The following is a 57,671-nucleotide window of genomic DNA, read 5'->3' as shown; positions in this document are numbered from 1 at the left end:
GTTGAGTGGATTGGCTTGCGCGGTGCCCGGCAACGCGAGGTATTGTTCGACGTCGCGCCGCCCACCATAGGCCATCGCCCGCAGCAGATGTCCGCTGCCAAAAGGCCATTCGTACACGGCACCCAGCTGATCCTGCCGGACGGATTTCCGCGTATCGAACTGGGTCGCCACCAGCGTCGCCTGGCGCGGGTCCTGCCATGCCTGCGCACGCGTAAGGCCCAGCGGATCCTTGGCATCGGGCGCGTCGAAATGATTGAAGACCAGGTCCAGCGTGGCACGGCCCGGCTTCAACCGGACTTTCGCATTCAGCGATTCGCGCCGCGCCGCGCTGTGCGCGCGGTAGCCGTCCGTCTCCAGCATCGCCGCCGCCAAGCTGTAGCCCGCGATATTGTCGGCGCCGCGCATCCGCACACCCAGTACACCGTTGCCATGGCTGCCCACGCTTGCCTGCACCCGGGCTTCATGGCCCTCATCGGGAACGTCGCTCCACAGTTGGATCACGCCGCCGGAAGAATTGCCATGCAGGGCGGAGAACGGCCCGCGCAGCACCTCCACGCGATCCGCACCCTGCATGTTGAAGTGGGATACCTGTCCCTGCCCGTCGGGCATGGTCGCGGGCACGCCATCGGCGTACAGGCGCAATCCGCGCACGCCGAAAGTCGAGCGCGCGCCGAAGCCACGGATCGAAAGCTGCGTGTCCTGCGCGAGATTCTGCCGTTCGCGCGCGAGCAGCCCGGAGACGCCGACCAGCACTTCCGACAACGCAGACTGGGATCGCGCGCCACCGTCACCCACCACGACGGTATCGACCGAGGCCGGCACGTCGAAGGCATCTACCGATTCAAGGCGCGTTGCGACCACCACGACGCGGTCAAGCGTCTCCGCGGCCACTCGCTGCTCTTCCTCCGCCAGGGCGACGGCGCATGGCATGAGCAGCAGACTGCCGAGTTTCCAACGGATTCGCGACATCGCTTGCATGCATGGGGCCGACGGGCAGGGCGATGACTGGCGCAAAGATCAGTGGAAAGCCCGGTCCTCCATCGAACGGCAGGGGACACCCACTTTCGGCCACTGCAGTCGCCGCCGATCATCTATCAGGGGTTGGCAGGGATGGTGGGCCCACCAGGACTCGAACCTGGAACCAAAGGATTATGAGTCCTCTGCTCTAACCATTGAGCTATAGGCCCCCAGCGCGAGGATTGTACCGGAGGCCAAGGGTGCGGATGGCGCGTCGTCGGATGCGGCGCGCAACGCCAGGGCACGACTGAGGATCGCCGGAGGCGTGGATTCCTCTGGGATGCGCAGCCATCCGGCAGCGCGCAGGCGCTGGCCGACCACGGGCGATGCCGTCAGGACGTTCATGGGGATCGACAGGACCATGCCCAGCACGACCGGCCCCATCCATGCCGCGAGCGCGGGCGACACGAAGTAGGCGACCATGCCGCTGCTCGCGCCGAACAACGTCAATCCTGCGTAACGGCGCACCAGGCTGGCGAGGGGCACGCTACCATCGTCGCGACGCTGCGTCTCCCAGCCGGAATCCTGTCCGGCCAGCACTTCCGCCACGCCACGCGATTGCACGTACATGGTGACGGGTGCCATCAATGCCGCCATCACGGTTTCCAGCAACGCGCTGCCGATGATGCGCAGCCCGCCGCCACACTGCCGACGCAACGCCGGCTGCACCAGCGTGGCCACGCAGCCCATCGCCTTGGGCGCCAGCAGCACCGCCATCGTGAAGTAGAAAACCCACAGGAAGCGCGCCGGATCACCGCCGCGCCAGTAAAGTGCAGGCGTGAAACCTTCCAGATGCGGCTGGCTCAGGTTGAAGCCGGCCTGCTGCAACGGAATGGCCAAGCCTACCAACATCAGCATGGCCCACATCGGCGCCGTGAAGTAGTGACCGATGCCGACCAGCAGATGCAGCCGGTGCATGCGGTGCAGGCCACGTGCCGGCAGCACCGCGCCGTGCTGCAGATTGCCTTGGCACCAGCGGCGGTCGCGCACCAGCATGTCCGTCAGCGAAGGTGGGCCTTCCTCGTAACTGCCGCCCAGCCCTGGCGCCATGTGGATGGCCCAGCCACCACGGCGAAGCAGCGCGGCCTCCACGAAATCATGGCTGAGCACGGCCCCCTCGAACGGCTTGCCGCCGCGAAGGTGGGGCAGGCCGGCATGCCTGGCGAACGCCGCGGTCCGGATGATGGCGTTGTGCCCCCAGTAGTTGCCCTCCGCGCCATGCCACCAGGCGATGCCATGCGCGACCACCGGGCCATACACGCGGCCGGCGAACTGCTGCATGCGCGCGAAGAACGTGCGCCCATTGACGATCATCGGCAGCGTCTGGATCAGTGCAACGCTGGCATTGCGTTCCATCGCACCCGCCAGACGGACCAGGGTGTCGCCGGTCATCAGGCTGTCGGCATCCAGGATCAGCATCTGCGGATACGCGCCGCCGAAACGCCGCACCCACTCCGCGATGTTGCCTGCCTTGCGCTCCGTATTCTCGCGGCGGCGGCGGTAGAACACACGTGCGTCTGCACCCAGCCTGCGCCGCAGAGCCCGGACGGCAGCCACTTCGTGATGCCTGACTTCCGGGCGCGTGGTGTCGCTGAGGATGAAGAAGTCGAAGCGACTCCCTTGCCCCGTACCTTGCAGCGACTCATGCATGGCATGCAGGCCGGCCAGCACGCGATGCGGGTCTTCGTTGTAGGTCGGCAGCAGCAGGGCCGTGCGCGTCGATAGCTCGGGAAGCGCCGCCGCGTCATCGATGCCGAGTGGATGCGGGCGTCGGCGCAACAGCAGCACGAAGCCAGCCAGTGCGCTGGAGAACGACAGCGCGATCCAGGCGAACAGCGCAACAAACAACGCGAGCAGCACGCCCTCCAGCACATTGATGCCGTCGCCGCGCAATACCCACCAGATCTGGTAGGTCGCAAACAGGGTCAGCGCGATCGCAGTACCCACTACCAACACACGCCGCCGCATGATGGCGGGGGGCGATGTGGGCAGCGCTCTTGACGATAGACGGCCTGTCCGCAGGTCCTGTACCGGCATGGCAAGCGGCGATTCCGGGGGCAGCCACTCCTGCTGCAACGGATCATCCACGCGAGGTGTGTTCATGGTCAGGTGCTCCAGCGGTACAGCCAGGTTTCGGATAGCGGCACTTGCCCCTCCAGCACGCGCGCATGCAGTTCCACGTCACGTCCATCCGTGCTCCCTGTCTGGGGACGGAATTCAAAGCTCAACCGCCAGCCTCGCGTCTCCGGATTCGGATAGACCACCGCGCCGACGATATCGCCCCGGGCCGCCCAGACATCCGGTATCGGCTTCGCATCACGCGGCAGCGAGGCCAGGCGGCCGCCATCCAGATCGATCACCACCAGTCGACGGGCAGGATCAGGCGCCGCGCCAATGCGCGTGGCGGTGACAATGGCCAGGTCGGCGTCCCACTGATGCGTGTCGCACCAGTGCATGCGGTAGTCGAAACGGTGTTCGCGCCCCGCGCGCAGCGGCGCCTCGGGTCGCCAGAACGCCACCACATTGTCGTGATACTCGTCGCCGGTGGGAATTTCCACCAGCGTGACCGCTCCTTTGCCCCAATCCCCCTTGGGCTCGATCCATAGGCTGGGACGCTGGTGGTAACGCGCCTCGATATCGGCGTAGTCGCCGAAGCCGCGCTTGCGTTGCATCAGGCCGAAGCCGCGAGGACCGGCATCGGCGAAGGCACTGTGCTGGACCCGCGACGGGTTGCTCAGCGGACGCCAGATCTGTTCGCCGTGTCCATTGAAAATGGCGAGCCCATCGGAGTCGTGCACGGCCGGCCGGTAGTCGTCGGTTCCGACACGATCGCCAGCATCGAACTCGAACATGCTGGTGAGTGGCGCGATGCCTGCACGCGCCAGGTCCACGCGGGGATACAGGCGCGATTGCACATCGATGACGGTTTCACCACCCGGGCGGATCAGGAAGCGGAATGCACCCGCCACACTCGGGCTGTCGAGCAAGGCATGTACAACCAGCTGCGTTGCGCCCGGCAGAGGCTGCTCGATCCAGAAGGCGCGGAACAGCGGGAATTCCTCCGCACCCGCATCACCGCTGCCCAGGGCAAGTCCACGCGCGGAAAGGCCGTATGCGTGCCCCTTGCCAAGGGCGCGGAAATAGCTGGCGCCGAGGAACGCGATCACCTCGTCGAACACGTCTGGCTGGTTGAGCGGCGTATGCACGCGAAAGCCTGCGAACCCCAAGGCTTGATCCTGTGGAGGCGTCACGCCCTGCGGAAAATCAAACTGTCCAGGGGAATACGGAATCGGCTCCGCACGCCCCTCATGCACACGCCACAGCTCCACGCGCTGCTTGAACAGGAAGCCGCGATGGAACATCTGCACCTGGAATGGCAGAGCTTCCTTGCGCCAGAGGGCCTGCGTCGGATCGAAGCGCAGGTCGCGATACGCGTCGTAGCCGGTATCCAGTGACGCGGGCAGCTGTTCGTCAGGTGCGCGATAAGGCTGCCTCGCCATCGCTTGCGCAAGGCGTGGAACCGTTTCCAAGGTGAATCGCGTCGGTGCTGTCGCGGTGTTCGCTGTTTTCGTGGCCTGCGCCATCGCGCGGGGCATGCTGCCCAGCAACGCAATGGCGAGGACGGATTTGATTGCGTCCCGTCGCTGCACGCGGAAGTCTGACTCGTGGGGTGCCCGAGAGTGTAGTGGCGCGCATGTGATGATGACGGCAAGACGGACGCGTCAGCGACGCCAGCCATGCACCAAAAAGAAACGCGGCCCCTCAGGACCGCGCTTCATTGGTGCAATGCTGTACTTCTTCGCGTCAGTCGATGTCGAGGAAGCTGCGCAGCTGTTCCGAACGCGACGGATGACGCAGCTTGCGCAATGCCTTGGCTTCTATCTGGCGGATGCGCTCGCGGGTGACGTCGAACTGCTTGCCGACCTCTTCCAGCGTGTGATCGGTATTCATGTCGATGCCGAAACGCATGCGCAGCACCTTGGCTTCCCGCGGGGTCAGGCCGGCGAGCACGTCGCGGACCGTTTCCGACAGGTTGATGTTGGTGGTGTTCTCGATCGGGGACTCCACGTTGGTGTCCTCGATGAAGTCGCCCAGGTGGGAGTCTTCATCGTCGCCGATCGGCGTCTCCATGGAGATCGGTTCCTTCGCGATCTTCATGACCTTGCGGATCTTGTCTTCCGGCATGTCCATTTCCTTGGCCAGTTCTTCCGGCGTGGCCTCGCGGCCGTACTGCTGGAGCATCTGGCGGGAAATGCGGTTGAGCTTGTTGATCGTCTCGATCATGTGCACCGGGATGCGGATGGTGCGCGCCTGGTCGGCGATCGAGCGGGTGATGGCCTGCCGGATCCACCAGGTCGCATAGGTCGAGAACTTGTAGCCGCGACGGTATTCGAACTTGTCGACCGCCTTCATCAGGCCGATGTTGCCTTCCTGGATCAGGTCGAGGAACTGCAGGCCGCGGTTGGTGTACTTCTTGGCGATGGAGATGACCAGGCGCAGGTTGGCCTCGACCATTTCCTTCTTCGCCTTGCGTGCCTTGGCTTCGCCATAGGCCATCGCGCGGCTGATTTCCTTGATGTCGGCAAGCGTCAGGTACATCGCCTGCTCGACGGCGATGGTGGCTTCCTGTTCGGCGACGATCTGCTCCCTGACATCGCGCAGGCCCGAAGACCACTTCTGCTTGCGCTTCAACACCTCGTCCACCCAGCCCAGATTGGTCTGGTTGCCTTCCCATGCGCGCAGGAACTCCTTGCGCGGCATCTTGGCGACATTGGCGCACAGGTGCAGCACGCGGCGCTCGTGGTCCTTCACCTGGGCCACGACCTCGCGCAGCTTGCGCACCAGCGTGTCGGTCAGCGGAAGTGGCAACTTGAGGGTGACGAAGGTCTCGCCCAGCTCGGTGCGCAGCTTGACCACGGCCTTGTTCTCAGGGCCGTTCTTCGCGTAGGACTTCTTGAACTTGGCGTAGCCGTCGGCCAGCACCTGCATGCGACGCGCGACTTCTTCCGGATCCGGACCGGTCGGGCCCGCTTCCTCGGCCACATCGTCCGCGGCTTCTTCTTCATCGTCGGCCGCATCGTCGGTGGCTTCGACAGCCTCTTCGGCCACCGGTACTTCCGGGGTCGGCTCTTCGACATCGTTGAAACCGACGATGACCTCGGCCAGGCGCTTCTTGCCCGCCTTGTGCAGCTCGTAGTCTTCCAGCAACAGCTCGATCGACCACGGGAAGTTGCCGAGCGACGCCTGCACCTGGCCCAGGCCTTCCTCGATGCGCTTGGCGATGGCGATTTCGCCTTCGCGGGTCAGCAGTTCGACGGTGCCCATCTCGCGCATGTACATGCGCACCGGGTCGGTGGTGCGGCCACCTTCGGTATCCAGCGAAGTCAGCGCCGCGGCGGCTTCTTCGGCCGCGGTTTCGTCGACTTCGCGGTTGCCGGTGTTGCCATCGGCGAGCAGGAGGGTTTCGGCATCGGGAGCGACTTCATGGACATCGATGCCCATGCCGTTGATCATGCCGATGATGTCTTCGATCTGTTCCGGATCGACCAGGTCGTCGGGAAGGTGATCGTTGACTTCGGCGTAAGTCAGATAGCCCTGCTCCAGGCCCTTGCTGATCAAGAGCTTGATGTCGGACTGCTGCGCAGGACGTTCGTTGGCCATCGAGGTTGCGCCACCGGGAAGAGGAAAGGGAGAACCCCGTATTATACCAGCCCGGACCGGCTTGGGTTCCTGAAGCCTGTCTCCCGGCAAGGGGAGAACGTCACGGGCGGAGCAGGAAGGTCACGGGCCCGTCGTTGACGAGGCTGATCACCATATGGGCGCCGAAACGCCCGGTTTCCACCCTGCCGGCGTGCTTTTCACGACAGATGTCGACCAGCCGGTTGAAGCCCCGTTCAGCCTCGGCGGGCGGGGCCGCGGTGGTGAAGCTGGGCCGCATGCCGGAGCGGGTATCGGCGGCCAACGTGAACTGGCTGACCAGCAGCAGTCCGCCGTTCGTATCGGCCAGGGACCGGTTCATGCGCCCCGCCTCGTCGGCGAAGACCCGGTAACCCAGCAAGCGGTCGGCCATGCGGGCGATCTGCGCCTCGCCATCCCCCGGTTCCACCCCCACCAACGCCAGCAGACCGGTGTCGATGGCCCCTACGACGGTGTCGTCGACCGCGACGCTCGCCCGGGTCACGCGCTGGATCAGGGAAAGCATGGGATAGGCCCGGATGGCATGAGGGGAAGAACAGGATACCGGGCCCGCCGCCGCGCACCGGCAAGGGCGACACGCCGGTTGGCTACACTCGGCGGATGAAACCGGACACTCTTGCCGCCCTTGGCTACCACGCCGCCGCCTTCATCGGGCGCCTTCCCTGGCCTTGGCTGCGCACACTGGGAGACGCGATGGCCTGGGCTTGGCGGCGGTTCGACGTGCGCGAAAGCCGGGTGGCCCGCCGCAATCTGGAGATCGCCTACCCGGACCTGCTGCCGGGACAGCGTGAGGAAATGCATGCTGCCATCCTGCGCACAACCGCGCGGCAGGCGCTGGAAACCCTGCGCTTCTGGACGCGGCCGGCAGGCGAGAACCTGGCCTGCCTGCGCGAGCGTCACGGCGAGGCGCTGTACGACGAAGCGCTGGCCAGCGGCAAAGGCGTGATCGTCGCCGCGCCCCACTTCGGCAACTGGGAGCTGCTCAACCAGTGGCTGGCCTCGCGCGGTCCGATCGCCATCGTCTACCGTCCGCCTGAGTCGCCGGCGGGTGACGCCTTCCTGCTGCGCGTGCGGGGAGCGGACAACATCCGTCAGGTGCGCGCTGAGGGGCCTGCCGTACGCCAGTTGTGGAAGGTGCTGAAAGACGGGGGGGCGGTGGGCATCCTGCCGGACCAGCAACCCAAGATGGGCGACGGCGAATTCGCGCCGTTCTTCGGCAAGCCCGCACTGACCATGACGCTGGTGTCGCGGTTGGCGGAGCGCACGGGGGCGACGGTGCTGTACGCATGGTGTGAACGCATCGGTCCGGGGCCGGACTTCGCGCTGCACGTGGAGCGCGCACCGGCGGCGATCGCCGATGCGGACGCCGTGACGGCCGTGACAGCGCTCAACCAGGCCGTCGAGCGGATCGCGCGCCGTGATCCCGCGCAGTACCAGTGGACCTACAAACGCTATACCCTGCGGCCGGAAGGCAGTGGCGAGGGCAATCCCTACCACTGAGGGGACCACACAGGGGAACACGATGCGGATGCGGAGATGGCTGACCGGGATGTTGGCTGGCGCGCTGGCGCTGCCGGCCTGGGCGGCGCAGGACATGGCCACGATGAACAACGTGAGCCGCGCGTGGGATCGCTACGCGGCGCTCAGCAGCCAGGACAATGCCGAGGCGACAGACCTGCTGGCCACGTCCAGCCAGGACCACTTCGCGTTCCTGCGCGACCTTGCCTTGTATGCGTCCCCCGGACAACTCCGCCGCTTGCCCAGCCTGGATCGGGTTCTGGTTTACCTGCTGCGCGCAACCCAGGCAGATGAAGCGCTGCAGGCGATGGACGGGCGCGCGGTGGCTGCAATGTGCTTCACCCGGGGCTGGATCGGCGTCGAACCGGCATCCGAAGAAGCGCCGATCCTGGCACTGAGCAACGTCACCGTAGTCGGGGACGAGGCCGTGGGCGAGATCGGATCGCCGACCGAAACCCAGTTCCAGTTCGGCCCCATCCTGGCCCGCGAGGATGGCCGCTGGCGGTACCGCTACGAATCGATGGTATTGGATGCGTCGACGCTGATGGACCAGTCCTTCCGGCAGGCCGGCATCGGCGACGTCCAGGCCATGGAGATTTCGATCTCGACGATGCTCGAGGCCGAAGCGCCAGCCTTGGCGACGCTGGACCGCGCGCCGCTGGACGACGCGGCCATCCGGACCCGCCTCAACGAGGATTGGCCCGACTACATGCACAGTTACCGGCTGCGCGTGCAGGCGATGCGGCAGAAGGCTGCGGACGGCGACCTTCTGGCCCAGTTCGGGGTCGGCTCCCTGCTCTACAGTGGCGCGATGCCGCAACTGGCGCCGAAAGACGAAGCCGAGGGCCTGGCCTGGCTGGAGAAGGCAAGCGAAGGTGGCCACGCGCAGGCGGCGTGGGTCGCATCGAACGCGATTCCGCAGCGCGGCAAATTCTCCGAGGCGTCGCTGGTCCGTGCCCTGCCGCACCTGCAACGCGCGGCTGCGCACGGGCGCGAACCGATGGCCTTGCTCGGCATGGCCAACTACTACTTCGAGGGCGTGGCCGGGCTGCCGCGCGATTGCAGGCAGGCGGCCGATTGGGCCACCCGCGCCGAAGAAGCGGGCGCGAAGCAGGCACGCAACGAACGCGTGTGGATCTGGGCGACCTGTCCTGTCGCCGGCCAGCGCGATCCTGCCAAAGCGCTGGAACTGGCCCAGTTCATGATCCGGCGCAAGGACGAACTGGATTGGCATGAACTGGATACGGTGGCTAGCGCGCTGGCCGCCAATCGAGACTTCGAACAGGCCGTCCAGTTCCAGCTGTTGGCGCTCGAGAAGCTGGCCGCCGACACCGAGCCGACGGAGGACAAGCGCGCGGGCACCAAGAAACGGATGACGGCGCGCTTGAGCCGGTACCGCAATGGCAACGACTATGTGCTGGACTATCGAGCGATAGATGAGATCAGGGCGGGACGGATGTGATGCATATGGAGCCTGAATCCGCTGCGGGTACGCCAGAGTGGCAATCACTGCCGCCCCGTGGCGCCTGGCTGGCCGCGCTGGGCGGTGCTGCCCTGATGTTCCCGCTGGCGATCCCTGCTTTCTTCATCTCCCGGGCCACCGACGTCGTGTCGCCCTGGCTCGCCGTTCCGGCAGCGGCGCTGGCCGGCGCGGCGATCGGCGCGTGGGTCGCGGTCAAGCGTCATCGTCGCACCCGCTGGCGCCTGGATGACCAGGGTTTCGCGTTGCGTCGCGGTAACTGGTGGCAGAGCGAGACCCACGTGCCCATTTCACGCGTGCAGCACCTGGATCTCAAGCGTGGACCGCTCGAACGCAGTGCACGCCTGTCGACCCTGGTGGTGCATACCGCAGGCACGCGGATGGCGGCGGTTTCCGTGTCGGGGCTGGATGCAGAGGACGCGGAACGCCTGCGCGAACGCCTTGCCACACAGGTCGACCACGACGACGCGCTGTGATGGATGGTGCCGTGCAAACCGATGCTCCCGACGAACGCCGTCTGCACCCCTGGTCATGGCTGTTCGTGCTGCTGCAACAACTCAAGCAGCTTATCTTTCCGCTGGTCGCGCTGGTGGTGTTCGGTGCCCGCAAGAGCAGTGGCGATGGCGACCTCTGGGCGTCGCTCGCACCCATCATCGGCATCGCCGTGCTGGTGGTGCTGGCAATCCTGCAGTACTTCACTTACCGCTACACGATCGGGCGCGATGGCCTGACGGTGCGCGAAGGCCTGCTGCACCGCTCACGACGGGAGATTCCGTTCTCGCGTATCCACAACGTGGTGGTCCACCAGTCGCTGCTGCATCGCATGTTCGGCGTTGCGGAAGTGCGACTCGAATCCGCGGGAGGCCAGAAGCCCGAAGCGCAGATGCGGGTCCTCGGTCTAAACGACGCGCTGGCCCTGGAAAACCTGGTGCGGCACCAGGCGCATGGCACGGCCGCCCACGAGGCGCCGGGTGCCACGGGCGCAGCACACCCGGCCGACACCACGCTGCTGTCGCTCTCGACTCGGGAAGTCATCAAGCTTGGCCTGATCTCCAACCGCGGCATGATCGTGGTCGCTGCGGGCTTCGGTGCCGCGTGGCAGATCCTGCCGGAGAAGATGATCGAACAGTTCTTCCGCCAGGGTGCGAAACAGGCTTACGGCTATGCCGAGCAACTCCATCTGGGCTGGCTGGCGGGCGCGGCCAGCGTCGTCGCGCTCGTCATCCTCACGCTGGGCCTGGTCCGGGCCTTGTCCGTCGTGCTGGCACTGCTGCAGTTCCACGGCTTCCGGCTGACCGAAGATGCACGCCGACTGATGGTGGAACGCGGCCTGCTTGCACGCCTGCGCACCAGCGTCGCGCGACGGCGCATCCAAGCATGGACCATCCACGAGGGCGTGCTGCACCGGGTGTTCCGCCGCCGCTCGCTGCGCATCGATACCGCCGTCGCCGAGAAGGCAGGCCAACAGGACACGCGCGCGCTGAAGGACGTGGCCCCCGTCGCGTCGCCAGACGCGTGCGATTCGCTCATACAGCACCTGCTGCCGCATGTGCAATGGCCACGCGAGGACTGGCAACCCGTCCAAGATTCCGCACGCTGGCGCTTGTTGCTGCCGTCGCTGGCCCTGGTGGTACCGGTCACCGCGCTCGCAGCGTGGCACGTCGGCCATTGGGCCTGGCTGGGGCTCGTGTGGTTCGCCTTCGCCGCGTACGCCGCACACCGGCAGGCGCAGCGCATGGGCTGGGCCTTGGACAATCACGTCGTGGCGGTGCGCAGTGGCTGGTGGTCACGCTACTGGCGCTTTGCCGAGATCGACAAACTGCAGGCATTGCGCCTGTCGCGCTCGCCCCTCGACCACGCCTGCGGTACCGCCACGCTCTGGCTGGATACAGCGGGCGCCAATGGGGTCGCCGCACCGCTGTGCCTGCGCTTCGTGCGCGACGCAGACGCGGTCACGGTCTACGACCGCTTACGCAACACGCTGGCAACGCGGCGCCTGCGCTGGTGAATGTGGCCGCGCACAAGCGGGCCGGTGCCGCTGCAGCGGGCGCAGCGCCCCTGGTGGTGCGATGCGGGGCGTTCGGCGACATCGTGATGCTCACCACGCTCATCCGTCTGCTGCATGCGCGGTATGGCCGCCGGATCGATGTCCTGGGCGCAGGACCCTGGACGCACGCACTGCTCGAGCCGCTGCCCGAAGTGGGCACGGTGTGGACGGTCCGCAGCCGCAATACGCCTTACCTGCTCTGCCCGAGTCAATGGACGACGGTCGCCTGGCTGCGAAGGCGCGGGCGCGGGCCCGTCTACGTATGCGACACCGACACCCCTACGCTGCGCCTGCTTCGACGTGCCCGGTTGTACCAGGAAGACCGGGTCCAGCGCGTGCGCGAGGACGACGAGCACGACGGCGTTCCGCGACTCTGGCCAGACCGCTGGTTGCGGCTGGGCCAGCGCGATCCGGCGCACCGGTACCCGTGCGCCGGCGATGTGCATGCCGAAACCTTCCGCCTGCCCCGGCTTGTCGTGGCTCCGGCGGATCGTGCCGAGGTCCTGCAATGGAAGTCGGCACACGGGATCGGAAACTCGCCGTGCATCCTGTTCCAGCCAGGCAACAAGCGCACCCACAAGCGCGGCCGGCTGGGCGCGGCGAGCAATGCCAAGCATTGGCCGGCGACGGCATGGGCCGAACTGGCGAAGGCGATCTGGACCGACCTTCCCGACGCCCGGATCGTACTGTGCGGATCGCCGGCCGAGCACGGCGTGCTGGACGACATACATGCCGCCACCCAACGCTCCCCCCAGATGCTCAATGCCGCACGTGAACTGCCTGTCCCGCGCCTGCTCGCGCTGATGGAGCGGGCCCACAGCATGGTCTCGGTGGATACCGGTCCCGCGCACGCCGCTGCTGCGCTCGCCTGCCCGCTCGTCGTGATGTTCGGCGCAGCCTCACCGGCGAAATGGCGCCCCATCGGCCCCGGCGCGATCCAGGTTCTTGGCGGAGAGCATGGCAGCGCAAGCCGTGTCGCGGATATCCAGGTCGCCGACGTGGTCCACGCTTGGCGCGCACTGCCCGCGCGCGATCAGCCCGTCTTGTCGATGCCGTAGGGCGTCCAGGTTATGCGCCGTGCGCGGGTCTGCGCGCGGATGGCGAGGTTGCGCTGGAGCGATTCGGATGTCTTGTAACCACGCGCGTGATCGAGATGCACGCAAACCGCACGATGCCGGATCTGCTTGCCACGCACCCCATGGTTCTCCAGACGCTCGCCAAGTTCGCGATCGGGGCCGCCGTACTTCATCCGTTCGTCGTAACCGTTGATCGCCAGCAGGTCCTGCTTCCATGCGGAAGAGTTGCAGTTGTTGAAGGTCGCGCGCGTGGTGGTGATGGCATCCAGCAGGGGGCCGGTCCGCGCACCCGCGCCCAGCTTGAGCGCAGGCGAGAATCCCACGCGATCCAGCGCGCGCAGCCAGTCGAGCTGGAAGCATCGACCATCGCGGATGTCATCCAGCGTGATCGCCTTGCTCGCCTTCATGCTCAGCTTGCAGTAGCCCCCGGACAGGAAGCGCCCCGGCTCCGCCAGCGCGGCATGGACGCCAACGAAATCGCGGCGCGGAATGCAGTCGCCGTCGGTGAAAAGTATGTAGTCGTGCGACGCATCCAGGATCGCGCGATTCAGGATCTCCTGTCGCCGGTAACCCGCATCTTCGTGCCAGACATGCCGTAACGGCACCGGATAATCGGCCGCCAGCCGTTCCACCATCTCGCGGGTACTCGCGCGCGAACCATCGTCTGCGACGATCAGCTCAAAGTCGCGCCATGTCTGGAACCGGTAGCCGTGCAGCACCTTCTCCAGCCATTCCTCCGCGTTGTACGTACTGGCAATGACGGTGATCTTCATGGCACCCCTTCACCCGTCCGATTCTCGCCCGGCCAGATGACAGCCGGTCGCGGTCCTCAGGCCGGCCCCCAATAGCCGATGCGCTTGCGGATCTTGAGCTTGCGCCACAGGTTCATGGGCTTGGGCCGCAGGTTGCGTGCCCCTGCCGCGATGAACGCGTCGATGGCCTCCAGCACGCGCTCGCTCGATCGGCCGTCGCGGTATGGATGGATGCTGTCGGCGTAATCGACGATGGCCTGCATAAGCTCCGGCGGCCGGGACAGCGCGCGGCGGATGGCCGGCTCGAACTGGGCCGCATCGTCGATGTCGATCAGTTGCGGGCCCGGCCTGCGGTTCTTGTACGTCACCACCGGCTTATGCGTGAGCAGGAACTCGTTGAGCGCCGACGATGTATCCGAACACATCATGTCCACCTGCGGGAACAGGTCCAGGATGTTGTCGTCGTCGGCGAAGCGCAGGTGTTCGTTCTCCAGCGCGCGGAACTTCGCCACGGTGTCCGGATTCATCTTCGGATGGAAGGTGACGATCCAGCGCCACTCCCCGGTGCGCGACAGGCGTTTCACTTCTTCGTACAGCGTCTCCGCGGCACTCCACGATGGGGAGAATGTGGAGTGGTACAGGATGACCGGCGGATCGCGAACCGGCGGCAGCGCCCCGGCGATATCCTTCATGAAGGGGTCGATCTTCGGCCAGCCCGTCTCGACCACCTTGAAGTGGCCGACGCGCTCGGCGATGTCCGTGAATGCGCGCGTGTCGTTCGGCCCCGTGGTGCAATAGAGGTCGAAGAACCCGCGGATGTAGATATGCCGGGGCTTCCCCGCATCGAAGCCGTGGAAGGTTTCCACCTTCACGCCGGGGAAGAAGTGCGGCACCGCGTTGCTGCCGGTGATCACGGCGATGGCATTCCAGCGCCTGACTTCCGCGGTAGTGGTCAGCAGCTTCTCGTCCGGACGCAGGTCCTCCGCCCCTGGGCCATCAAAGAACCAGGCGGCCTCACCGCCGCGAGCACGGATGGCATCCTGCAATGGCCGCAGGATGGCGAGCGCATAGCGCTCCGAACCATAGAGAAGATAGTGCGTTGCCATCAGTGTTCCAGTTGATGTCGTGCGAGCTTGCGGTGCGCGGCCTCGATGGAGGCAGGATTGTGCTGCATCTCGTAGTAGCGCATGCGTTTGTAGACGGCATAACCCGCTGCGGTCTGGGCGATGATGAAACCGCGCCAGCCATCCAGGAAGGCCAGTCGCAGCAGGTAATCCTTGATGAAGCTGGATAGGTAGACCAGCGGGGTCAGCCACATCCGCACCGGCCGGCGCTTGTCGCGCCAATCCAGCGCCTTCAATTCGCTGTAGCGGAGCACCTTCAGCTGTTTGTGCACCAGGCTGGGGTTATCGGCGTGGTTGAAGGGTGCCTTGAACTCGACGGTGTCGCCGTCGAAGCGCAGCGATTCGTGTACGCGCGCATCAGTCCAGCGCGCCCGTCCGCGGTGGTAAAACCGCGCCATCCTCTCGCCGACCATGGGCCGGTACCAGCGCATCGGCGCCCCCATCAGCCAGGTGCGGCGGCGAAGCCAAGCGCCAGCCTTGGGGGACGCCAGAAGTGCGGGCAACTCGCGTTCGAGTAGCGCGCCAAGCTCTTCCGACAGGAACTCGTCCGCATCCAGCACCAGGATCCAGTCGTGGACCGCCTGGGTGCTGGCGAAGTTGCGCTGGGGGCCGAATCCGAGCCAGTCCTGATGCACGACGCGCGCGCCGTGGGCCTGGGCGATGGCGACGGTGTCGTCGGTGCTGCCGCTGTCCACCACCAGCTTGTCCGCCGCGAACGGCACGCTGTCCAGGCAGCGGGCGATGTTCACCGCCTCGTTTTGGGTGATGACGACGAGGGAGACGGGCAAAAAAGACATGCCATGAGCTTAGCTGTTCTTGGGCTATCCAGCATCGCCCCGCCTGCGCTTGCATGTGCATCGCCAAGCACCGGCACGTCGCCGTGGCGGACGGCGATGAAGTGTCCTGGCACGGGGGCCCGGGTCCACGGGTCCACTGCGTCGCTGGCTGAAACCGCATGCGGCTGGTCTGCCTTGCCCAGCCCTTCAGCAACACTACGACCCTGCTTTTCGCCTCGCGCTCTGTTCCATTCAGGTTGGGGCGTCCCAATCTGACTGGCCGCTGTCTTGCCGGCAGGCGGCGGCTGGCGCCGCCACCCAAGGTCCGGAGAATTGGCGCTCCCCCAGCGGCGGATTCGGATAAGGGCACCACCCTTATTCCCGGATCGCGTCCGTCCACAGACCCCGGCCCACCACGGATGATTGTCCCTTCATCGACGCGGCATCCCGAGATGCGTGGCGCAGGATCCGCCTGCGATGCCTTCTCTCTCCTACTCGGCTCGACCATACGCCCCATGAAGGTCGCGCTGGTTTCGATGACACCGGTCTTTCCGGCGAAAGCCGGGCACAGCGTGCGCATCCTGCAACTGTGCAAGGCGATCAGGGCGCTGGGTCACGAACTGACGTTCGTACATGTCGCGTCCAAGCTGGACACGCAGAAGCCGGATATCGCGTCGCACGTCGCCTTTTTCGGGGAACAGCACTACGTACCTCTCGACAATGGCCCACGATGGGCGCGTGCCGCCTTCTGGCTGCGCGGCAAGCTGCGGCGTCGCTGGCGGAAGGTCCTGCGTGGGCTCGGGTACGACCACAGCCACTATTCCCGGCTCGACGAAAACTGGCGCGACGCATGGACCCATCAGCTGCGGGCCATGGATCGCAGGTTCGATGCCGTCGTCGTCGAATACGCCTTCAACTCCCGCGCGTTTGACGCTTTTCCTGCCTCGACGCGCAAGTTGCTGGACACCCACGACGCTTTTGCCGACCGGCATCGACCCTTCGTGGCCCGTGGCTTCCGGAAAGGATACTGGGTTTCTCTCACGCCCCGGGATGAGAACCGTGGGTTGCGCCGCGCCGATGCGGTGATCGCCATCCAGGCGCAGGAAGCCGAGCGTTTCCGACAGCAACTGGCGCTGCACGGAGCGGGCGAACGCAATCCCGAGATCGCTGTCGTCAGCCATTTCATCGGCTTGGACCAGCCCGTGCCCGACCACAGCGCCGACCATGCCGCGCTCTATGTCGGCACCAATATGCTGTCGAACCAGATCTCGCTGCGGCAGTTCCTGGAACACGTGCTGCCACGCGTGCTGAGTGCGATCCCGGACTTCAAACTCAGACTGGCCGGCTCGATCTGCAACTGGGCACCCGATCTCCCCAACGTGGAGAAGCTCGGCTTCGTCGACAACCTGCGCCTCGCCTTCACCCGTACCCCGTTGTCGGTCAATCCGACGGTCGCGGGGACCGGCATCAACATCAAACTCCTGGACGCGATGGGGGCCGGCGTGCCCACGATCTCCACGGCCACCGGGGCGCGTGGCTTGGGGGCCGAATTCCGCAATGGCCTCCTGGTGGTGCCCGATCACGACCACGAGGCTTTCGCGGACCACATCATCCGCCTGTCGAAGGACGCGGGCTTGCGCCGATTGCTTGGCCTGGCGGCCTTTGCCGACGCGCAGCGCTGGAACGAAGGGCAGCTGACCGCATTGGACCACTGCCTGCGTGGAGATACACTGACGGAAGTCGTTCCCAGCCCCCATGCGCACAGGCGTGATCACTGGCCGGCCCCGCTTTCCGCTCCCGCCACCCCGACGGCCGCATGAAACTCCTGTACACCAATTTCCACAGCGGCAGTGGCGGGGGACACACCACGTACATCCGCGAACTCGCGCGCGGGTTGTCGGTGCGGCACGAAGTGCACGTCGCCGCGCCGGAGGACAGCCGGCTGTTGCGTGAAGTCCGGGCGATCCCGGGTCTCCACGCCTTCGCACAACCCTATCCCAACGGACTGCGTACGCTGCCCGCCCGCAGCCGGGCCTGCGCACGCCTGCACGCATACCTGCGGGAACACCGCTTCGATATCGTGCACGTGAACGGGTCGGCCGATCACCGCCTCGTGATCGCGGCCCTGAGGAGCCTGCAGCCCCGCCCCCTGGTCGTGCTGACGAAGCACAACACCAAGCCGATGCGCGGCCTGCAACATGCGTGGCGTGCGCGCTTCGGGACGGACAAGGTGATCGCGGTGTGCGAATTCGTGCGCCGCCAGCTGGGCCACACCCCCTATCGTCGCTGCCAACCGGAAACCGTCTACAACGGCGTCGACACCGCTTTCTATTCACCGGCCGAAGCGCCCGACCGCTCGGATGCGCGACAGCTTTGGATCGGCAGCAACGCCGGAACGGCGGACTACAAGGGATGGACCGACCTGGTAGCGGCACTGGCGTTGCTGACGCCGGACGAGCGCGACCGCGTCCAGGTCGTCATTGCCGGCCACCCGCCATCTGCGGCCCAGCGGCAGGAGCTTGCGCGAGCTGGGTTGCAGGACCGCTTCCATTTCCCCGGCCTTCTGGACGACGTCCGTCCGATGATCGCCCGCCTGGATGCCGGCTTCGTGCTGTCCCACGACATCGAAACGATCTCCTTCGCCTGCCGCGAGATGATGGCGATGGGCAAGCCCGTCATGGTGACCGACTACGCCGGCCTGCCTGAGAACATCCGCCCCGGCGCCGATGGCTGGATCGTGCCGGTGCATGGATACGCCGCGATGGCGGAGGCGCTGCGCGACATGCTGAACGACCGCGGAGATGTCCTGCGCCGCGGCAAGGCTGCCCGCGATCACGCGGTCGCCGAATTCGGAATCGGAACCTTCGTCGATCACACCGAGGCCGTCTATGCGCGGCTGCTGCAACGAGCCCCTACGTTCGACTCCAAGCTCAGTCCGAACCAAGACCTGGCGTCCACGGACAGGCTCAGCGGCGAAGAAGGCCGCCCACGGCGCCACGGGCCGATGCAGATGCCGGACATGCCTGCCTCACCTCAACCAGTGGCCGATCCACCGAGCGCCTGGTGAGGCGCGCGTGAAAAATCCGGTCGTGGCGACGCGTCCGGAGTACCCGAATGGACTGCGCCGAGTGGACACCTCACGCCTTCCTGCATGTCTCCCGCTGGCACCCCTATCCCGAGCCGTTTTCCGCCGCCTGCCCGATTGAACGGATCGAATTCCCTACAGCGTCGCGAGGCGCCATTCCCATCCCCAGCAGCAGCCCGACGAGTACCACATAGGCGCTGGTGCTGAGGGCATGGGAAAACATCGACTGTGTCAGCCCCGACACCATGTAGGCGGCCACCAGAATCCCCGCGGCCCAGGACGGACCGACCGGTGCGTGTAACCGGTTGTGCCGGACCTGAAAAACCGCGGTCGCCAGCGGCACTCCATAGAACGCCAGCAGCACCGCCACGCCGGGAACTCCCATCGTGGCCGCCCACTGCGCGACATCGTTGTGCGCATGCTCCAGTCCGCAGAAATGCCGTGACGCGCCCCGGCAGTAGATGCTGGCGTCGACCCGCGATGCGAAGGCCTCGATCCCCACACCCGTGAACGGCGCTTCGCGGAATGCGTCCCACGCCACCGACCACAACGCCAGGCGGGCGCTGATCGGCTGGTCCACCTGGCCCTGCGTGTAACCCGCCACGTCCGCGTGCAACTGGTCGAGCCGGAACTGCGCCGACAGCCACGGCACCGTCCACAACGCCGCCAGCAGCAGCGCCAGCGCGACGCCGGTCGCCCCCAGCCGCCACCCGCGATGCCGTGCTTCGCTGCCGGCAAGCAGCATCAGCACCACCAGCCCGAGACCGGGCAGCACACCACGGCTGCCACTGAGGATCACGGCGACCACGGCCAGCGCCACCAGCGCGGCCAGCAGCAACTGCATCAGGAACCCGTTGCGCGGTGGCCGGCAGAACACGCCCACCACCAGCAGCGCCAGCACGGCGTTCGCGAACACGATGGGGTTGGCCTCGCCGCCCGCACGGTCCGCGCCCAACGACGCCTGCGCCATCGAGATCGTGAACGCAAGCGCCAATCCCGCCAGCGCGCCATACCAGAGACTCGTCACGCGCACACGCGTCGACCATGCCAGCCAGGCACACCACGGCAGCAGCAGGGCGCGCGAGGGATTGTCGAGCGCGGACATGTCGGCGCCGCTGCCCCACATGGAAAGCGCGGCTACGGCCAGGACGACCAACGCGGTACCCAGCAGGAGATGCAATGCACGCGGGGTACGCTCGCCACGGCTACGCCAGGCATCCGGCAGCGCCAGCAGCGTGGCCACCAGCATCAGCACGGCGAACGCGCCCAGTCCCTTGGGCACCACCAGCAATGCAGGGACACTGAATCCTGACAGCCACGCGAACGCGCGCGCGACATCCTGTCGACGATGGCTCCTGCCTTGCATTGCCCTGGATCCTGCCCTGTGCGACGACACGTTCATGAAGGCAGCGTGTGCGAACCGACCATGACGACGGAGTCTGCACCTACTCCGTTCCCGCCACGTCAAGGCGAGGTGAACAGCGATAGCCTGCCTTCGTCGTCAGTATCGCGCACTCAGGGAAGGGACCGTCAACAGTGCATCACCACGCGCGTGGCGTTACCGCGTACTGCTGCGCGAATCACGCTTTCCGCAGAATGGCATAGAAGAATCCGTCCATATCGCATTCGCCCGGCAGCCGCTGTCGACCACCCCCATCGGCATGCCCCCACGTTTCATCGAGCGGCTCGACCAGCGCCGCGGCGTGGCGTGCGCGGAATGCCTCCAACTGCAGCGCATTCTCGGCGCGCAGGATCGAGCAGGTGGTGTAGACCAGGCACCCGCCCGGACGCAGCACCCGCCACGCGGCATCGAGCAGGCGTGCCTGCAGGCGGGTCAACGCCACCAGATCGTCGGCACGCCGATGCAGCAGGACATCCGGTTGCCGGCGCACGATGCCCGTGGCGGAGCAGGGCGCATCCAGCAGCACGACATCGAAAGGCTGGCCATCCCACCAGGCCGTTGTATCGGTGGCATCCGCTGCCTGCAGGTGTGCGCTGGCACCTACGCGGTCGAGTGTCTCCCGGACGCGCTGCAACCGGCGGGCGTCCACATCCAGTGCAACCAGTCGCAATGAAGGATCACGTTCAAGCAGGTGCGCGGACTTGCCCCCGGGCGCGGCACACATATCCAGCACGCGGGCTCCCGCTGGCAGCGTGCCTGCCAGATCCGCGACGCGCTGAGCGGCGCCGTCCTGCACGGAGACATCACCTTGGGCGAAACCAGGCAATGCCGTGGCAGCCAGGGGTTCGCGCAGGACCAGCGCATCGGCCATGCCCTCCACGAGGTCCGCCTCGATGCCCGCATCCGCCAGTCGTTGCCGGTACTCGTCGCGACCGCCATGGGATCGATTGACTCTCAACCACAGCGGCGCTTCGTGTTGGCTGGCCTCGAAAATCGCCTCGGCCTGTTCCGGCCAATCGGCCCGTATCTGCCGGCGCAGCCACTCGGGCCACAGCGCGTCCGCGGAGACAGCAGGCAGGCCTTCACGCTGCGCACGACGCAGTAGCGCATTCACGACCTTGTCCTGGTGCGGCCTCCCCAGCGCGCGCACGGCTTCCACGGTCGCTGACAGCGCCGCGTGCGGAGGAAGGCCCAGGATCACCACCTGCGCAAACCCCACGTGCAGGAGCGCACGCAACTCATTGTCGCGCGGCCCCAGCGGCCTGCTCATCCATTGCTCCAGCGCCGCCTCGCTGCGGGCACGCGAGCGCAGCACCGCGAAGCAGATCGCCTCCAGCAACGCGCGGTCCCGTGCGTCATCGATGCGGGGCAGGCAGGCGGCCAGTTCCGCTTTCAGCGAACGACCACGGTGCATCACGGCATCGACGACACGGGTGGCAAGGACCCGTACCGCGACGCCGGCCTGCGTGCTCATGCCGTCACCAGGTCGCGCCGGGCGTTGAGGTAATCCGCCGCGGTGATCGCCTTACCGCCTTCGCGCTGGACCACGCGCAGCCGCAACACGCCGCGGCCGCAAGCGATGTCCAGCCCCTGCCGGCTGGCGGCCAGCAGCGTGCCGGGCGCGGCGGTGTGCGCCTGCTCGACCGCCACCGCGCCATGGATGCGCAGGCGCTCGCCGGCGACCTGCGCTTCGGCTACAGGCCAGGGGTTGAACGCACGTACTTTGCGGGCCAACACCTCGGCCGGCTGCGACCAGTCGAGCCTGGCTTCGGCCTTGTCCAGCTTGTGCGCGTAGGCCACACCCTCTTCCGTCTGCGGATGCGGCGGCAGGCGGACGCCGGCCCGCAGCAGGCCAAGCGCATCACGCAGGACCTGGGCTCCCAGATCGGAAAGCCGGTCGTGGAGGTGCCCGCCGGTATCGTCTGGACCGATCGGCACGCTCTGCGCCAGCAGCACCGGCCCGGTGTCCAGGCCCGCTTCCATCTGCATCAGGCAGACACCCGTCTCGGTATCGCCTGCCTCGATGGCGCGCTGGATCGGCGCAGCACCGCGCCAGCGCGGCAGCAGCGAGGCGTGCACGTTCCAGCAGCCGTACTGGGGGATGTCCAGTACCGCCTGCGGAAGGATCAGGCCATAGGCCACCACGATCATGACGTCCGGCTGCATCTCGCGCAGTGCGTCCTGGGTGGATTTCTTCCTCAGCGAAAGTGGCTGCAGCACCGGGATACCGCGCTGGATCGCTTCCAGCTTGACCGGCGAAGGAGTCAGCCCGCGCCCACGTCCCGCCGGGCGATCGGGCTGGGTGTAGACCGCGACGACTTCATGGTGGGCATGTGCGGCGCGCAGGCTGGGCACGGCGAACGCCGGCGTGCCGGCGAAGACGATTCTCATGCGGGTAAGACCTCAGGGAAGGGATACCGGAACGGGCGGGACCAGCCCGGCACCCGATCCCGTCACGCCGGCACGTCAGGCGACGTGCTTGCGCTGCTTTGCCAGCTTCTTGCGCACCATCTCGCGCTTGAGCGGCGAGAGGTAATCGACGAACAGCTTGCCGTCGAGGTGGTCCATCTCGTGCTGGATACAGACGGCGAGCAGGCCATCGACCCGCAGTTCCTGCGGCTGGCCCTGGCGGTCGAGGAAACGCACGGTGATCGCATCGGCGCGGGTCACGTCGGCAAAGATGCCGGGCACGGACAGGCAGCCTTCCTGGTAGACCTGTTCGCCGACCTGTTCACTCAGCTCGGGATTGATGAAGACCTGCGGCTGGTTCTTCTCTTCGCTGATGTCGATCACCATGAAACGCTGGTGCACGTCCACCTGGCTGGCGGCCAGGCCAATGCCGGGCGCGTCGTACATGGTCTCGAACATATCGTCCAGCAGCCGCTGGAACGCCGGCGAGCTCACGTGCCCCGCATCCACCGGCACGGCTTTCGTACGCAGGCGGGGGTCGGGGAATTCGAGAATGGGAAGCAGGGCCATGGTACGTCTCGGGATGGGGGCGCCAGTGGAATCCGGCAAGGCCTCACGAATTCTAACGCGGGCGCTTGCTTTGCGTCGGGTTTTCTGGACTATAGTGCTGACCACCTGTCGGGGAATCAGGTAGATACCGCCATGTTTAAATATTTTCGTACGGTTCTCGCCGTTGCGGCGCTGACCGTCGGCACTTACGCGGCCGCTGCCGAGATGGCGGGGAGCCACCCTGATACCTACGTGGTCAAGCGTGGCGACACGCTGTGGGATATTTCGGCGCGCTTCCTCAAGAAGCCATGGCTGTGGCCGGAAATCTGGCAGGCCAATCCGCAGATCCAGAACCCGCACCTGATCTATCCGGGCGATGTGATCAGCCTGGCCTATCTGGACCGCGTGGCCGTGCAACCCGGCCCGCGCCAGGAAGCCCCGCTGAATGCCATTCCGCTATCCGACATCGAGGCGTACCTGAAGGATCGCCGCGTCGTCGACAGCTTCGAGGGCCTGCCGCACGTCGCCGGGCTGGATGAAGACCGCCTGCGCGGCTCCGGTGGCCACAACATCTACGTCCGCGGACTGGATGGCGCCCAGCCGGGCCAGCGCTTCGCGGTGGTCCGGCCGACGGCCCGCTTCACCGACAATCCGCGCGCACAGGATCTGGATTTCCGTGGCAGGAGTATCCGCGGCGAAGTGGACCAGTGGAAGGACATCGTCGAACAGAGCGGCAAGGGCGTTTTCCTCGGCTACGAGCTGGCGAAGGTCAACGTTGCGACCTTCACCCGGGGCGTAGTCCCGGGCACCGAGGTCAGCACGCTGGTCGCCGACATCGGCGGACATGAGGTCCGCGTCGGTGACCGCCTGATCCCGGTGGACGCGCAGCCCTACGACCTGCACTTCTTCCCGCACCCGCCCGCCAGCGATCCGGCCGGCAAGTTGCGTGTGCTGGCGGTGGCGGATGCCCTCACCTCGGGCGGTACGCGCGACGTGATCGCCATCTCCGGCGGCCGCCTGGACGGCGTGGACAACGGCACCGTGTTCTCGATCTGGCGCAATGGCAGCCACACCGCCAACCGCATGGCCCATCCGGAATCCTCGCGAATCAGCGAGTCGCCGAAGTCGGGCGCCGGCCGCGTCAGCCTGCCTGACGAGTACGCCAGCCATGCGATGGTGTTCCGCACCTTCGACAAGGTCAGCTACGCGCTGGTCATGGAAGGCGTGGAGGCCACCCGCGTCGGCTACGAGCTGAAGCACCCCGACGCGACCTACTGACACGCGTCAGGCAATTCCTACGCAAGACTGCGACGGCGCCCGAGGGCGCCGTCGTCGTTTCCAACCTACGCTCGCAGCATGCATACCGATGACACGAGCGCACTGGCCAGACTGGTCCTGGCCGGCGGTCCGGTCCTGTGCCGACGACGCCTGCTCGACCAGCACGGCACACCATCGGCGGCCCTCCGGGCAGGAGCAAGCGCCTGGCGGGGGGCGGGAATGGACGACGTACAGATCACCCGCCTACGCGGCCCTGCCGATGACGCACTCGCGAGAACACTGGAGTGGCTGCAGGCCCCAGATCATTACCTGATCGGCTGGCACGAAGCGGACTACCCGGCCCCGCTGAGGCAGATCGGGAGCCCACCGCTGGCACTGTTCGTCGAAGGCGATCCAACCCTGCTGTGGCGGGCCGCCGTCGCGGTGGTGGGCAGCCGCACGCCGACCAGCGGGGGACGGGACAATGCCCATGCGTTCGCACGTGCGTTCGCCTCCACGGGCATCGTGGTGGCCAGCGGAATGGCCCGGGGCATCGACGCCGTGGCGCATGAGGCCGCGCTCGCGCTGGGGCCCGGCACCACCATCGCGGTCGTCGGCACCGGACCGGACATCGCCTACCCCCCGGGGCACGACCTGTTGCGCGACCGTCTGGCCACCCACGGCGCCGTGGTCAGTGAACACCCGCCCGGAACACCGGCGATGCGCAGCCATTTCCCTTCGCGCAACCGCATCCTCGCGGGCCTGACCTTGGGCACGCTGGTCGTCGAAGCCGCCGAGCGGTCGGGCGCGTTGATCACCGCCCGCCAGGCCGGCGAAGCCGGGCGCGAGGTCTTCGCCATCCCCGGCTCGATCCACAACCCCCTGGCGCGGGGCTGTCACCGCCTGATCCGGGACGGTGCCGCCCTGGTGGAATGCCCGCAGGAGGTCATCGAGGCGGTGGCGCCGCTGGCCGTCGACCTGGCCAACGCCTTGCGTGGCCGCTTGGGCGAGACTGAATCGGCGGCAATCGCAGGACCAGGTGAGACCCCCTTGCGACTGGATGCCGACTACCAGAAGTTGTGGGAAGGCCTGGGTCATGACCCAACAGGTATGGATCAGCTCGTCTCACGCACTGGATTGACGGCTGCGGAACTGTCCTCCATGCTGCTGGTCATGGAACTGGATGGCTTAGTAACGGCAGAACACGGCCGATACCAGAGAAAGACCGGTTTCTTCACCTCCACAGCGTCGTTGACGCAGGCCGAGGGGCAATGAAAGAGAGCATCCTGGATGTACTGCTGTACCTGTTCGAACATTACTTCACCGAAGATGCGGACCCCGTCCGCGACCGCGACTCTCTCCAGAACGGCCTGATCCAGGCCGGTTTCAGCCCCGCCGAGATCAGCAAAGCCTTCGATTGGCTCGATGCCCTGGCCGACCAGCGCCCGGCCGCGTCGACGCCTCGCGTGGGCGGCCCCACCCGCGTCTTCCATGGCCCCGAACTGGAAAAGCTCGACGTCGAATGCCGGGGCTTCCTGCTGTTCCTGGAGCAGCACGGCGTCCTGGATGCGGACCAGCGCGAGCTGGTGCTGGACCGCGCCATGGCCCTGGACCAGGACGAACTGGACCTGGACGACCTGAAGTGGGTCGTGCTGATGGTGCTGTTCAACCAGCCGGGCTCGGAAGCCGCCTATGCGTGGATGGAAACCCAGATGTTTGCGGACGAACCCGAGCCGGTACACTGAGGCGTTGAAACGCTTCAGGGGGAAGCATGTCGGGTTGGTATTACGCTGACCGGAACCGTCAGCAGCACGGGCCGGTGTCGTCGGAAGAACTGGTCACCCACTACCGTTACGGCCGCGTCGCGCTGGACAGCCTTGTCTGGCGCGAAGGCCTGCCCCAGTGGCTGCCGCTGCAGGAATTTTCCGCAGAACTGGGACTGCATGCGGCACCGGCCGATGACGGCGGAACGCCGTCGCCCGTCCCACCACCGCTGTCGGCGCACGTTGCCACCGCTCCACCGCAGGAGCGCCTGTTGCGCTCACCTGCCCCACCCGTCGCCAAGAAAGGGATGTCCGGCGGCAGGATCGCGCTGATCGTGGCGGCGGCCCTCGTGCTGCCCTGCGTCGGCATCGGCGGCATCCTGGCCGCCATCGCGATTCCTGCGTACAACGATTACACCCTGCGCTCGAAGGTTTCCCAGGCGGTGATCGACAACTTTGAGCTGCGCAGCGACGTAAAGACCTTCCATGACCGCGAAGGGCGCTGCCCCACCAATGGCGAAGGCGGCATCGGCACGCCCGAGAGCTACGCGGGGACCTACATCACGCGCGCCGTCGTCGGCGACTTCGACGACGGCACCTGCGGTTTCGAACTGGAGTTCGGCAATACCGGCAACGCGCAGATCGACGGCAGGAAGCTGTGGTGGGACATGGGGAGCGACCACACCGAATGGCAGTGCTCGTCGGAAATCGACGACAAATGGCTGCCCATGGAATGTCGCGGCTGAGCAACGTAGACGTGGCGCGACAGGCTACGTATTTCATCGGGGATCGAGTACATGACGCACTGGTATTACGCCGACGCCCAAGGGCAGCGGCAGGGGCCGTTCACGGCCGGGGAGCTCGGCGGCCATGTCCGCCAGGCGCGCCTGGATGCGCAGTCACTGGTGTGGCGCGAGGGGCTGGAGGACTGGCAGCCGCTGAGCACGCTGGCCTCCGAGCTGGACCTGCTTGTCGGCACGATGGACCCGCCCGCACCAGGCGCCGACGCGGCAGCTGACCTCCCGCTTCCCGCCGCAGATGCCCCCTACGCACCGCCTGCGGCACAGATCGCATCGGAACAGCATTACGTGGGCGATGGCGACGTGGTGCTGGCCGGCTTCTGGCGGCGCCTCGCGGCGCTCTTCATCGACTCGATGGTGGTGGGCTTCGCCTACTACCTGGTACTCATCGTGTGCGTGGTGGTGCTCGGCGTCGGTGGCAGCCTGCTGATGCGTGGCGGGAACAACACCGAAGGCATGGCGGCGATGTTCGGCATGATGGCGCTGGTCTACTTGCTGTATCCGGTGATCAGCGCGGCCTACTACGTGGGTTTCGAGTCCTCGGCCAAACAGGCCACGCTGGGCAAGATGGCGGTTGGCATCAAGGTCACCGACATCGACGGGCGTCGCCTGACCCTGGGTCGCGCGCTGCTGCGCTGGTTGGCCGTCATGCTGAACTATCTCACGCTGTACATCGGCTACCTGATCGCGGCCTTCACCGAGCGCAAACAAGGCCTGCACGACATGGCGGTGGGCACGCTGGTGGTGGACCGCTGGGCGTATACCGCCCATCCCGACTGGCAGCAACGCGGCCTAGGCACCGCTACGAAGGTGATCCTGGCGATCGCGGGCGTCATCTACGGGCTGATCTTCATCGCCATGATGGCCGCCATCCTGATTCCACTGGCCACACAATCCTGAAAGGGCAAGGAGACCCTGCATGACCGAGTGGTATTACGTTGATATCCGGCACGAGCGCCAAGGCCCGGTGTCCCCGGAGGCTCTCACGGAGCTCTACCGTTCCGGCGCCCTGACCAGTGCATCGCTTGCCTGGCGCGAGGGCATGAACCAGTGGACGCCGCTGGGCGAACTCGCGATCGAACTCGGCATCGCGGACACGCGCCCCGTCCCGGCTTCACCTGCGCCCGCCGCGCAGGAGCCCGAACCGGAGCCGGTACCCCTAGAACGCCCGCTGACCGGCCGCGCCGTCTTCACCGCCAGCGAACCCAGCTACGCACGGCACGCGCCCGCGCACGCCATCCAGTCCGATGCCGTGATAGCCGCAGCGGCCGCCAACCGCACGGTTGCGCCGGGTGAAACCCATGGCGTCGTTGCATCGCCCTACGCGGCACCGCGCGCGGACGTGGGCCGCGTCACGTATGCGCCTCCGGTCGCCGACGGCCATGTGGTTTACGCCGGCTTCTGGAAGCGTGTTGCGGCCAGCTTCATCGACGCATTCGCCATCGGCATCCCGGTAGGCATCGTGGCGACCATCATCGCCGGGCTGCTGGGGTTGGGCAGTTCGTTCGCCGATGGCTTCTCCGGAGCGGCGGGCGCATTCAACGTGGGCGAAACCGCCATCTCGTATGTGCTGACGGCGATGGTCTACGGCTGGTTCCACTCCGCTGCCGGGCTGATGGCCACGCCCGGCAAACTGGCCATCGGCATCAAGGTGGTGAGGACCGACGGCGACAAGATCAGCTTCCTGCGTGGCTTCGGCCGCTACTGGGCCACCATGCTGTCGGCCATCATCCTTGGCATCGGCTTCCTGATGGCGGCCTTCACCACGCGCAAGCAAGCGTTGCACGACCTGGTCTGCGACACGCTGGTGGTCGACAAGTGGGCCTTCACCTCGCAACCGGAGCGCCAGCGCGAGGAGCTTGGGCCGGTGGCCCTGGTGGTGCTGATCATCGGCGGCCTGCTGGTCGTCGGTGCGGTGATCCTGATGCTGGTGGCTTTCGCCGCCTTGTTCTCGATGAGTCGCTGACCGGCCCCACGGCGCGATCCGGGTCACGGAACCCGGCCCGGTCCCACCAAGGCGGCTTGACAGCCCGGCCCCGGCCGTGACACCACTATAAATAGGAAATCTGAACGCCCGGGGCCCCAGCCCCGGGCGTCCGCTTCTCTGGCGCCCGCATCTGGGCCACCCTAGCCGGCCCCGGACGGCCCACCCGAACTCCCCTGAACCCCTGACATGCCCAAGCACCTGCTCATCGTCGAGTCGCCCGCCAAGGCCAAGACGATCAACAAATACCTCGGCAAGGACTTCACCGTCCTGGCGTCCTATGGCCACGTCCGGGACCTGGTGCCGAAGGAAGGAGCGGTGGACCCCGACAACGGGTTCGCGATGCGCTACGACCTGATCGAGAAGAACGAAAAGCACGTCGATGCCATCGCCAAGGCCGCCAAGGGCGCCGATGACATCTTCCTGGCGACCGACCCGGACCGCGAGGGCGAAGCGATCAGCTGGCACATCGCCGAGATTCTGAAGGAGCGGGGCCTGCTGAAGGACAAGCCGCTGCATCGGGTGGTCTTCACCGAAATCACGCCGCGCGCGATCAAGGAAGCCATGGCCCAACCGCGGCAGATCGCCGGCGACCTGGTCGATGCCCAGCAGGCACGCCGCGCGCTGGACTACCTGGTCGGCTTCAATCTTTCGCCGGTGCTGTGGCGCAAGGTGCAGCGCGGCCTGTCGGCCGGCCGCGTACAGTCGCCGGCACTGCGCATGATCGTGGAGCGCGAGGAAGAGATCGAAGCCTTCATCGCTCGCGAGTACTGGAGCATCGAGGCCGAGTGCGCGCATCCGCGCCAGGCCTTCACCGCCAAGCTGACGAAGCTCGACGGGCAGAAGTTCGAACAGTTCACCGTCACCGACGGCGACACCGCAGAAGCCGCCCGGCTGCGCATCCAGCAGGCCGCGCAGGGCATGCTGCACGTCACCGACGTGACCAGCAAGGAACGCAAGCGCCGCCCAGCGCCACCGTTCACCACCTCCACGCTGCAGCAGGAAGCCTCGCGCAAGCTCGGCTTCACCACCCGCAAGACCATGCAGGTGGCGCAGAAGCTGTACGAAGGCGTCAACATCGGCGACGAGGAAGGCACCGTCGGCCTGATCAGCTACATGCGTACCGACTCGGTGAGCCTGTCGGCGGAAGCGCTGGCCGAGATCCGCGACGTTATCGCGCGCGACTTCGGCACGCAGGCGCTGCCGGACAAGCCCAACGTCTATGTCACCAAGTCGAAGAACGCGCAGGAAGCGCACGAAGCCGTGCGTCCGACCAGCGCGCTGCGCACGCCCTCGCAAGTCGCGAAGTACCTGAGCGACGACGAGCGCAAGCTGTACGACCTGATCTGGAAGCGCGCCGTCGCCTGCCAGATGGTCCCGGCCACGCTCAACACCGTCAGCGTCGACCTTGCCGCCGGCAGCGCGCACAGCTTCCGCGCCAGCGGCACCACCGTGGTCGATCCCGGCTTCCTCGCCGTGTACGAGGAAGGCAAGGACCAGAAGAACGCCGAGGACGACGACGAAGGCCGCAAGCTGCCGCCGATGAAACCCGGCGACACCGTGCCGCTCGACCGCATCCACGCCGACCAGCATTTCACCCAGCCGCCGCCGCGCTTCACCGAAGCGGCGCTGGTGAAGGCGCTGGAGGAGTACGGCATCGGCCGTCCCTCCACCTACGCCTCGATCATCCAGACGCTGCAGTTCCGCAAGTACGTGGAAATGGAAGGCCGTGCGTTCAAGCCCAGCGACGTGGGCCGCGCGGTATCCAAGTTCCTGTCCGGCCATTTCACCCAGTACGTGGACTACGACTTCACCGCCAAGCTGGAGGACGAGCTGGATGCCGTTTCCCGCGGCGAGGAAGACTGGGTGCCGCTGATGGAGCGGTTTTGGGGCCCCTTCAAGGACCTGGTCGCCGAAAAGGCGGAAACCGTGGACCGCAGCGAAGCCACCGGCGCGCGCGAACTCGGTACCGACGCCAAGTCCGGCAAGCCGGTCAGCGTGCGACTGGGCCGTTACGGGCCATATGCGCAGATCGGCGACAAGGACACCGACGAGAAGCTGGAGTTCGCCTCGCTGCGTCCCGGCCAGTCGATGCATACCATCACGCTGGAAGACGCGCTGGAACTGTTCAAGCTGCCCCGCAAGCTGGGCCAGGACAAGGACGAGGAGGTCAGCGTCGGCATCGGCCGCTTCGGCCCGTTCGCCAAGCGCGGCAGCGTGTATGCGTCGCTGAAGAAGGAAGACGACCCGTACACGATCGACCTGGCGCGCGCGGTGTTCCTGATCGAAGAGAAGGAAGAGATCGCCCGCAACCGCATCATCAAGGACTTCGACGGTAGCGACATCCAGGTGCTGAACGGCCGCTTCGGCCCGTACATCAGCGACGGCAAGCTCAACGGCAAGATTCCGAAGGATCGCGAGCCGGCGTCGCTGACGCTGGTCGAGGTGCAGAAGCTGCTGGAAGAAACCGGCAAGCCGGTGCGCAAGGGCTTCGGCAAGAAGACCGCCGCCAAGAAGGCCGTGGTGAAGAAGGAAGCCGCGCCAAAGAAGACTGCCGCCAAGAAGGCACCGGCGAAAAAGACCGCGAAGAAGGCTGCGAAGAAGACGGCGACCACGTCCGCCAGCAAGAAAACAGCGACAAAGAAGACGGTGAAGAAGGCGGCATCCAAGGCGGTCGCCGGAGACGACGCTCCCTTCTGACCCCACCACGACGCCGACGACGCCATGCCCATCGAACGGACCATCGAGGAAGCCGCGGAAGTCATCCGCAGTGGCGGCATCGTCGCCTACCCCACCGAGGCCGTGTGGGGGCTGGGTTGCGATCCATTCGACGAAGGCGCGGTGCACCGGCTGCTGGCGATCAAGCAGCGTCCGGTGGAGAAGGGGTTGATCCTGATCGCGGCCACGCAGGAACAGCTCAAACCGCTGATCGACGTCGCCGCCGTTCCGACGGATCGCCTCACCGAGGTGCTGTCCAGCTGGCCCGGGCCACACACCTGGGTGATGCCTGCCACCGCGCAGGCACCCCGCTGGATCACCGGTGCGCATCGTGGCATTGCCGTGCGCGTGAGCGAACATCCGGTCGTGATCGGCCTGTGCCAGGCCTATGGCGGCGCGTTGGTGTCCACCAGCGCGAACCTCAGCGGCAAGCCCGCCGTCAGCGACCGCGACGCCCTGGACCCGTTGCTGCTGCCACGCGTCGACGCCGTCGTCCCCGGACACACCGGCGGCCTCGCCCGCCCCACGGTCATCCGCGATGCGCTGACCGGTCAGGCGCTGCGTGAATGACCGACGGCCGTACACGGTCGTCCTTCCACCTTCCCATCCCTCCGGCACGCGCGCACCATGGCCGCATGCCGCGCCTCGCCCTGCCCCTGTTGATGCTGCTGCTGACGCTGTCACCCGTCGCCATGGGCGCGCAGGCGACACCCAGCGCCGGGCAGGTCACCATCTACCGCTGCGTGACCGCCAACGGCAGCGTGGCGCTGCGCGATTCGCCCTGCCTGAAAGGCGAGAGGCAGGAAGTCCGTACGATGCAGCGGCCGCTGGACCCCGTGCCACCGCCCGCTGTCGCAGCCCCTGCGCCCGCGCCGGCACCACCTGCCGCGGCTCCGCCCGCGCGCGTGGTGTACCTCACCCCGCCGCGGCCGATGTACGAATGCACCACGCCCGAAGGCAAGGTCTACACCAGCGACAACGACGACGGCAATCCGCGCTGGGTACCGTATGGCGTGGCCTACCCCGCCTGGCCACGCACCGGCAGCGGTGCCAGCGTGTCCGGCAGCGTCTCGGTCGGCAACGGCCATCTGTCCTTCGAAAGCGGTGACCGTCGGCCGCCGCGTCCCCCGGGCGGCCACTATCCGGGGCATGGCCCGGTGATCCTGCCCGGTGGCACCTGGGTGCGCGACACCTGCCACCCGTTGCCACAGCAGGAAGTGTGTGCGCGCCTCTCCGACCGCCGCTACGAGATCCTGCGCCGCTACGGCAGCGCGATGTCGAGCGAGCAGCGCGCGCTAGACTTGGAACAGCGCGGCATCGACGCGCGCATCGCCAACGATTGCAGGAATCCATGAGTCTTTCCGCGCGCTCCACCTTCGCCCGTCTTACGTTGCTGGTGCTGTTCTGGGTCACCGCATCCTCGGCCGCCCGCGCAAATGAAGTGACCATTTACCGCTGCACGGATGCGAGCGGCGCACTGACGCTGCAGAATTCGCCTTGCCCGAAAGGCATGAAGCAGGAAGCGCGCACCATGCAGGGCGTCAACACGGTGCCGATGGCACCCGCGCCGCCCGCCACGTCACCCGCTTCGCCCGCGCAGGCGTCGCCTGCCACCGCCACGCCGGCACCCGCTATGCCTGCCGCGCCCGCGACGGCCAGCACCACGCGCGCGCTGCCACCGCCGGTGCTCTTCCAGTGCACCACGCACGACAAGGACACCTACGTGACCGAGGACAGCGAACCCGCGTCGCGCTGCGTGACCCTGCGCACCGTGGGACTCGACGGCAATCCGCAATCCGGCGCTGGCCAGGCCTGCGAAGTCGTGCGCGACACCTGCGCCCGGGTGCCCGATGGCGCGCTCTGCGAGGCATGGCGGAAACGGCTCGACGAAACCGAAGTGGCCTGGCGTTTCGCCCGCCGCGAGAACGTGGAACGGAACAGGGCCGAACACGAGCGCGTCGCGCGCATCGTCAACGAGAGCAACTGCAGGCAATGATGCCGCTGCGTTGATCCACGTCGGCGCCACGCTACTGCACAGGGCTCCTAGTCGTGTGCCAGTCCCTGCAATCGCCAGGCATCCCCCCGCCGCCCCTGCATGCCTGCCACCAATGCATGCATCAGCAGCAGGCGCTTGTCCGCGTCGGGCCGCTCCGCACGCGCCTTGCGCGCGGCGTCGATACCGCCCGCGTGATAGGCGGCCAACACCTGCACCGCCCTTTCGTCGCGCCCAGGTGCGCGCGCGACCGGCACATGGCCCAGCGCGCGGACCATCGCTTCCGCGGTGGACCACGTCGACCACGGATTCTGTCCGGTAACCACCCGACCATCGACCACCGTGTTGTCCAGATACATCGGGCCTTCCACGTAACGCGCGCCCTTCTCCACCAGGCGATCCTGCAGCAGGTAAGGGAAGCGCGCGCGCGCGTCCTCGATCAGGAACAGCTCTTCCGCGTTGCTGAAGCCGGCCACGCGACGGCCGCGCAGCAGCGGCATGCCATCGTCCAGTGTCACCTCCAGCAACGCGGCCGGCCCATGGCAGACCGCGCCGATCACGCCGCCTGCCTGGTACACGTCGCGCACCAGCCGCTGGATGGCCGGATCATTGGGAAAGTCGAACATCGTGCCCTTGCCGCCAACGAAATACACCGCCGAGTAGCGAGCGGGGTCCACGTCACCCACTGGCAGGCTGGCAACAAGCTTCCTGCGCGCATCGGCATCGTTGAGGAAGGCATGGTCGGCCTCCACCATGTCCTCGTCATCCCGACGCATCGGGGGTGATCCCCCTTGCGGACTGGCGATGTCGACGTCGTAGCCGTTGGCCCGGAAGACGTAGTACGCCCGCGCCAGTTCGGTCAGTTCGAAGCCCGCATTCTTCTCGCCGCCCGGGAAGTGCGACGTGCTGGTGACCACCGCCAGGATCTTCCCGCGTGTCGGCGGCAGTGCATCGCGCATGAAGGCCAGGTCCGCCACCGTGCTGTCCGGCTCCGCAGGCGGCTGCGCATCCAGGTCCAGCGTGTACACATAGACGAATCCTCCCGCCACCACCACCAGCACCGTCGCCAGGCAGGCCAGCAGCCCGCGCTTGATCCATCGCCGCATCCCGATGTCCTCGTCTCCAGGTCGGCACACGCTACGTCGCGCGTGTAAAACGAATTTCAATCGCACCACGTACCCGCTGTGGCGCATCGACATTGCGGACACCCGTGCGGGAACCGCGCCGGACGGCTCGTTAGAATCGGACGTTTCCACCACAAGGACCTCCGATGCCACACGATCCGACGCACCGTCTGCTGCGCGAAATGCGCCTGCTGCGCCTCTACGCCGGCGCACTGACGCTGGCCTTCATCGCCGTGCTGCTGACGGCCTTCAAGGCGCCCGACCCGCATTTCGAACGGTTGTCGGTGGAGCGGCTGGACATCGTGGACGCGGACGGCGTGGCGCGCGTGGTGCTGGCCAACCAGCAGCGCTTTCCGCCGCCGATGTTGAATGGAGAAACCTTCAAGCGCGCCGTCTCGCCCGCGGGACTGGTGTTCTACGACCGCAAGGGCAACGAAGTCGGAGGCCTTGCACTCACCGATGTGGAAGCCGGCAAGGTCTCGGCGCTCGCCTTCGACAATCCCAACATGGACGCCATCGGCCTGCTGACACGCATCGGCGCCGATGGCGAGCCGATCAGCAGCGGCCTGCAGATCAACCAAGCCGTGCCCTCGCACGTGAAGGTGCTCGACGCGGCCAGACAGGCCACGCGCCGCATCGTGATCCAGAACGAACGCAACGATGCCGAGATCCTGCTGGCCGACGCGGCCGGCAAGGAACGCATCCGTCTGCGCGTGGACCACGCCGGTGATGCCGGCATCGAGATCCTGGACGCCGACGGCCGGGTGGTGTTCCGCGCGCCCGAGGCGGCGCCTCAGAATCCGTAACGCAGGAATCCGCCGTCCACCGCGATGCATTCGCCGGTGACATAACTGGACGCAGGCAGGCACAGGAAGCCCACCGCAGCGGCGACTTCCTCCGGTTCGCCGATCCGGCGCATCGGGGTACGTGCGACCACTTCGTCGTAATAGTCCGGGTCCGATAGTGGCCCGGAGGTACGGCGCGTGCGGATGTACCACGGCGCCACCGCGTTCACGCGCACACCGTCCTCGGCCCACTCGGCGGCCAGGTTGCGGGTGAGCTGGTGCAGCGCGGCCTTGGTCATGCCATAGGGCGCGCCGCTGCGCACGGCGGTGATGCCGGACACGCTGCCCACGTTGACGATGCACGAGGCCGCATGCCGCGTCAGCAGCGGGTGTGCGTAGCGCGACAGTTCGAACGCCGAGAACAGGTTGGTCTCGAAGATGTTCCGCCACTCGTCCTCGGTGTAGTCCACCGCGGCGCGCGTGACATTGCCGCCAGCGTTGTTCACCAGGATGTTGAGGCCGTCATCGTGGTCTTCCACCCAGTCCAGGATGGCGCGTCGATCCTCGTCGTCCGCCACGTCGGCAGCGAGCGTGCTGATGCCGCGCTCGGGGAATTCCTCCGCCAGTTCGGCACGCGCCGCCTGCAGGGCATCCTCGTCGCGCGCCACCAGCAGCACGTCGGCGCCGAAGCCCAGCAGCTCGCGCGTGATCGCCAGCCCGATGCCCGCGCTGGCCCCGGTCACCAAGGCCAGTTGCCCGTCCAACCGCCACCGGTTCGCCGCCACATGCGTCTCCTTCATCGATGGGCGTAGCATAGCGCCACCTCACAGGAGGACCGTCGCCATGACCCGGATCCGCCTCATCCTGCTCGCCCTGCTCGCCTTGGCCTGCGTGGCCTGCCGCGCTCCCGAGCCGCCACCGACCGACGAACCGCCGGAACCGCAGGCGAGTGAGTACAGCGTCGCCACCTGAACTGCCCGGGCTCGACGCCCGCAGGCCGTTGGCCCCTGCATCTAGCGTGCGCGCCCCGCTTCACGTGCACCGGACTCCAAGACCGCGAGGGGAATCGGCGCGCGCTTGGCCGGCTTGCCCAGCGCGTTCTCCTCGGCCGCGAGCGATGCCCCCCAGAACTGCGCCAGGTCCGGCCCGTCCGCAATGCGCGGCGCGCCGAAGAAGAACTCGAAGATCTCACGGAACCACACCCGGCGCCCCATCTTCACGTACCAGCGCATCCCGTGCAGTACGCGCTTGTCTGGGTGAAACAAGCTGCGGTAGAGCGCCCGCGGGCGCAGCTGCATGCAGACTTCTATCGCCTTGACCCATAGCAGGACCCGCCACGGCGGAACGCGATTGGTTGCCAGGACCTGATGTTTGTAGTCCCACCGGCGCACATCGGTCTGGATCACGCGCTGGGATGCCACCTCGTCGTAATAGGGCGTCCATCGATGCGGGGTGACGTAGAGCAACTGGATTTGGTCCGGATCGTAGGCCAGCAGGTGGCGGAGCGAGCGCCAGTAATCCAGGTCCGTCTGCTCGTCGAACCCAACGACGTAGGTCGCCATCGAAATGATACCGTGCTCACGCAGCAACTGGATCGCCCTGCGGTCCTCGCTGGAGGACGCACCCTTGCGGATGGCGTCGAGGGTGGCGTCGGAATAGCTCTCGATCCCGAGCAGGAAGCGGATCACCCCCGCGCGCTTGTAGAGAGGCAGCAGGTCCGCGTCGCGGACGATGTCGCCCGCGCGCGTCGATCCGACCAGAGTCAGCTCGACGTTCTCGGCGACCAGGGCTTCGAGGAAAGCCTTCCAGGCCTTGCGTGAACCGGTGGGAAGCTCATCGGCGAAGTTGATCAGACGCACACCTTGCTCGCGATACAGGCGTGCCAGTTCCTTGGCGAAGGCTACCGGATCGCGATGCCGCCATCGGCTCCAGAAGCCACGCTGCCCGCAGTAGCTGCACAGGTAGGGGCAACCACGCGAGAACTGCACCACCACCGCGCGCAGGTTGCCCCAGTACGAATACCTCCGGTGATCGATCAGCTCCCAGCCGACGCGGTACTGGTCCAAGTCGGTGATCATCTCCGCGGCACCCGTCTCGCGCACCTCATCCCCACGACGGAAAGCAAGTCCCCGCACGTCCTCGACACGCGTGCGCCCTGTCAGCGCCTCCGCAAGGCGCACCATCGTGCGCTCGCCCTCGCCACGGACGATGTAGTCGAACGCAGGCTCCTGCATGAGCACGTCGCGCCAGTGGTACGTCGGGAAGACACCGCCATAGACAAGCGTCAACGAAGGCAGCACCCGCTTGACCCGCCGGGCGATCTCCACAACGGTCGGGTGAGCCGACGTGGACCCCGAGTGCCCGATCAGCAGTACCACGGGAGATCTTGCCACCACTTCGTCGAGAATCGCGTCGATGCGCAACGGACCGAACTCGGCGTCGAGCAGTTCCACCTGGTGGCCGGCGTCGAGTAGCGGCCCACCGACGGACAGCAGGCCGAGCGGCGGCAGCTGTTCACGCGGCACGCGGCTGCCGATCGCGGTGTGGGGCGGATTGAGCAGCAGTATGCGAAGCGATGCACTGGACACGTGGTTCCCCGCAAAGGCTGGTAGGGCTACCTTCGCGCCGGAGATTGAGGTCAGCGTGAAGCAGGGGTGATGTGGGCGTGCGGCCGCTTCACCCCATCCCGCACAACGGCACTTCACCCGGCCGCAGCGTCAGCACCCGAGCACCGGTGCGGGTCACGGCGACGGTGTGCTCGAACTGCGCGGACAGCTTGCCGTCGCGCGTATGCACCGGCCACTGGTCGGGTTGCGCGCGGATCGCGGCGCGGCCCTGGTTCAACATCGGTTCGATGGTGAACACCATGCCTTCCTCCAGTTCCAGACCGGTACCGGGCCTGCCGTAATGGTGCACGTGCGGGGCTTCGTGCATCTCGCGACCGATGCCGTGGCCGCCGTACTCCTTCACTACGCTGTAGCCCTGCTCGCGCGCGTACTGCGCGATGGCGTGGCCGATGTCGCCCAGGCGTGCACCCGGACGCACCGCCGCTATGCCCTTCCACATGGCGCTGTACGTGGCCGCCACCAAGCGCCGCGCCGGATACGCCACCTCGCCGACGAGATACGTGGTACTGGAATCGGCGATGTAGCCGTTCTTCTCCAGCGTGATGTCCAGATTGACGATCTGCCCACTGCGCAGCACGTCGTCGTGCGACGGCATGCCATGGCAGACCACGTCGTCGATCGAGGCATTCAGCACGTAGGGGAAGCCGTACTGCCCCTTGCTGGCCGGGCGCGCGCGCAACTCGTCCACGATCATGCGCTCGACGCGGTCGTTGATCGCCATCGTGCTCATGCCTTCCAGCGTGAGCCCGCCGAGCATGTCGAACACGGAGGCCAGCAGCGCACCGGCCTCGGCCATCCGCGCCAGTTCGGCCTCGGTCTTGATCACGTGTGGCCGGCGCGCAGGGGTGCCGGCTGCACACCGGCGGCGCGCAGTTCGTTGGCGACGATGTCCTGGAAGCTCAGGTCCGGATGCATCTCGCACAGCATGCCGACCTTGATCCAGAAGTTGGCCTGCGCATTGATCGAGCGGTGGCTGACGGTGCAGGCGCGGCGCAGTTGGTCGTGCAGCCCGTCGTCGATGTTGACGATGCCCATGGAGGTGCCTTGAGAGGGGACGGAATACATGAATCATATATGTTTCATATATTCATTGCCAGCCGGGCGATCCTGCACCCCGTTGCACGACGATCCGCAGGCGGTATCCGCCGCGCCACGGCGGTGGCGATGGCGCCCCAGGCATCGGGGTCCCGACCTGGCGCACTCCGTCATCGGCGTGGCAGGCGATGCCGCAAACGCAACGGGCCGCGCGGTGTCCCGCGCGGCCCGTCGATCAGGCGATGACGATGAGGTTCAGAACCCGCAGAAGCAGTACGCCAGGCTCTTCACCGGGGCGCCGTCGCGGTTGCTGACCGCCTCGTCCACGAAGCGCAGCTGCGCTTCCATCTCCGGCAGGCTGCGCGCCAACAGGGCGCGTGCGAAGTCGGAGTCCTTCAGCCAGGCCGCACCGATGCGGCTGCCGGCGAAGCCGCCCATGAACTGCGAGAACGGCGAGGACATCTTCTCGAGGTAGCGCACGCGGTACTTGTCCGCCTCACCCAGCTTGGCGCGCTTGGCGGCATCGGCCAGGGCCGCGTCCAGGCCGGCCAGTTCGTCGACCAGGCCACGCTCCTTGGCCTGCGCACCGCTCCACACGCGGCCGCGCGCCACGGCGTCGATCTCTTCGACCGGCTTCTTGCGTGCCTCGGCGACCTTGCCGGTGAAGTCGGCGTAGCCCTTGTCGATGACCGACTGGATCACCTGGCCGACGGCCGGGTCCAGCGGGCGGCTGATGTCGAATGCGCCGGCGAAGCGGGTGGTGCCCACGCCGTCGGTACGCACACCGATCTTCTCCAGCGTGCGCGGCACGGTCGGGATCAGGCCGAAGATGCCGATCGAGCCGGTGATGGTGGACGGGTCGGCGTAGATGCGGTCGGCATTCATGCTGATCCAGTAGCCGCCGGACGCGGCCAGGTCGCCCATCGAGACGACCACCGGCTTGCCGGCCTTCTTGAGCGCGGCCACTTCGCGGCGGATCTGCTCGGAGGCGTAGACGCCGCCGCCGGGCGAATCCACGCGCAGCACCACCGCCTTCACGTCCTCGTCGTCGCGCGCCTCGCGCAGCAGCGCCGAGGTGGACAGGCCACCGACGCGGCCGGCCGGCTGGTCGCCGTCGGTGATCTCGCCTTCGGCCACCACCACGGCGACCTGCGGGCGCTTGTCGAGCGGGTTGATGCGGGAATCGAGCTGAGTCAGGTAACCGGTCAGGCCGATGGCACGGAAGCCGGTGTCGGAATCCTCGTCGGCCACGCCGCGTTCGATCAGCAGGTCCTCGACTTCTTCCTGCGTTTTAAGGCCGTCCACCAGCTTCTGCTGCAGAGCGTACTTGGCCAGGTCGCCGCCAGCGGCCGCGATGCCTTCGGGCAGGGTGTCGATGCCGGCCGCCAGCGCTTCGGGCGTGGTCTTGCGCACCTTGGCGATGTCGGCCAACAGGCGCTGCCACACATCGTTCATCCAGTACAGGTCGGCTTCCTTGGCTTCCTTGGAGGCGGCATCCAGCACATAGGGTTCTGCGGCGGACTTGTACTCGCCCACCTTGAACAGGTGCACGTCCACGCCCAGCTTGTCCTGCAGGCCCTCGCGGTAGTACTGGCGGTAACGGCCCAGGCCTTCGAGCATCAGGCTGCCCATCGGATCGATGTAGACCTCGTTGGCCTGCGCGGCCAGCAGATACTGGGTCTGGCTGATGTTCTCGCCGAAGGCGACGATCTGCTTGCCCGAGGCGCGGAACTTCGCCAGCGCGGCGGCGACTTCGCGCAGCGAGGCGTAACCGGTCGGCTGCAGCTGGTCCACGCGCAGCAGCATGCGTTCGATCTTCTCATCCTTCTGCGCGGCGTCGATGGCGCGCAGCAGGTCGCGCAGCTGCACTTCCTCGGCGCTCTTGTCGCCGAACGCCTTGGCCAGCGCGCGCGTCGCCGGATCGGCGGTGAACTGTTCAACCAGGCGGCCTTCCGGCGCCAGCACGAAGGTGGTGCGCTCCGACAGCGGCTTCACCCCGCCGCTGCCGGCGGCGATGACGAACACGATGAAGATCAGGAACAGCAGCCCGAAGAAGATCAGGTTGAGGACCAGCTTGCGGGTGAAGTTCAGCACGTCCCACAGGCCGACGAAGAACGTGACGACCGGGCTGCGGCGGGGTGCGGGTGCGACTTGGCTCATGGAAGGCTCCGGGAAACTGGGACCACTGTAGCGTGCGTGCGTGAGGCTTTCATGCCCCGTTGGTCACCGTGGGGACGATGCGGCCGACAGACCCGCGGGACGCCGGCTGCTGCGCTCGAAGCGCCAGCCCAGCAGCACCGCGGCAGCAGTCAGGCCCACGATCAGGCCCAGCCACATGCCCTGCGGGCCCCAGCCAAGCCCCAGACCCAGCCCGGCGCCCAGCGGCATGCCGAGGCCCCAGTAGGCAGCCACCGCCAGCCACATCGGCACGCGGGTGTCTTTCAGCCCGCGCAACGCGCCGGCGGACAGCACCTGGATACCGTCGGGGAACTGGAAGGCGGCGGCGAACAACAGCAGCGTGCCGGCGAGGGCGGCCACGGCCAGGTCATCGGTGTACAGAGCCACCACTAGGTCATGGCCCAGCAGCAGGAACAGCGCCGATATCGCCTGCGTGGCCAGCACGATGACGTAGCCCGCGTGCGCGGCGCGGCGGATGCCGGCCACGTCGCCCGAACCGACCGCATGGCCCACGCGCACGGTGGTGGCTTCGGCCACGCCCATCGGGATCATGAAGCACAGCGCCGACACGTTGATGGCGATCTGGTGCGCGGCCGCGGGCGTGGCGCCCAGGCGTGCGATGAGCAGCGCAGTGACGATGAAGAGGCTGCCTTCCATCAATACGGTGATGCCGATGGGCAGGCCGGTGCGCAGCAGTTGCAGGATGGGTGCGCGACGCGGGGGCTCAAAATGCGCGAACAGCTGCAGGTCGGCGAAGCGGCGCGCGCGCGAGAGATAGATCGCAAATGCGATCGCCTGCATCCACATGGTCAACGCCGACGCGATGCCCAGCCCGCCAGCCCCCAGTTCCGGGAACCCGAACTTGCCGAACGCCAGTACATAGCCCACCGGCGCCAGCACCAGCAGGCCACCGAAGCCGAGGATCATCGTCGGCAGCGTCCAGTGCGTGCCTTCGCTCAGGTAGCGCATGCAGAAGTAGAACGTCAGCGCCGGCACGCCCCAGCGGATGCCGTGCAGGAACGCCGTCGCGCCGGGAATGATGTCCGGCGCGATGCCGAACGCCGCCAGCGCGTAGGGCGCGGCACTGAGGAAGGCGAACATCAGCAGGCCCAGCCCCAGCGACAGCCACAGCGCCTGGCGGAACAGCGGCGCGATCTCGTCGCGCCGCTTCGCGCCATCGAGTTGCGATACGGAGGCCGTCAGCGAGATCAGCGTGCCGATCGGCACCATCATCGGCAGCCACAACAACGCCGTGCCGACGGTCACCGCCGCCAGCGTCGCCGTAGCGTGGTGACCGGCGATGACGTTGTCGACAAAGCCGATCAGACCGGTGGAGACGTGGCCCAGCACCAGCGGCAACGCGAGCGTGCCTGTGGCGCGCACTTCCTGGCCGAAGCGCGGGGTCGGGGATGGGGAAACGGACATGGGAGGCAACCGCCGGACTACGGTCGCGCGGTTTCGCGCTGGCACCGGGTCACGGGAGGCCGGTATCTTACCCGCTCGCCACCTGCGCCACCCGAACGCCCCATGACCCCATCGCACGATGCCGTGCACGCCAGCGCGTGCGAGAACTGCCATACACCGCTGCAGGGCGAGTTCTGCCATGCCTGCGGACAGACCTCGCACAACCCGTTGCGCAGCTTCGGGCATGCGGTGGAAGAGGTGTTCGAATCGTTCTGGCACCTGGACGGCCGCATCTTCCGCACCCTGCGCACGCTGATGTCGCCGGGCAAGCTGGCGAACGCCTACCTGTCGGGCCACCGCGCGCCGTTCGTGGCGCCGCTGCGGCTGTTCGTCGTCCTCAGCGTGCTGACGTTCTTCGTGGGCAAGTTCGCCATGGGCAGCGGCGATGTGCTGAGCCCGCCTGCCGTGGCGGACGGCAAGGGCGGTACGACGGTCCAGGTGACGGGCGCGGGGGACGAAGGGGTCGATTTCGAATCGTTGACCGACCCCGACGAAGTGGTGCGCCTGCGCGACCGGACCATCGACGGGCTGCTGGCCGCGCGCGCCACCATCCCGCCGCCGCTCGCCTTCGCGCGCGGTCGCGTGGAAGACAACATCCGCGGGACCCAGGCGCGGGCACGCGCGCGCATCGCCGCGCTGCAGCCGGATCATCCGGCGCTGGCCGAACCCGACAGGATTCCGGAGGGCGGGCCGATGCCGGATTCCACCGGCTCGCTGTTCTCGCAGAACGGGAAGCCGTGGCATCCGACCGACAATCCGATCCGGGTGGACTGGCTGCCGGCGTTCGGCAACCGCTGGTTGAACAAGAAGATCGCGCGGGCGCAGGACAACATCCCGCGCCTGCAGAAAGACCCCGAGCTGTTCAAGAACACCATGATGGGGTCGGTTCCATCGGCGCTGTTCGTGCTGGTGCCGGTGTTCGCGCTGTTGCTGAAGCTGGCGTACATCGGCACGCACCGGGTGTATCTGGAACACCTGGTGGTGGCGCTCTACAGCCACGCCTACCTGTGCCTGTGCGTGCTGGCGTTCTTCGCCCTGTCCTTCATCGACAGCCTGCTGCCCGCGCAGGCGACCGTTGCGCGCGCGCCGGTGTGGCTTGCCGAACTGCTGATCATGTTCTGGATGCCGGTGTACCTGTTCTGGATGCAGCAACGCGTCTATCGCCAGCACCCGGCCGTGACGCTGGTGAAGTACCTTGCGCTGGGCATGCTGTACTTCATGCTGGTCGTCACGGCCATGGTCCTGCTGTCCCTGACCAGCCTGGTGAACGCGTAGGGACACGCCGAACGACGCCATGATGCAGGCGCGCCGCCTTGGATGCCGTTCGTGGTGAGCCCGTCGAGCCACGCTCTTGGCAATGGCCCGACCGGCCACGATGGCCCGGCCTGGCCGTGAAACGCGTGGCCCGACGCGCTCACCACGAACGGGATCCGTCGTTCAGCGGTCCCCTGGCTAGCGATCGCGCCGTTGCTGCAACCATGCGCGCCGCTGGCTGACAGGCACCGCCAGCAGCTCACGACGGAACGCGTCGCGGTCCTGCGGCGGCAAGCGCTGCGCCAGCGCGGCCAGATCGTCCCGTTGCTCCGCATCAAGCTGGCGCAACAACGAGAGCGCAGCATCGCGCTCGCCGGGCGGTACATAGGCGAACAAGGGCTGCAGGCGCGGCCAGTCGGCACCGAGCGCCGGCCCCAGTCGCCATCCATTGCGCTGCATGGCATCCAGCACGGCGAACTGTGTACGCAAGGCGGCCTGGTGTTCCGGCGGCAACGCGGCGACCTCGGCAGCCGCGGCGCGCAACCGCGCGCGCTGTACTTCGTCCAGTGCACGCCAGGCGGCGTAACGCGCGCGACGATCTTCGCGTTCGTGCAGGTGCAGCGCATCCCACGCGATGCGCCGTTGCTGCCATGCCGCCTGTGCCGCCGGCGACATCGCCTGCCAGTGCGCGCCGGCGGTGGCGTCCTGGGCGGAGGAGACGGCGATGCCGGCGAGCGCGACCACCAAGCCCACGGCGCCGAGTAGCGCCATCCGCATCTCAACGCGCTGCATCGTCACCCTCCACGGCAGGCGTTTGAGGCACGCCTGCGCCGGCCACGTACCAGGCCAGGAAGTCGGCCTCGCGGGCGAGGGCCTCCTCGTCGGCGTCGGCGAGCAGCGCGAAGTCCGCATGTTCGTGCGCCGCCATTACCGCGTCGGCGCGCACGGCAGGGACGTCGGCGGCCGGCAGGTCGACCACGGTGATCACCGGATCCGGGGGCAGCACCAACGCGCTGTCACCGTCTGCCGCAGCAACCGAAGCGCCCGACAGCGGCCGCGCACCCTGCCTGTCCCACCACCATCCCGCTGCGCCGGCCACCAGCAGCAGAAGTGCCACGAGGAGGATCCAGGGCCAGCGGCGGACAGGCGCCGTCACGGCCGGCGCAGGTGGCGTCGCTGCGGGCGAAGGAATGCGTGTGCCGGCGAGGGCGTCCTCGCGCAGGCGGGCCAGTGTGGCCAAGCGGTCGGGAGGCAGTTCCCGCAGGTGCTGCTGGATGGCTTCTGCCAGCGCGCGCCACCCAGCGGCGTCAGGGTGCCCGGCGGCGTCACGCGGACAAGCACGGGCGAGGGCGTCGCGGTAGCCGGCGTTGTCGAGGCCAAGCGCTTGGGCGGCCTCGGCTTCCTGCAAGCCACCCACCAGCCGTAGCAGCAGGGCCGCGCGATCAGCGGGCGCCGGATTCGCCAAGGCCGCGAGCGAACCGGACCATTGCGCATGCGCACCGTCCGCCCGCAGTTGCGGGGTAGCGGCAAGCAGCGACCAGAAGCGCACCGGCCAGTCAGCCATCGGCAGGGCGGCCGCCTTGGCACGGAACGCACGCAACGCCGCCGCCAGGGCGACATCGCCGCGGTCGGGGTCGCCGCACTGGAGCGCGGCGAACACCGCACCCCTGCGTTCGCACCCGCGCAGGAAGGCGGCGAGGGCGGCGGGAGGCGGGTCGGAAGCGGAGGTGGGAGCCATGGCGAAACCGGTTGCGGACGACCCGATCATAGTCAGCCTGCGCGCCCGTATGGACGCTTGACATCGCGCCGGAACCTGCTCTCTTCGGCCGCACAAGGCTTTCCGCGAAAAACGTTGTGCACAGCGGTCACCAAACCGTCATGCCGGGCCCGCGACTCCTCCGTCAGCACATTGTGTCAATCGGGTTTCACGGGCAACTACATGATTTAATTGAATAATATGGGGATGGCGCTTTTTTCGCCAAGGTGGCACCGAGGCTTGCGGGACCGTCATCGCGCCGTGAAGCAATCCCGCCATGCACAGATTTATCCACAGCTGGTGTGGATAAACCGGAATCCCCTTGCGGGATGGGCACTTGCGTGATTTTCGTCAAGATTTTGACAGGACATCAATGCAACTGCATGAGATGTGACCCCCGCCGGGAGGGGCCGATACACTGCACGCAATGTCGCCCGTTCCCGTCCTCCAGGTCGCGCTGCCGGTCCCCCTGCCGCGGCTGTTCGACTACCTTCCCCCGCCCGGCCACGCCGCCTCGCCGGAGGACGTGGGCAAGCGGGTCAAGGTGCTGTTCGGCAACCGCCCACTGACCGGCTTTGTGGCCGGTGTCGCCCCGGCGGCCGACCCGGACCTGGAACTTCGCCACGCCGAAGCCCTGCTCGATGCCACGCCACTGCTGCACGGGGAACTGCTCGACTCGCTGCACTGGCTCGGGCGCTACACGCATGCACCGATGGGCGAAGTGGTCGCGACGGCCCTGCCGGTCCAACTGCGCCAGGGCGAACCGATGCCCGACACCCATGCCTGGCACTGGCGCCTGACCGAAGCCGGCCAACTCCAACGCGACCGCCTGCGCGCCGGCAGCCGTCCGCGCCGCCTCGCCGACCTGCTGGCCGAACACGCCTCCCTCGATGAGGACGCGCTGGACCTGCATGTGGATGCCGGTCGCGCCACCGCGCGCGACCTGGGCAAGCGCGGGCTGGCCGAACGATTCGCCACGGCGGCAGTACCGGCCGCCCCCTCACCGCGGCCGGGCCCGGCGCTCAACGACGAACAGCAGGCCGCTGCCGACGCGATCAACGGCACGGCCGGCTTCGGCGCGCTGCTGCTGGATGGCGTGACCGGCAGCGGCAAGACCGAGGTCTACCTGCACGCCATCGCCGCCTGCCTGCAGCGCGGCCGGCAGGCGCTGGTGCTGGTGCCGGAGATCGGCCTGACCCCGCAGACGCTGTCGCGCTTCCGCGAACGGCTGGGCGTGCCGGTGCATGCGCTGCACTCCGGCCTCAACGACGGCGAACGCGCCCGCACCTGGGCCGCCTGCCTGCGCGGTGAGGCGCGGGTGATCGTGGGCACGCGTTCGGCGGTGTTCACGCCGCTGCCGGAGGCCGGCCTGATCGTGGTCGACGAAGAACACGACGGCAGCTACAAACAGCAGGACGGCATCCGCTACCACGCACGCGACTTCGCCCTGGTACGCGGCAAGGCGCTGGATGTGCCGGTGGTGCTGGGGAGCGCCACGCCGTCGCTGGAAACCCTGCACAACGCTCGCAGCGGCCGCTATGCGCACCTGCGCCTGTCGCGGCGCGCGGGCGAAGCGCAACCGCCCAGCGTGCGCGTGCTGGACATGCGCAAGCGGCCGCAGCAGGCAGGCCTGCTGGCCGACACCCTGCAGGCCATCCGCCAGGCGCTGGACGCCGACGGCCAGGTGCTGGTGTTCAAGAACCGCCGCGGGTACGCACCGGTGCTGCTGTGCCACGACTGCGGCTGGAGCGCGCACTGCAAGCGCTGCGACAGCGCGATGACCGTGCACGCCGGCGGCAGGCGCCTGCAATGCCATCACTGCGGCGCGCGCCAGGCCTCACCACCGGCCTGCCCCGACTGCGGCGGACTGGCGTTGCAACCGCAGGGCATCGGCACGGAGCGGCTGGAAGAGCTGCTGATCGAGCAGTTCACCGACGTTCCGGTGCTGCGCGTGGACCGCAGCACTACCCAAAAGCGCGACGGGCTGGCGCAGCAGTTGGCGAAGCTGGGCGATGCACCCGGCATCCTGGTGGGCACGCAGATCCTGGCCAAGGGCCACGACCTGCCGCATCTCACCCGCGTGGCCGTGGTCGGCGTGGACGAGGGCCTGTTCTCCACCGACTTCCGCGCCGGCGAGAAGCTGGCGCAGCAGCTCATCCAGGTCGCCGGGCGGGCCGGACGTGCCGGCAAGCGCGGCGATGTCTGGTTGCAGACGCACCATCCCGACCATCCGTTGTTGAACACGCTGATCAGCGGTGGCTACCACGCCTTCGCGGAGGCCGAACTGGAACAGCGCCAGATGGCCGGCTTCCCGCCCTTCGCGCACCTGGCGCTGCTGCGCGCCGAAGCGCAGCATGTCGACGCCGCGCAACATTTCCTGCAGGCGGCAAAGCGCGCCCTTCGCACGCACGACGCCACACTGGAGATGCACGGCCCGTTGCCGGCACCGATGCCACGCCGCGCCGGCCTGCATCGCGTGCAACTGCTGCTGTCCTCGCCCGAGCGGCGCGCCCTGCACCGAGCGCTCGATCTCGCCTGGCCGGACATCCACGCCCTGCCGGAAGCCCGCCGCACGCGCTGGTCGCTCGATGTCGACCCCATGGACCTGTACTGATGACGCCCCCGTCCCGTGCCGACCTGACGCCCGCCCAGCGCCTGCGCAGCATCTTCAGCGGCTCGGTCGGCAACCTGGTGGAGTGGTACGACTGGTACGTGTACGCGGCATTCTCACTGTACTTTGCCGAAGTATTCTTCCCGGGCGGCGACCGCACCAGCCAGTTGCTGAAGACGGCGGCGATCTTCGCGGTGGGTTTCCTGATGCGCCCGCTCGGCGGCTGGCTACTGGGCCGTTACGCCGATCGCCATGGCCGCAGGCGCGCGCTGATGCTGTCGGTGGTGATGATGTGCGGCGGTTCGCTGATCATCGCCTGCACGCCCGGCTACGCGACCATTGGGGTGGCGGCACCGATCCTGCTGGTGCTGGCGCGGCTGCTGCAGGGCTTGTCCGTCGGCGGCGAATACGGCACATCGGCGACCTATCTCAGTGAGATGGCCACGCGCGGGCATCGTGGCTTCTGGTCCAGCTTCCAGTACGTCACGCTGGTCATGGGCCATCTGATTGCGTTGGCCGTGCTGATCGCGCTGCAGCGCGTGTTCCTCACCGACGAGCAACTGCGCGAATGGGGCTGGCGCATCCCGTTCGCGATCGGCGCGGTGGCGGCGCTGGTGGCGTTGTGGCTGCGCCGGAACATGGTGGAAACCGAATCGTTCTCCCGCCGCGAGGCCGCGGGCACGCCGGACCAGCAGGAGGCGCAGGGCACGCTGCGCGCGCTGATGCAGCACCCGCGCGCGGTGCTCGCCGTGGTCGGGCTGACGATGGGAGGCACGCTGGCGTTCTATACGTACACGACCTACGTGCACAAATTCCTCGTCAACAGCGCCGGCATGGCCAGCGAGACGGCCAGCCTGATCAACGCCTCCACGCTGTTCTTCTTCATGCTGCTGCAACCGGTGGTCGGCGCGCTATCGGACCGGATCGGACGCCGGCGGATCCTCATCGCGTTCGGCGTGCTGGGCACGCTGTGCACGTGGCCGATCCTGTCGACGCTGCAGACGGTATCCAGCCCGGCGCAGGCGTTCTGGCTGGTCATGGCGGCCCTGGTGATCCTCAGCGGCTACACCGCGATCAACGCGGTGGTGAAGGCGGAAATGTTCCCGGTGGAGATCCGCGCGCTGGGTGTCGGCCTGCCGTACGCGCTGACCGTCGCGCTCTTCGGGGGAACGGCGGACATGGTCGCCCTGTGGTTCAAGAAGAGCGGCATGGAGACCGGGTTCTATTGGTACGTCACCGCCTGCATCGCATGTTCGCTGCTGGTCTACCTGTGGATGCCCGACACGCGCGCGACCTCGCTGATCGATCGCGACCCGGACTGAGCGACGGCGACGGGACGCGTGAGACAATCCGTCCCGATCCGCCACGCACTTCGTGGCTGCGGGAGACGGCATGCAGGCAGCACACCATTTCGTCATCGTCGGCGGTGGCTTCGCGGGCCTCTGGGCCACGCGCGCCCTCGCCTCCGCGCAGGTGCGCATCACCCTGATCGATCGGCACAACCACCACCTGTTCCAGCCGCTGCTGTACCAGGTGGCCACCGCCGGATTGTCGGCGCCCGACATCGCCGCGCCGCTGCGCCACATCCTGCGCAAGCAGGCCAACGTGGAAGTGCGGCTGGCGGAGGTCACTGCGATTGCGCCGCAGGAAAAGCATGTGGTATTGGCCGACGGCACGACGATCGCCTTCGACTCGCTGCTGCTGGCCACGGGCGCGACGCATGCCTACTTCGGCCACGACGAGTGGGCACGGCATGCGCCCGGCCTGAAGACGCTGGACGACGCCCTGCTGCTGCGCCGCCATCTGCTGCTCGCCTTCGAGCGCGCGGAAGCCGAAACCGATCCGGAGAAACGCGCCGCGTGGCTCAGCTTCGCCATCGTCGGCGGCGGACCGACCGGCGTCGAGCTGGCAGGCACGCTGGCCGAGATCGCGCGACATACGCTGAAGAACGAGTTCCGCCGCATCGACCCCTCGCAGGCCCGCGTGCGGCTGGTGGAAGCGGGACCGCGCGTACTGGCGTCCTTTCCCGACACGCTGTCGGAGAAGGCGCGCAGGCAACTGGAAGAGCTGGGCGTCGAGGTGATGACCGGCACACCGGTCAGCGACATCACCGACGAGGGTTACCGGCTGGGCGACGCCTTCGTGCCAGCAAAGACCGTGGTGTGGGCGGCCGGTGTGGCGGCCTCACCGCTGGCGCGCTCGCTCGACGTGCCACTGGAACGTGCCGGACGTGTGCCGGTGCAGCCGGACCTCAGCGTGCCAGGACACCCCGACATCTTCGTCGCGGGAGATCTCGCCGCCGCGACCTCGGACGGGCGACCTGTGCCCGGCGTGGCGCCGGCGGCGAAACAGATGGGCCGGCACGTGGCGCAGGTTCTCCGCGCACGGCTGGCGGGGCGCGCATCGCCCGACGGCTTTCGCTACCAGGACTACGGCAACCTGGCGACCATCGGCCGCATGGCCGCGGTGGTGGATTTCGGCCGGCTGAAATTCTCCGGCCTGCTGGCGTGGTGGTTCTGGCTGACCGCGCACGTGTTCTTCCTGATCGGCTTCCGCAACCGGCTGGTGGTGCTGTTGAACTGGTGCTGGGCGTACTGGAGCTACCAGCGCGGCGCGCGGATCATCCTTGGCAAGGATGACGATCAGGCGGGGTCAACGCGGCAGGCGTAGCAGCCGGGCCGCGCGTTATGCACGTGCAGATAGGCGACACCGGGCAGCTTGAGCAGGCGTTGCAGCTGCGGTGACGCGTTCGCGCCTTCCACCACCTCGGCGTCGCGCATCAGACCGTCCTCGTCATAGGCCCGTAGCGACAGCAACCGGCGCGGGAATGACGGCGGCAACGTGTCGTGGTACTCGGCGGCATGGACGTGCAGCGCCGCTTCGCGCACGTAGATCGGACCACTGGCGCGATACGGACCGGCGACATCGTGGTGCAGGTAGGGAAGCAGCAGCAGGGTCTCGCCCTGCTGCGCATCCTGCAGCGTGACGCGGCAGGGAAACCCACGGTCGGCATCGGCAACGACGCGACGGATGTTGCGTGCCGTCAGTGCGGCGGCGTCGAGCGCTAACAGAGGGCGGAAGGGTTCGGGCGACAGCCCGCGGATCACGAACGACATGGCACCACGCTCCAGGAGACGGGATGCCATGTTCGTCTCGCCTCAACGACGACGCTATCCGGATCTTGTCCGACCTACTTCGGGTCGAGCGGATAGCGCTTGCCGTCAGCCATGACCAGCTCACCGTCGCCGATGCGCTCGCTGTCCGCGTCGACCGTGATGAATTCGGCTTCGAGACGGCCCGCGCCTTTGCTGCCTTTCAGGTCGAAGACATATCGCTCGCCTTCCGCTGCCCAGGACGCGTCACGGTCGAAGGCCGCCTCGCGGATGTCACCGATGTGGCGTTGCACGACCGGATGCGCCTGCATCGCCGCATTGGCCTGCAGCACGAAGATGCCATCCTGCCGCGCGAACGTGTCAGGCACCTCGCCACGATCCGTGTCAGTGCGCGGCGAGGCGAGTTCGCCCTCCATCGGCGCCTCGCCTTCAAACGCAATCTCGCGGCCATCGGCGAGCGTCAGCACGCCCTTGCCGAGACGCTCGGTGTCGGCGTCCACGGTGATGAATTCCGCGAGGATACGGCCTCGGCCCTTGTCGCCCGCCAGTGCGAACACGAACTCGTTCATACCTTCCGCCTCGCCCGTCCCGGCCAGGTCGAACTCGAACGACTGCAGGGTGCCAATGTGCTGTTGCACCAGCGGATAGCGCTGCACGGCGACGCGCGCCTGGCGGGTGAAGATGTTGTCCTGCATGTCGCCGAACAGATCGTCGGCGCCCGCCTCATCGGCTGGCTCGTCTTCACCGCGCGGCTCGCCTTCGAACGGCAAGCGGCGGCCATTGGCCAGCGTCAGCACGCCTTTGCCGAGGCGTTCGGTCTCGGCACTGACGGTGATGAAGTCCGCTTCCAATCGCCCACGGCCCTTGTCGCCTACTACGTCGAACACGAAGGTGTTCATGCCCGGCGCGGCCCCGGTGGCCTCGGTATCGATTTCGAATGACGTGATCTGGCCGATGTGCTGGCGAATCAACGGATACCGCTGCGCGGCTTCCTGCGCCTGGCGGGTGAAGAGGTCGGCGCCCACCCCGACCTCCTCATCGTGATCGTGCCCATGGTGGTCGTCCTCCGCAGCCAACGCGTCGGCGTCGCCTTCGATTACGTGCTCGGTGCCGTCCGACATCACCAGCACGCCGGGGCCGAGCGCCTCCTCCGTCGCACTGACGGTGATGAAGCGCGCGGTGACGCGCCCCTTGCCACGGCTGCCCTCGACATCGAACACCAGGACGTCGGGGCCGGGCTGGTCCATGCTCGCGGCATCGTCCAGCACTACCTTGCGAATAGCGCCAAGCTGCGCGGCCACCACCGGATCGACCTGCATCGCGGCGCGCGCCTGCGCGTCATACTCCTCGCGATCGATGCTGAAACTCACACCGCGCGGTTCGCCGGAGGATTTGGTGTTGCCGGTTTCGGCAACCATCGCCGGCGCGCTGCCCGCGGCCCCCAACATGCCGCATGCCATTGCCAACGCGAGTACCCACTGCCGCTTGTTGCCCCACGCCATGCCCTGCTCCTTTATGTTGCCGCCCGAGGCGGATCGCGGCGTAGTGGATCACACTTCCGTCGATCGATGAACCTTGCAAACGAAAAGAGGCCCCTTGCGGGGCCTCTTCAGTACGCGGTCGCGATGCCGGGTCAGGCAGCAAACAGTGCCTTCATCTTCTTCAGCGCATTGGCTTCCACCTGGCGGACACGCTCGGCGGAAATGCCGTACTCGTCGGCCAGTTCCTGCAGCGTGACCTTGCTTTCGCCATCCAGCCAACGGCGCTTGATGATGTCGCGAGAGCGCTCATCCAGATTCGCGAGGCCTTCGCGCAGCAGTCCCATCTGGTTGTCTTCGCTGTCCGCACGCTCGTAGGCCTGCGAAGGATCTTCGTCGTGGGCGACCAGATAGCTGGCCGGCGACGGCGGGGCGTGATCCTCGTCCTCGTCGGAGGAGGCGTCGAAACCGATGTCGCGACCGGACAGGCGCGCTTCCATCTCCAGCACTTCGCGCTCGGACACGTTGAGGTCCTTGGCGATGACGCTGACTTCCTCGGCATTCATCCAGCCCAGGCGTGTCTTGGACTTGCGCAGGTTGAAGAACAGCTTGCGCTGCGCCTTGGTCGTGGCGACCTTCACGATGCGCCAGTTCTTCAGGATGAACTCGTGCATCTCGGCACGGATCCAATGGACCGCGAAGCTCACCAGGCGCACGCCCATGTCGGGATCGAAGCGCTTCACCGCCTTCATCAGGCCGATGTTGCCTTCCTGGATCAGATCCCCCAGCGGCAGGCCGTAACCGTTGTAGCCGCGGGCGACGTGCACCACGAAGCGCAGATGCGAATGCACCAGTTCGCGCGCCGCGTCGAGGTCTTCATCCTCGCGATAACGGTTGGCGAGTGCGCGCTCATCTTCGACCGACAGCACCTGGATCTGGTGCACGGCGCTGATATAGGCGTCCAGCGAACCCAGGGCACTGGGAATCGGCAGGCTGTTGGTGACCAGGGCGGTAGTAGGAGTGTTCTGGCTCATGGGGAATGATGTTAGCAGTCGGGGGGTTCGACTGCTAACCACCGGCGAAGTTCCCCATTGTCCTACGCCTGCAACAATCGACCTCGGGCTGGCGGGCCAGAAATATCCCCTTCCCCTTCAATTACTTGGATTCACCGGCCTCCGTGCTGCCTTGGCGGATGGGAACTACCCCGCATGCTCCGGCGATCTGGCGTTCAGGTTTGGGGGTACATCGGTATGATCACGGGCGGCACTTCCCGTGTCTGCCTCGCCAGTACCTCGGCGGCGAAGTCATCGGCCCCCCGCAAGCACGAAGGGTGGAAGTCCTGACGCAGGTAATCCCGCAGATGGCGAAGGGTGCGGCGCCCCATCCCGTGCCCCTTGCCGAGATGACGGATCAGCTGGCGTACCGAGGCCTTCCTCCACAACAAGCGATCCTGGGCCAACAATGACGCTGCCATGCCGGCCATCAACAAGTAGAAGAGCGCCGTCGTCGTCAGCGCACCCAGTAAGCGCACCGAGTAGTGAGGTCTGATCGCCTGCAGCAGGTCGAACGCGACTGCACGGTGCTCGATCTCTTCCGCGAAGTGCCACTCCATCAGGTCGCGCATGCGCGGATCCGCATCGGCCAGGATCGACTGCGACAGGAACTCGTAGCCGAGGAACGCATTGATGTGTTCGACGCAACTCACCAGCGAGACGCGCAGCCACAGCGGCGCATATCGGTCCATCGTGCGGAAGATGACACGATCCACCGTCCTTTCGAAGCGACGATACGCGTATCCCTGCACATCCAGGTTGTCCCAGTAGCGCTTGTGTGCCACCCCATGCTGCGCCTCCTGTCGGATGAACGCCTGGCAGCGCTGGCGCAATGCGTCGTCCGGGATGCGCGGCATGCACGCATTGAGCGTGCGGATATAGAACGCTTCGTTGGCCGGCACCAGGATGGTGTACGCATTGAGCAGCGATGAAACCACTTCATTCCCCGGTAGCCAGTGCCGCGGAACGTCGATGGGAAGGCACGCGACGAAGCGCCGCGGCGTAATGGACTCTTCCACGGCGCTATCCTTCCCGCGGCCATCGACGACGGTGGCCGGATCCACCGCGCTGATCCACGCAAGACCGGGTGGATATCGAAAGGCTTCGGCGGCACCGCCCTGCGATTATGAGGACACCTCTGCAGCGGCCTGGGTCTGCCGCAGTACACGAAGGAGGTTGCCGCCCCAGATTTTCCGGATGTCCGGCTCGGAGTAGCCTGCCGCCAGCAGCGCCTCGGTGATCCGCGGCAGGGCACTGACATCTTCCATGCCCGCCACGCCGCCGCCGCCATCCCAGTCTGCGCCAATGCCGACATGATCCACGCCGGCCACTTTCAGAATATGCAGCAGGTGCGCCATGTATTCGTCGAACGTGGCCCGTCTGGTGGGATAGCGCGCTTCGATCGCGCGGCGCCCGGCCAGATAATCCGCAACCTGGTCCGCCGGCAGCGTGTTCTCCGGGCCGTACTTCTTCGACAGGCTTTCCATCGCCGCTTCACGTTCCGGAATCTTCGGGATGTCGACCAGATAGCCACCGTATGCGTTCACGTGGATCACGCCGCCCTTCGCTGCAAGCTGGCGGATCCTCGCGTCGTCGATGTTGCGCGGATGGTCGTAAAGCGCATCCGCACTCGTATGCGACAACACGATCGGCGCCGAAGACAGCGCAAGCAACTGGTCGAACACCGCGTCGCTGGCATGCGATGCATCCAGCACGATGCCAAGGCGGTTCGCTTCGGCGACTAGGGCGCGCCCGGCTGGGCTGAGTCCCTTCCATTCGGCACCCGACGGGTCGGTGGAGGAGTCGCCAAAGTCGTTGTTACGCACATGGGTAATGCCGAGCATCCGCAGGCCCAGGCGATGGTAGGCCGTCAGCAGGGACGGATCGCTCGCCAGCGGCGCCGCGTTCTCCATGCTGATGAACGACACGCGTTTGCCGGCATCGGCGATCCGTTCAGCGTCATCCGCGGTGAGAGCAATCTCCATGTCGGCCGGATGCGCGGCGAGCATCTCCCGGATGCTGGCGAGACGTTCGAGTCCGTGGTCGCGTGCTGCACGCTTGCCGGCGGCGTCGCGCGCACCCTGCTCCGTGTAGATCACCCAGAAGCCACCATCCAGCCCACCCGCTTTCATGCGCGGCAGATCGACCTGCGAGAGATCCCCTTCATGCTGGTGATTGTCCGCGATGCTCCATCCGGGGCGCCGCAGATTCGCGGGCGTGTCCAGATGGGTATCAAGCACCAGCGCGGCTTCATGCACGCGTTGCGCCGCCATCGACGTGCCTTCTGCCGCAGCACCAGCTCCGGGCACGATCAGCGCAATCGCAAAGACCAATCGACACCGCTTCATGCATCGTCCCCCTGTGAGATGAGGATCGATTGTTGGCCAAAGCGACGCAAGAAAAAACCCCCGTCCTATCGGACGGGGGTTTGGGGTAAAGCCCCTGGCGATGACCTACTCTTGCATGGCTTAAGCCACACTACCATCGGCGCGGCTGCGTTTCACTTCCGTGTTCGGGATGGGAACGGGTGGGACCACAGCGCTAATTTCACCAGGGAGAGGGTTGGAGCGTCGCCATCCAATAGACGGATTTAGGCGCCAGTCTCTCATAGGGTCTTGTGACGTAGCGGGCATTGGATTTTCTCTGACGATATCGTCGAGTCCAAGGCCACTTGAGGTTATATGGTCAAGCCACACGGATCATTAGTATCAGTTAGCTCAATGGGTTACCCCACTTACACACCTGACCTATCAACCACCTAGTCTTGATGGTTCCTTTAGGGGGCTTGTGCCCCGGGAGATCTCATCTTGAGGCGCGCTTCCCGCTTAGATGCTTTCAGCGGTTATCGCTTCCGAACATAGCTACCCGGCAATGCCACTGGCGTGACAACCGGAACACCAGAGGTTCGTCCACTCCGGTCCTCTCGTACTAGGAGCAGCCCCTCTCAAATCTCCAACGCCCATGGCAGATAGGGACCGAACTGTCTCACGACGTTCTGAACCCAGCTCGCGTACCACTTTAAATGGCGAACAGCCATACCCTTGGGACCGACTACAGCCCCAGGATGTGATGAGCCGACATCGAGGTGCCAAACACCGCCGTCGATATGAACTCTTGGGCGGTATCAGCCTGTTATCCCCGGAGTACCTTTTATCCGTTGAGCGATGGCCCTTCCATACAGAACCACCGGATCACTAAGTCCTACTTTCGTACCTGCTTGATCCGTCGATCTCGCAGTCAAGCACGCTTATGCCTTTGCACACAGTGCGCGATGTCCGACCGCGCTGAGCGTACCTTCGAGCTCCTCCGTTACTCTTTGGGAGGAGACCGCCCCAGTCAAACTACCCACCATACATGGTCCCCGATCCGGATTACGGACCTAGGTTAGAACGTCAAGCACATCAGGGTGGTATTTCAAGGTTGGCTCCACCGAAGCTAGCGCCTCGGCTTCATAGCCTCCCACCTATCCTACACAGACGAACTCAACGTTCAATGTAAAGCTATAGTAAAGGTTCACGGGGTCTTTCCGTCTTGCCACGGGAACGCTGCATCTTCACAGCGATTTCAATTTCACTGAGTCTCGGGTGGAGACAGCGCCGCTGTCGTTACGCCATTCGTGCAGGTCGGAACTTACCCGACAAGGAATTTCGCTACCTTAGGACCGTTATAGTTACGGCCGCCGTTTACTGGGGCTTCGATCAAGAGCTTCGCCTTGCGGCTGACCCCATCAATTAACCTTCCAGCACC

General features: G+C 66.8%; 49 protein-coding genes, 1 tRNA gene and 2 rRNA genes (2 of these 52 only partly in view). 23 read left to right on the top strand and 29 right to left on the bottom strand.

Annotated features, from left to right (window positions below):
• The 6 genes from FB548_RS02675 to dtd form a co-directional block, all read right to left on the bottom strand.
• Positions 1–969: the 5' portion of a TonB-dependent receptor gene (locus FB548_RS02675; protein ID WP_255470281.1), read on the bottom strand. It extends 1,158 nt beyond the left edge of the window; only the first 969 of its 2,127 coding nucleotides appear in the window; the start codon lies at positions 967–969; its stop codon lies off the left edge, out of view.
• Positions 970–1,111: 142 nt separating this feature from the next.
• Positions 1,112–1,187: transfer RNA gene (locus tag FB548_RS02670), tRNA-Ile, on the bottom strand.
• The gene (gene mdoH / locus FB548_RS02665) at positions 1,150–3,120 is read right to left on the bottom strand and encodes a glucans biosynthesis glucosyltransferase MdoH (protein ID WP_142124069.1); all 1,971 of its coding nucleotides are present in this window, start codon (positions 3,118–3,120) and stop codon (positions 1,150–1,152) included. Before mdoH ends, FB548_RS02670 begins: the two co-directional genes overlap by 38 nt.
• Positions 3,121–3,122: 2 nt before the next feature.
• Positions 3,123–4,601, bottom strand: coding sequence for a glucan biosynthesis protein G (locus tag FB548_RS02660; RefSeq protein WP_255470380.1), 1,479 nt, complete (start codon positions 4,599–4,601; stop codon positions 3,123–3,125).
• Positions 4,602–4,821: 220 nt separating this feature from the next.
• Positions 4,822–6,678 carry an RNA polymerase sigma factor RpoD gene (rpoD, locus tag FB548_RS02655; protein WP_142123204.1) on the bottom strand — a complete coding sequence of 619 codons (1,857 nt, stop codon included), beginning with the start codon at positions 6,676–6,678 and terminating at the stop codon, positions 4,822–4,824.
• A gap of 100 nt (positions 6,679–6,778) precedes the next feature.
• Positions 6,779–7,219: a D-aminoacyl-tRNA deacylase gene (gene dtd, locus FB548_RS02650; protein ID WP_142123203.1), complete on the bottom strand. Its 441-nt coding sequence runs from the start codon at positions 7,217–7,219 to the stop codon at positions 6,779–6,781.
• Positions 7,220–7,314: 95 nt separating this feature from the next.
• On the opposite strand from dtd, the gene FB548_RS02645 reads away from it, so the two are divergent.
• From FB548_RS02645 to FB548_RS02625, 5 genes are read left to right on the top strand one after another with little or no spacing between them, the layout of a single operon-like run.
• Positions 7,315–8,214 carry a lauroyl acyltransferase gene (locus tag FB548_RS02645; protein ID WP_142123202.1) on the top strand — a complete coding sequence of 300 codons (900 nt, stop codon included), beginning with the start codon at positions 7,315–7,317 and terminating at the stop codon, positions 8,212–8,214.
• Between the two features lie 22 nt (positions 8,215–8,236).
• Positions 8,237–9,694 (top strand): SEL1-like repeat protein, encoded by a 1,458-nt coding sequence (locus FB548_RS02640; RefSeq protein ID WP_142123201.1) that lies wholly within the window; start codon positions 8,237–8,239, stop codon positions 9,692–9,694.
• Positions 9,694–10,188, top strand: a complete 495-nt coding sequence (locus FB548_RS02635; RefSeq protein WP_142123200.1) for a PH domain-containing protein — start codon at positions 9,694–9,696, stop codon at positions 10,186–10,188. The genes FB548_RS02640 and FB548_RS02635 overlap by 1 nt, the downstream gene beginning before the upstream one ends.
• Complete coding sequence (locus FB548_RS02630; RefSeq protein ID WP_142123199.1) at positions 10,188–11,720, top strand: PH domain-containing protein; 1,533 nt, start codon at positions 10,188–10,190, stop codon at positions 11,718–11,720. Before FB548_RS02635 ends, FB548_RS02630 begins: the two co-directional genes overlap by 1 nt.
• 2 nt (positions 11,721–11,722) lie before the next feature.
• Positions 11,723–12,817, top strand: coding sequence for a glycosyltransferase family 9 protein (locus tag FB548_RS02625; protein ID WP_142123198.1), 1,095 nt, complete (start codon positions 11,723–11,725; stop codon positions 12,815–12,817).
• Here FB548_RS02625 and FB548_RS02620 read toward each other — a convergent pair.
• Genes FB548_RS02620 through FB548_RS02610 form a run of 3 tightly spaced genes read right to left on the bottom strand, consistent with a single transcriptional unit; the run spans position 12,793 to position 15,508 of the window.
• The gene (locus tag FB548_RS02620; protein WP_142123197.1) at positions 12,793–13,608 is read right to left on the bottom strand and encodes a glycosyltransferase family 2 protein; all 816 of its coding nucleotides are present in this window, start codon (positions 13,606–13,608) and stop codon (positions 12,793–12,795) included. The two genes, FB548_RS02625 and FB548_RS02620, sit on opposite strands and share 25 nt — an antisense overlap.
• Positions 13,609–13,664: 56 nt before the next feature.
• Positions 13,665–14,693 (bottom strand): CDP-glycerol glycerophosphotransferase family protein, encoded by a 1,029-nt coding sequence (locus FB548_RS02615; protein ID WP_142123196.1) that lies wholly within the window; start codon positions 14,691–14,693, stop codon positions 13,665–13,667.
• The gene (locus FB548_RS02610; protein WP_142123195.1) at positions 14,693–15,508 is read right to left on the bottom strand and encodes a glycosyltransferase family 2 protein; all 816 of its coding nucleotides are present in this window, start codon (positions 15,506–15,508) and stop codon (positions 14,693–14,695) included. Before FB548_RS02610 ends, FB548_RS02615 begins: the two co-directional genes overlap by 1 nt.
• Positions 15,509–15,666: 158 nt before the next feature.
• Between FB548_RS02610 and FB548_RS02605 the strand changes: the two genes are divergently transcribed.
• Together FB548_RS02605 and FB548_RS02600 are read left to right on the top strand one after the other, a co-directional pair.
• Positions 15,667–17,307 (top strand): glycosyltransferase family 4 protein, encoded by a 1,641-nt coding sequence (locus FB548_RS02605; protein ID WP_142123194.1) that lies wholly within the window; start codon positions 15,667–15,669, stop codon positions 17,305–17,307.
• The gene (locus tag FB548_RS02600) at positions 17,304–18,554 is read left to right on the top strand and encodes a glycosyltransferase family 4 protein (RefSeq protein ID WP_142123193.1); all 1,251 of its coding nucleotides are present in this window, start codon (positions 17,304–17,306) and stop codon (positions 18,552–18,554) included. The genes FB548_RS02605 and FB548_RS02600 overlap by 4 nt, the downstream gene beginning before the upstream one ends.
• A 103-nt stretch (positions 18,555–18,657) precedes the next feature.
• Here FB548_RS02600 and FB548_RS02595 read toward each other — a convergent pair whose 3' ends face one another.
• The 4 genes from FB548_RS02595 to def form a co-directional block, all read right to left on the bottom strand.
• On the bottom strand, positions 18,658–19,938 hold the full coding sequence (locus FB548_RS02595; RefSeq protein WP_185741942.1) for an O-antigen ligase family protein: 1,281 nt from the start codon (positions 19,936–19,938) through the stop codon (positions 18,658–18,660).
• A 214-nt stretch (positions 19,939–20,152) separates the two neighbouring features.
• A complete protein-coding gene (rsmB, locus tag FB548_RS02590; protein ID WP_142123191.1) occupies positions 20,153–21,448 on the bottom strand; it encodes a 16S rRNA (cytosine(967)-C(5))-methyltransferase RsmB in 1,296 nt (431 codons plus the stop codon).
• The gene (gene fmt, locus FB548_RS02585; protein WP_142123190.1) at positions 21,445–22,365 is read right to left on the bottom strand and encodes a methionyl-tRNA formyltransferase; all 921 of its coding nucleotides are present in this window, start codon (positions 22,363–22,365) and stop codon (positions 21,445–21,447) included. Before fmt ends, rsmB begins: the two co-directional genes overlap by 4 nt.
• A 75-nt stretch (positions 22,366–22,440) precedes the next feature.
• Entirely contained in the window at positions 22,441–22,953 is a 513-nt protein-coding gene (def, locus tag FB548_RS02580; protein ID WP_142123189.1) for a peptide deformylase, read from the bottom strand.
• A 132-nt stretch (positions 22,954–23,085) separates the two neighbouring features.
• On the opposite strand from def, the gene FB548_RS02575 reads away from it, so the two are divergent.
• From FB548_RS02575 to FB548_RS02530, 10 genes are all read left to right on the top strand, one after another.
• Entirely contained in the window at positions 23,086–24,210 is a 1,125-nt protein-coding gene (locus FB548_RS02575; protein ID WP_142123188.1) for a LysM peptidoglycan-binding domain-containing protein, read from the top strand.
• Positions 24,211–24,288: 78 nt separating this feature from the next.
• Positions 24,289–25,464 (top strand): DNA-processing protein DprA, encoded by a 1,176-nt coding sequence (gene dprA / locus FB548_RS02570; protein ID WP_142123187.1) that lies wholly within the window; start codon positions 24,289–24,291, stop codon positions 25,462–25,464.
• Positions 25,461–25,934 (top strand): DUF494 family protein, encoded by a 474-nt coding sequence (locus FB548_RS02565; RefSeq protein ID WP_142123186.1) that lies wholly within the window; start codon positions 25,461–25,463, stop codon positions 25,932–25,934. Before dprA ends, FB548_RS02565 begins: the two co-directional genes overlap by 4 nt.
• A gap of 26 nt (positions 25,935–25,960) precedes the next feature.
• Entirely contained in the window at positions 25,961–26,698 is a 738-nt protein-coding gene (locus FB548_RS02560) for a GYF domain-containing protein (protein WP_142123185.1), read from the top strand.
• 51 nt (positions 26,699–26,749) lie between these two features.
• The gene (locus FB548_RS02555) at positions 26,750–27,652 is read left to right on the top strand and encodes an RDD family protein (protein ID WP_142123184.1); all 903 of its coding nucleotides are present in this window, start codon (positions 26,750–26,752) and stop codon (positions 27,650–27,652) included.
• 19 nt (positions 27,653–27,671) lie between these two features.
• Positions 27,672–28,718, top strand: a complete 1,047-nt coding sequence (locus tag FB548_RS02550) for an RDD family protein (RefSeq protein WP_142123183.1) — start codon at positions 27,672–27,674, stop codon at positions 28,716–28,718.
• Between the two features lie 207 nt (positions 28,719–28,925).
• Positions 28,926–31,436 (top strand): DNA topoisomerase I, encoded by a 2,511-nt coding sequence (locus FB548_RS02545; protein WP_142123182.1) that lies wholly within the window; start codon positions 28,926–28,928, stop codon positions 31,434–31,436.
• A gap of 24 nt (positions 31,437–31,460) precedes the next feature.
• A complete protein-coding gene (locus FB548_RS02540) occupies positions 31,461–32,024 on the top strand; it encodes an L-threonylcarbamoyladenylate synthase (protein ID WP_142123181.1) in 564 nt (187 codons plus the stop codon).
• A 65-nt stretch (positions 32,025–32,089) separates the two neighbouring features.
• A complete protein-coding gene (locus FB548_RS02535) occupies positions 32,090–32,809 on the top strand; it encodes a DUF4124 domain-containing protein (RefSeq protein ID WP_142123180.1) in 720 nt (239 codons plus the stop codon).
• On the top strand, positions 32,806–33,450 hold the full coding sequence (locus tag FB548_RS02530; protein WP_255470280.1) for a DUF4124 domain-containing protein: 645 nt from the start codon (positions 32,806–32,808) through the stop codon (positions 33,448–33,450). The genes FB548_RS02535 and FB548_RS02530 overlap by 4 nt, the downstream gene beginning before the upstream one ends.
• 47 nt (positions 33,451–33,497) lie before the next feature.
• On the opposite strand, the gene FB548_RS02525 is transcribed toward FB548_RS02530, so the two are convergent.
• Entirely contained in the window at positions 33,498–34,553 is a 1,056-nt protein-coding gene (locus FB548_RS02525) for a type 1 glutamine amidotransferase domain-containing protein (protein ID WP_142123179.1), read from the bottom strand.
• Positions 34,554–34,717: 164 nt separating this feature from the next.
• On the opposite strand from FB548_RS02525, the gene FB548_RS02520 reads away from it, so the two are divergent.
• Entirely contained in the window at positions 34,718–35,377 is a 660-nt protein-coding gene (locus FB548_RS02520) for a hypothetical protein (protein WP_142123178.1), read from the top strand.
• On the opposite strand, the gene FB548_RS02515 is transcribed toward FB548_RS02520, so the two are convergent.
• Positions 35,365–36,141 (bottom strand): SDR family oxidoreductase, encoded by a 777-nt coding sequence (locus tag FB548_RS02515; protein WP_142124067.1) that lies wholly within the window; start codon positions 36,139–36,141, stop codon positions 35,365–35,367. The genes FB548_RS02520 and FB548_RS02515 overlap by 13 nt on opposite strands.
• 58 nt (positions 36,142–36,199) lie before the next feature.
• On the opposite strand from FB548_RS02515, the gene FB548_RS18950 reads away from it, so the two are divergent.
• Positions 36,200–36,328: a hypothetical protein gene (locus FB548_RS18950; RefSeq protein WP_255470279.1), complete on the top strand. Its 129-nt coding sequence runs from the start codon at positions 36,200–36,202 to the stop codon at positions 36,326–36,328.
• 41 nt (positions 36,329–36,369) lie between these two features.
• On the opposite strand, the gene bchE is transcribed toward FB548_RS18950, so the two are convergent.
• The 5 genes from bchE to FB548_RS02490 all read right to left on the bottom strand — a co-directional run bounded on the left by bchE (position 36,370) and on the right by FB548_RS02490 (position 42,621).
• Entirely contained in the window at positions 36,370–37,944 is a 1,575-nt protein-coding gene (bchE, locus tag FB548_RS02510) for a magnesium-protoporphyrin IX monomethyl ester anaerobic oxidative cyclase (protein WP_142123177.1), read from the bottom strand.
• 88 nt (positions 37,945–38,032) lie between these two features.
• Positions 38,033–38,809 carry a type I methionyl aminopeptidase gene (gene map / locus FB548_RS02505; protein ID WP_142123176.1) on the bottom strand — a complete coding sequence of 259 codons (777 nt, stop codon included), beginning with the start codon at positions 38,807–38,809 and terminating at the stop codon, positions 38,033–38,035.
• Entirely contained in the window at positions 38,806–39,018 is a 213-nt protein-coding gene (locus FB548_RS02500) for a ParD-like family protein (protein WP_142123175.1), read from the bottom strand. Before FB548_RS02500 ends, map begins: the two co-directional genes overlap by 4 nt.
• 255 nt (positions 39,019–39,273) lie before the next feature.
• Positions 39,274–41,178: a signal peptide peptidase SppA gene (gene sppA / locus FB548_RS02495; protein ID WP_142123174.1), complete on the bottom strand. Its 1,905-nt coding sequence runs from the start codon at positions 41,176–41,178 to the stop codon at positions 39,274–39,276.
• 63 nt (positions 41,179–41,241) lie between these two features.
• Positions 41,242–42,621, bottom strand: coding sequence for an MATE family efflux transporter (locus tag FB548_RS02490; RefSeq protein WP_142123173.1), 1,380 nt, complete (start codon positions 42,619–42,621; stop codon positions 41,242–41,244).
• Positions 42,622–42,723: 102 nt separating this feature from the next.
• Here FB548_RS02490 and FB548_RS02485 point away from each other — a divergent pair, with 102 nt between their 5' ends.
• Positions 42,724–43,935 (top strand): DUF3667 domain-containing protein, encoded by a 1,212-nt coding sequence (locus FB548_RS02485; protein ID WP_142123172.1) that lies wholly within the window; start codon positions 42,724–42,726, stop codon positions 43,933–43,935.
• Positions 43,936–44,112: 177 nt separating this feature from the next.
• Here FB548_RS02485 and FB548_RS02480 read toward each other — a convergent pair whose 3' ends face one another.
• Positions 44,113–44,706 carry a DUF3106 domain-containing protein gene (locus FB548_RS02480; RefSeq protein ID WP_255470278.1) on the bottom strand — a complete coding sequence of 198 codons (594 nt, stop codon included), beginning with the start codon at positions 44,704–44,706 and terminating at the stop codon, positions 44,113–44,115.
• Positions 44,693–45,652, bottom strand: coding sequence for a hypothetical protein (locus FB548_RS02475; protein WP_142123171.1), 960 nt, complete (start codon positions 45,650–45,652; stop codon positions 44,693–44,695). The genes FB548_RS02480 and FB548_RS02475 overlap by 14 nt, the downstream gene beginning before the upstream one ends.
• 445 nt (positions 45,653–46,097) lie before the next feature.
• Here FB548_RS02475 and FB548_RS02470 point away from each other — a divergent pair, with 445 nt between their 5' ends.
• The 3 genes from FB548_RS02470 (at position 46,098) to FB548_RS02460 (ending at position 50,951) form a co-directional block, all read left to right on the top strand.
• A complete protein-coding gene (locus FB548_RS02470) occupies positions 46,098–48,284 on the top strand; it encodes a primosomal protein N' (protein ID WP_142123170.1) in 2,187 nt (728 codons plus the stop codon).
• Positions 48,284–49,603 (top strand): MFS transporter, encoded by a 1,320-nt coding sequence (locus tag FB548_RS02465; protein ID WP_142123169.1) that lies wholly within the window; start codon positions 48,284–48,286, stop codon positions 49,601–49,603. The genes FB548_RS02470 and FB548_RS02465 overlap by 1 nt, the downstream gene beginning before the upstream one ends.
• A gap of 70 nt (positions 49,604–49,673) precedes the next feature.
• Positions 49,674–50,951, top strand: a complete 1,278-nt coding sequence (locus tag FB548_RS02460) for an NAD(P)/FAD-dependent oxidoreductase (RefSeq protein ID WP_142123168.1) — start codon at positions 49,674–49,676, stop codon at positions 50,949–50,951.
• Here FB548_RS02460 and FB548_RS02455 read toward each other — a convergent pair.
• The 7 genes from FB548_RS02455 to FB548_RS02425 all read right to left on the bottom strand — a co-directional run.
• The gene (locus FB548_RS02455) at positions 50,924–51,427 is read right to left on the bottom strand and encodes a DUF1203 domain-containing protein (RefSeq protein ID WP_255470277.1); all 504 of its coding nucleotides are present in this window, start codon (positions 51,425–51,427) and stop codon (positions 50,924–50,926) included. The genes FB548_RS02460 and FB548_RS02455 overlap by 28 nt on opposite strands.
• A gap of 44 nt (positions 51,428–51,471) precedes the next feature.
• A complete protein-coding gene (locus FB548_RS02450) occupies positions 51,472–52,896 on the bottom strand; it encodes a hypothetical protein (protein ID WP_142123167.1) in 1,425 nt (474 codons plus the stop codon).
• 131 nt (positions 52,897–53,027) lie between these two features.
• On the bottom strand, positions 53,028–53,906 hold the full coding sequence (gene rpoH, locus FB548_RS02445; RefSeq protein ID WP_142123166.1) for an RNA polymerase sigma factor RpoH: 879 nt from the start codon (positions 53,904–53,906) through the stop codon (positions 53,028–53,030).
• 194 nt (positions 53,907–54,100) lie between these two features.
• Entirely contained in the window at positions 54,101–54,943 is an 843-nt protein-coding gene (locus tag FB548_RS02440; protein ID WP_185741941.1) for a metal-dependent hydrolase, read from the bottom strand.
• Positions 54,944–55,048: 105 nt separating this feature from the next.
• On the bottom strand, positions 55,049–56,182 hold the full coding sequence (locus tag FB548_RS02435) for a dipeptidase (RefSeq protein WP_255470276.1): 1,134 nt from the start codon (positions 56,180–56,182) through the stop codon (positions 55,049–55,051).
• 182 nt (positions 56,183–56,364) lie between these two features.
• Positions 56,365–56,479: ribosomal RNA gene (gene rrf / locus FB548_RS02430) — 5S ribosomal RNA — on the bottom strand.
• Between the two features lie 126 nt (positions 56,480–56,605).
• A 23S ribosomal RNA gene (locus FB548_RS02425) occupies positions 56,606–57,671 on the bottom strand (it continues 1,813 nt past the right edge of the window).

Source organism: Pseudoxanthomonas sp. 3HH-4 (assembly GCF_006716465.1).
Classification (GTDB): Bacteria; Pseudomonadota; Gammaproteobacteria; order Xanthomonadales; family Xanthomonadaceae; genus Pseudoxanthomonas_A.
This window is presented reverse-complemented; position numbering and strand designations above follow the sequence as displayed.

What these genes read in the sequence shown, in the direction of transcription:
- mdoH (WP_142124069.1), bottom strand. Translation starts at nt 3,120, where the DNA reads ATGAACACACCTCGCGTGGATGATCCGTTGCAGCAGGAGTGGCTGCCC.
- FB548_RS02660 (WP_255470380.1), bottom strand. Translation starts at nt 4,601, where the DNA reads ATGGCGCAGGCCACGAAAACAGCGAACACCGCGACAGCACCGACGCGA.
- rpoD (WP_142123204.1), bottom strand. Translation starts at nt 6,678, where the DNA reads ATGGCCAACGAACGTCCTGCGCAGCAGTCCGACATCAAGCTCTTGATC.
- dtd (WP_142123203.1), bottom strand. Translation starts at nt 7,219, where the DNA reads ATGCTTTCCCTGATCCAGCGCGTGACCCGGGCGAGCGTCGCGGTCGAC.
- FB548_RS02645 (WP_142123202.1), top strand. Translation starts at nt 7,315, where the DNA reads ATGAAACCGGACACTCTTGCCGCCCTTGGCTACCACGCCGCCGCCTTC.
- FB548_RS02640 (WP_142123201.1), top strand. Translation starts at nt 8,237, where the DNA reads ATGCGGATGCGGAGATGGCTGACCGGGATGTTGGCTGGCGCGCTGGCG.
- FB548_RS02635 (WP_142123200.1), top strand. Translation starts at nt 9,694, where the DNA reads ATGCATATGGAGCCTGAATCCGCTGCGGGTACGCCAGAGTGGCAATCA.
- FB548_RS02630 (WP_142123199.1), top strand. Translation starts at nt 10,188, where the DNA reads ATGGATGGTGCCGTGCAAACCGATGCTCCCGACGAACGCCGTCTGCAC.
- FB548_RS02620 (WP_142123197.1), bottom strand. Translation starts at nt 13,608, where the DNA reads ATGAAGATCACCGTCATTGCCAGTACGTACAACGCGGAGGAATGGCTG.
- FB548_RS02615 (WP_142123196.1), bottom strand. Translation starts at nt 14,693, where the DNA reads ATGGCAACGCACTATCTTCTCTATGGTTCGGAGCGCTATGCGCTCGCC.
- FB548_RS02610 (WP_142123195.1), bottom strand. Translation starts at nt 15,508, where the DNA reads ATGTCTTTTTTGCCCGTCTCCCTCGTCGTCATCACCCAAAACGAGGCG.
- FB548_RS02605 (WP_142123194.1), top strand. Translation starts at nt 15,667, where the DNA reads ATGCGGCTGGTCTGCCTTGCCCAGCCCTTCAGCAACACTACGACCCTG.
- FB548_RS02600 (WP_142123193.1), top strand. Translation starts at nt 17,304, where the DNA reads ATGAAACTCCTGTACACCAATTTCCACAGCGGCAGTGGCGGGGGACAC.
- FB548_RS02595 (WP_185741942.1), bottom strand. Translation starts at nt 19,938, where the DNA reads ATGCAAGGCAGGAGCCATCGTCGACAGGATGTCGCGCGCGCGTTCGCG.
- rsmB (WP_142123191.1), bottom strand. Translation starts at nt 21,448, where the DNA reads ATGAGCACGCAGGCCGGCGTCGCGGTACGGGTCCTTGCCACCCGTGTC.
- fmt (WP_142123190.1), bottom strand. Translation starts at nt 22,365, where the DNA reads ATGAGAATCGTCTTCGCCGGCACGCCGGCGTTCGCCGTGCCCAGCCTG.
- def (WP_142123189.1), bottom strand. Translation starts at nt 22,953, where the DNA reads ATGGCCCTGCTTCCCATTCTCGAATTCCCCGACCCCCGCCTGCGTACG.
- FB548_RS02575 (WP_142123188.1), top strand. Translation starts at nt 23,086, where the DNA reads ATGTTTAAATATTTTCGTACGGTTCTCGCCGTTGCGGCGCTGACCGTC.
- dprA (WP_142123187.1), top strand. Translation starts at nt 24,289, where the DNA reads ATGCATACCGATGACACGAGCGCACTGGCCAGACTGGTCCTGGCCGGC.
- FB548_RS02565 (WP_142123186.1), top strand. Translation starts at nt 25,461, where the DNA reads ATGAAAGAGAGCATCCTGGATGTACTGCTGTACCTGTTCGAACATTAC.
- FB548_RS02560 (WP_142123185.1), top strand. Translation starts at nt 25,961, where the DNA reads ATGTCGGGTTGGTATTACGCTGACCGGAACCGTCAGCAGCACGGGCCG.
- FB548_RS02555 (WP_142123184.1), top strand. Translation starts at nt 26,750, where the DNA reads ATGACGCACTGGTATTACGCCGACGCCCAAGGGCAGCGGCAGGGGCCG.
- FB548_RS02550 (WP_142123183.1), top strand. Translation starts at nt 27,672, where the DNA reads ATGACCGAGTGGTATTACGTTGATATCCGGCACGAGCGCCAAGGCCCG.
- FB548_RS02545 (WP_142123182.1), top strand. Translation starts at nt 28,926, where the DNA reads ATGCCCAAGCACCTGCTCATCGTCGAGTCGCCCGCCAAGGCCAAGACG.
- FB548_RS02540 (WP_142123181.1), top strand. Translation starts at nt 31,461, where the DNA reads ATGCCCATCGAACGGACCATCGAGGAAGCCGCGGAAGTCATCCGCAGT.
- FB548_RS02535 (WP_142123180.1), top strand. Translation starts at nt 32,090, where the DNA reads ATGCCGCGCCTCGCCCTGCCCCTGTTGATGCTGCTGCTGACGCTGTCA.
- FB548_RS02530 (WP_255470280.1), top strand. Translation starts at nt 32,806, where the DNA reads ATGAGTCTTTCCGCGCGCTCCACCTTCGCCCGTCTTACGTTGCTGGTG.
- FB548_RS02525 (WP_142123179.1), bottom strand. Translation starts at nt 34,553, where the DNA reads ATGCGGCGATGGATCAAGCGCGGGCTGCTGGCCTGCCTGGCGACGGTG.
- FB548_RS02520 (WP_142123178.1), top strand. Translation starts at nt 34,718, where the DNA reads ATGCCACACGATCCGACGCACCGTCTGCTGCGCGAAATGCGCCTGCTG.
- FB548_RS18950 (WP_255470279.1), top strand. Translation starts at nt 36,200, where the DNA reads ATGACCCGGATCCGCCTCATCCTGCTCGCCCTGCTCGCCTTGGCCTGC.
- FB548_RS02500 (WP_142123175.1), bottom strand. Translation starts at nt 39,018, where the DNA reads ATGGGCATCGTCAACATCGACGACGGGCTGCACGACCAACTGCGCCGC.
- sppA (WP_142123174.1), bottom strand. Translation starts at nt 41,178, where the DNA reads ATGAGCCAAGTCGCACCCGCACCCCGCCGCAGCCCGGTCGTCACGTTC.
- FB548_RS02490 (WP_142123173.1), bottom strand. Translation starts at nt 42,621, where the DNA reads ATGTCCGTTTCCCCATCCCCGACCCCGCGCTTCGGCCAGGAAGTGCGC.
- FB548_RS02485 (WP_142123172.1), top strand. Translation starts at nt 42,724, where the DNA reads ATGACCCCATCGCACGATGCCGTGCACGCCAGCGCGTGCGAGAACTGC.
- FB548_RS02480 (WP_255470278.1), bottom strand. Translation starts at nt 44,706, where the DNA reads ATGCAGCGCGTTGAGATGCGGATGGCGCTACTCGGCGCCGTGGGCTTG.
- FB548_RS02475 (WP_142123171.1), bottom strand. Translation starts at nt 45,652, where the DNA reads ATGGCTCCCACCTCCGCTTCCGACCCGCCTCCCGCCGCCCTCGCCGCC.
- FB548_RS02470 (WP_142123170.1), top strand. Translation starts at nt 46,098, where the DNA reads ATGTCGCCCGTTCCCGTCCTCCAGGTCGCGCTGCCGGTCCCCCTGCCG.
- FB548_RS02465 (WP_142123169.1), top strand. Translation starts at nt 48,284, where the DNA reads ATGACGCCCCCGTCCCGTGCCGACCTGACGCCCGCCCAGCGCCTGCGC.
- FB548_RS02460 (WP_142123168.1), top strand. Translation starts at nt 49,674, where the DNA reads ATGCAGGCAGCACACCATTTCGTCATCGTCGGCGGTGGCTTCGCGGGC.
- FB548_RS02455 (WP_255470277.1), bottom strand. Translation starts at nt 51,427, where the DNA reads ATGGCATCCCGTCTCCTGGAGCGTGGTGCCATGTCGTTCGTGATCCGC.
- FB548_RS02450 (WP_142123167.1), bottom strand. Translation starts at nt 52,896, where the DNA reads ATGGCGTGGGGCAACAAGCGGCAGTGGGTACTCGCGTTGGCAATGGCA.
- rpoH (WP_142123166.1), bottom strand. Translation starts at nt 53,906, where the DNA reads ATGAGCCAGAACACTCCTACTACCGCCCTGGTCACCAACAGCCTGCCG.